This is a genomic window from Coprobacillus sp., from assembly GCF_984815275.1.
In genome coordinates, this window is the sequence record NZ_CFJNYH010000026.1 from 1 (window position 1) to 55,911 (window position 55,911).

Sequence of the window (55,911 nt, forward strand, 5' to 3'; positions counted from 1 at the left end):
GTCCAAGTTGGGTAGATACAGATATGCTCATCAGAGAAATTCATGGCAAAAAGGTAAAATTTCCTGGAATTGTTACACCAAGACAAGTTGTGATCAAGGCTATGGAAGATGCAAAAATGGGGAAAGAGCTATCTATTTGTTCGATATATGTCAAGTGTCAATATTTTTATGCTAAATTTATGCCACGACAATGGATTATGAAGATATGGATGAGGTCGTTAAGAAAACTGGATCATAATTAGAGATATTTATATATTAATATGCAATTATTGACTTGACAAAAATGAGAAAACATTGTAACATAACAGTGTTATGTGAGGTGATGAACAGAGTGCAAAAAGAAGATACAAGAGAGCGGTTATTGTTTTTTGCTAAACAGGAGTTTCTAGAAGTTGGTTATCAAAAATCATCACTACGGAAAATTTGTAAAAATGCAGGAGTGACGACAGGAGCATTATATTTTTTCTTCAAGGATAAGGCAGATTTGTTTGATGCTTTAGTCCATGATTTTGCAGATGAAATCATGACATTATTAAAAGAACATTCTTCACAAGAGGAAGCAATGCATCAAAAGCAATTTGACCATACAATTACATTGGATATTTCTTTTGGGAAAGAACTGATATCAACTTATTATGCTCATCAGGATATTGGACAGTTATTGATTAATTGTTCTCAAGGTACAGTATATGAAGATTATTTTGAACAAATTCGCCAATTTATAGAAGCACGTATTCTGGTTGTTTTAGAAAAATTATTAGATTTTCCCAATCCTGTATTTAATGAATGTACATTACATTGGTTATCACATTTACAAGTTCATTCATTTTTACATGTATTATCTCATAATTATAGTGAAGAAAAGGCTTTACAACAAATTGAAATTGTTGTTACCTTTTTAAGAAATGGATTTAATTCTTTAATGGAAGAGGCTTTATTGAGAAAGTAATTCCTTTTCTTTTTCAGCATAACATAACACTGTTATGTTATGGAATAAATATGATAGGAGGAGTTTTCATGTATTTAAATGTTAAAGGTGTTAAAAAGTTTTATGGGCAGGGTGAAGGTCGTATTATGGTTTTAAAGGGGATTGAATGTATCATTGAGAAAGGTGAGATATGTGTTTTACTGGGACCTTCTGGTTCAGGGAAATCAACGTTATTGAATTTAATTGGTGGAATTGAGGATATTGATGAAGGAAGTATTTTTGTTGATCAACAAGATTTAGGGGTCATGTCTTCAAAAGAATTAGGACAGTATCGTCGAAAGACACTGGGGTTTATTTTTCAGTCTTATCATCTTGTTCCTCATTTAACTGTTAAAGAAAATATTGAATCTGGAGCCTATTTAAGTTCATCCCCAATTGATATTCATGATCTTTTACTAAAGTTAGGGCTAGAGGAACATAAAAATAAATATCCTAATCAATTATCAGGTGGTCAGCAACAACGAACAGCTATTGGACGTGCTTTAGCAAAAAATCCAAGTCTTTTATTATGTGATGAACCAACAGGGGCATTGGATTATTACACATCAAAAGATATCTTAGAACTTCTAGAACGGTTACACCAAGATTATGGAACAACAATTTTAATTGTGACACATAATGATGCTATTGCTAAAATGGCTCACCGTATTATGTATTTAAAAGATGGTCAAATTGTCAATATCCAAATGAATCCTCAGCCTATGGCTGTGAAAGATATTGAATGGTAGGTGATAATGATGAGAAATCCACTCCATAAGACTCTCAAAAAGGAGTTTAAACAAAATATTGCAAGATATTTATCAATTATGATTATTCTAGTTGTGATGATTAGTGCTGTTTCAGGATTCTTAACAGTTGCTTATGGTTACAAAGATGCTTTAAAAGAGAATCAGATATCAAGTCATGTTGAAGATGGACAATTCATTGTTACAAATAAAATGAATCAGAAAACAATTGATGAAATTCAAAAAAAGTCTTTACAAATCTATGAGAATTTCTATAGTGAACAAGACATCAAGGAAGACACAACGCTCCGTTTATTTAAAAATCGTGACTATGTCAATCAAGCCACTCTTCATACTGGGCGTTTACCAGAAAATGATCAAGAAATAGCACTTGATAGATTATTTGCATTAAAGAATAACTATGAAGTGGGGACAACCATTCGGATTGACCACTACAGTGTTACAATTGTGGGATTGATTTCTGTCCCTGATTATAGTGCATTAATTGAAAAAAGTAATGATTTAATGATGGATCCTATCCATTTTGGTATAGGTATTGTTGATGATAAAAGTTTTGACTACTATAGTGAATCAAATATCAATTACCAATATAGCTATATCAATACAACATCACTTAGTGAAAAGCAGAATTATGATCAGTTAAATGATATTAAAGACATATGTCAGAAAAATGGTTATCAAATCTCACAAATGTTGACAGCTGAAATGAATCAATGTATTTCATTTTTACCCAATGATATGGGCAGTGATATTCCAATGATTCAAACATTACTTTATATTATGGTTGTCATTCTAGCTTTTATCTTTGTAGTGATTAGTCAGACAATTATTGAAGAACAGGCACCAGTCATAGGAACATTATTATCTAATGGTTATACCAAAAGAGAAATCGTTCATCATTATATGATGTTACCAATGCTCATTTCACTTACAGCAAGCCTTATAGGGAATATTATTGGATATACATTATTTCCACCAGTATTTTCAAATATGTACAATAATAGTTATTGTTTACCACCATTAACTATACATTTTATGTTGGAAGCATTTCTTTCAACAACTGTCATACCTTTTGTCTTTATGATGGTCGTTTTGTATATAATGCTCAATTATAAACTTCGTATATCACCTTTACGATTATTAAGGAGAGATTTACGTCAACATAAAAAGAGAAAATATATATATCTTAAAAACAAATCATTTATAAAACGTTTTCAAAAACGTATTATCATTCAAAATAAAGGAACTTATGTGATGCTGTTCTTTGGTATTTTCTTTGCGAGTTTTATCTTTATCTTTGGTTTTATGATGACACCTTCAATTGATCATTACCTTGAAAATGTGGAAAGGAGTATACATGCTGATTATCAATATATTTTAAAGGCACCAATAGAAATTAAGGATGCTGAAAAGGCAACAGTGACAACTTTAGAAACCAATTATCATCAAGCAGATTTAGATCTAGATGTGACATTTTATGGAATAAGTGAAAAAAGTCAATATTATCAACTTGATTTACCAAGCCAAAAGAATCATATAATTATGAGTTATGATTTAGGTCATAAATTGAATCTTCAAGAGGGTGACAGTGTTCGTTTTACAAATCCTTATACAGAAAAGAATTATGATTTGATTGTTGATAGAATCAATGAAGATAAAGGCGTTCTTGCTGCTTTCATGTCACAAGAGTTATGTAATGAGCTTTTAAGTGAAGATCATAATTATTTTAATGCTTATCTTTCTAATCGAAAATTAAATATAAATGAACAGTATATTTTATCAACAATAACAAAAGATGATATGACAAAGATTGGGGAACAGATGACAACAACCTTTGCTCAATTGATTCCTATTATGACAAGTGTTTCATTGGTTATATATTTTGTTGTCATTTATATTTTAACCAAGCTTGTTTTAGACCGTAATACGCTTTATATGTCATTTTTAAAAGTCATGGGTTATGAAAATAAAGAGATTAAGAAGATTTATCTACAGGCAACGACTCCAATTGTAGTGATATCATTATTCATTTCATTACCATTATGTATTATAGGTTTAAATCAATTGTTATTGTTTGCATTTATGCAATTTGCAGGTTATATGGAAGCTTATATTCCTTATTATTTGTATGGGATGGTATTTATTGTAGGATTGACAACTTATTATATTGTTAACTTTGTTTTAACCAAACAAATTCAAAGAATAGATTTAGGTGAATCTTTGAAAGATATGGAATAACATGGGCACATGTTATTCTTTTTGCAATCTTTTTCTTTTTGAAATTAGTTTTGGAATATATTCATAAATAAGGTATAATAAAAGAAATGAAAAGGAGAATGTTATGGACTTTTTATCAAATATTAATTTAAAGAAAAATACCTTAACTAAGAATGAATTAAAAGCATGTGAACTGATTTTAATGGACTTAAATAAAGTCCAAATGTATTCATTAACAGAGATGTCAGAGAAAATTAAAATTACGAAAACGACCATTTTAAGGTTTTGTCAGAAAATGGGATATAGTGGTTATACAGAGTTTAGATATGATTGTGTGAAATATGTAAACAGTTTAAGTAATGCTGAAAGAGTTATTGAAGATGAAAATGAAAAAATTATGAATGTTGAAAAGATTTATATGGATACAATTAAACTCTTGCATTATACATTAAATGATGAAATTTTAACGAGATTAGCCAATAATATAAAGTCTGCTAGGAAAATCAAATGTGTTGGTGAAATTAATTCAGAAGTCAGTTGTTTGCAATTAAAATATGCTTTGGCTATGTATGGTATTGATGCAGATGTATTGCCAAGTTCATCACATGTCAAAGCTTGTGATTTAATGATTAATGAACAAGACTTATTGGTCGTTATGTCAGCTGGAGCAAAAAGTGAAATTGTTAAAGAAAGTTTTGAACTTAAAGAAAATAATGGTTGTCAGATTGCTTTAATTACCATGAACCCATCAACTTCATTAGAAGAAGTGGCTGACTTGTTTGTATTACTTCCAAGTGTAGCAACACTTAAGAATAAATCATTATTAGATAGTGTTCCTATTTATTCAGTCTTTGTCGAAATCTTACTTCATTACTTAAATGAAGAGGTTCAATAAAATGTTCTTTCGTAAACGAAAACTTCCTGATTATATCAGAGAGTCACTTGAAAAATTAGAGACTGAACCTCAAGACTGGTTATCTCTTTATGCAACTGCTTATCAAGTTTTAGACCATAAGCATCAAGATGCTATTGTCCGTCTTGGAAAAATTGGTTATCAGTATCTTTCACGCTTAGCAATTCCACAAATCCTAAAAATAGGGGAACAATGGCGAAGTTATACTTCTTTGCTTTGGTCAATCGATTGGCAAACTATTGATATCAAATCAATGTCTACTTATTTTCAAAACAGTGACGATTATGAGAGTTTACTCATTATGGGAAGTTTTCATCCAAGCGGTTATTTTAGGGAAAAGTGCTTAAAGTTATTATACGCTTATCCTCAGACATTGCCTTTTATGATGATAAGGATGAATGATTGGGTACAACAAGTACAAGAGCAAGCTTATGTATTGACAATGCAAAGACTATCTGAGTGTTCATTGGAAGAATTGATTCAGACTTCTTATGTTCTTATAAAAGTTAAAAAATCTAAGCGACGTCAACAAATTCATTTTGATGAAGTTGAAAAGTATTATATCAATCGCTTCAATGAACTTATTCATAATTTAGATATTTATAACTTATTACGTTTAAATGTATTGACACGAAAAGCTTTTTATGAAATTGTTACTGAACATTCTTTGTTATCAAATGAAGTGATTGAAAAATTATTAACAAAAGAAAAAGACTCTTATTGCTTATTGCTTTTGACAAGGAGTTTATTACACAGTGAGCAGATGGATATGGTGAGATTACATTCATATTTATATCATCCTTCTTTTTATGTGAGAAAAGAAGCTATTCTTTGTTACTATCACTTCAATCAGAATATTTGGAATGGGATTGAGGAAATTTTACTAGATAAAAGTTATTCAATAAGAGACTACATTCGTTTTTTGTTAAGGAAACATACACAATTTGATTGTTTAAATTTTTATCTTCAGCATCTTGATTGTCCAGTGGGCATTTTAGGTGTTGGTGAATGTGGGAGTGAGGAACAGGTTGATATCCTATTACCTTATTTAAAAAGTGACAATGAAAAGATTGTTAAGGTCACTATTCAGGCATTGAGTCAATTGATGAAAGAAAAAGCTTCAAATATCTATTGGCATTTCTTATTGGATAGTAGGATTTCATTATCAAAAGCAGCTTATCAATCAATTATAAAATATAAAGTTCACTATGGAGCAAGATGTGTTTATAAGTATTATCAGCAGGTAAGTCATCAACATCAAAAACGATATTTATTACGAATTTTATTAGCAGAGGATTCTTGGGAAAGATTGCCATTCCTGCTAGAAATGTACTGGTATCCAGAAGATAAGTTATGTCATTATATTCAAACCAAAGTCAATCAGCGAAATCCTTATAAACATGTTTCTCAAGAATTAAAGGAAGATATTATGAATTGTCTTACTCATCAGCAATACCATATCCCTCAGGAGATTTCAGATTCAATTATATTTGATTTAAAATTTGTATGTAAATGATGAGAAGGAGATATTATGGAATATTGGGATTGATACAATCAACATCAGCAGAAATGAGGAAAGACTCACTTAAGAGGAAAACAAATACCATGAGATATGTATCATTTGTTTGTTCATGTATGTATTTTTAATCAGAAGAATTAATTGTTGATTCGACAAAGACAATCTGGTAAAGAAAGATAATCTGATTTATGGGATATGACAGTAGGTGGGAGTGTCTTGGCTGGTGAAACAAGTCAAGTTGCAGCAATATGAGGAAGTTCAAAATGTCAAATGGGCGTCATTAAATGAAATTCTAGAATTCATGTGACACAGAAAGTTTATATCTTATTATGAAAATGATGTTAAACTTTTATATACAGTTGGTTGCATTAGGGAGGATATATGAGCGAAGAAAGACAATCAGTCAATATGGACGAATTTGCAGAGAAGTTTGCAAATGTTTATTTCATCAAATTATTATTTAAAGAAGATATCAAAATACCTCATGAAACATTATATACAAAGTTAGAAGAGGCTTTTGGTGAAGTTGATAAAGTAGCAACAGGAGAATTATCATCTTATGCATTATGCAAGCATGTTGTCACTTATCAAGGTGGAGAGGTTCCATCTCAAGTAATGATAACAAATACGATTCCCTTTGATCAAACGACTATTCCTGAAATGGCAATGTATCAATGCTGGACATGTGATGATGCTAAGGCACTTTTACAAAGTTGCAGTTATGAAGTGATGGTTGGTGATTTTATGGCTGGAGGTCTAGAGATTGAAGAGCGTTGTCAGATGATTGCTAAATATGTGGATATTTTGTTAGAGGTATTTCCAGAATGCATTGCTCTCTATTGGCCACACTCTCAAAAATTTATGCCAGTTCAAGCGTATGTGCAAAGTCAGTGGAATAATCCCAAATTACATTTCTTAGATGGAGGCTTGAATGTTCGTTTTTTTAATATTCAAGATAGTGAAGATATGTTGGTAGATACGACGGGACTTATTTCATTAGGAATCCCAGATTTACAGATTCATTTTCATGATTTAGACCACAATTTTGTGATTCAATATATTTATAATTTTGCTTCTTATTTATTTATGAATGGTGATGTTGTTAAAGATGGTGAAACAATGGATGGTCGTGATGAAAATGAACGTTGGGTCTGTCAACATGAAGACAGTTTAATTGCTCCTAGACGGGTTGTTCTGGATATCAATGCCAACCAGTTTGCAGCTGGAAATAGAAATCAAAATGATATCATAAATGAACAGAAATGTAGGTAAAATATGACACAAAAATTTGGTTTTGTTAAAATAAAAAGTGGTATACATAAAGGGAAAATAGCCCGTTATATTGGAAATGATGAAAAAGGAAAGGCTCATATATCTTTTCGTTATGATCAAGATTTTTTAAGTTGGCCTGTTTATTCGCAAGTGCCAAAAAGTGTTTTGAATGATGATATATCTTTAATTGATATTATAGATCGTTATTACGATGTGGTAGGTGATTTGAATAAAATATCGTTAAAAGGTCATCCCAAGGTTAAAAAGTATTCTGCAAAGCATAATGAATTGATTTGTGAAAGTCATTTGTTAAGATGCTTGTTAAAGGAATATACATCTATTCATCAACTTCAATTTAAGGAGAAGGAAACAAACATTTATTTGATGAGTTCTTTTCAAGATTTATTCGTGGTTAATGATTTGATAGCTGAATTATCTTTGAATCACTGGCATATTTGTCATTATGACCATGAAACACAAACTGCTTACCATTTGGAACATGCTTTGAGTATGTGCAGTCAGTTTGTTTTTGTTTTATCACAACATTATAATGAGAGAGATATGCATCAAGAATATCAGGAAATTTTGGAAAAAAAGACTGATTTACAACAAGTAACTTTTGTTACACTTGATCAAGATATACAATTCAATGAAGACTCTTTGTATATTGATAGAAAAAGTGATAGTGATACACTGAGAAGAAAAGTTCTAGAGTTAGAAAAAAGATTTATGAATTATGATAGTCATTAGTGAAAGTATAATTGAAAGATTATACTTTTTTCTATTCCATTTTGGAATATGAACTTGCGAAAGAAGAATTGTTTGACAATCTTTGCATGTGTTAAGATAGGTGAGTCAAAGAGGGGAAAACCGAGTTGTACCTTCAAAATCATATAGAGAAGGAGAAAAGATATGTCAAAGAAAAAAGTGAGAGATTTACGTTCAGCACTAGAGTTATTACAATCTATTGATGGACAACTTGTTGAAACGGATGTAGAAGTCGATCCATTAGGAGAACTTTCAGGAGTTTATCGCCATGTTGGAGCAGGTGGAACAGTGATGCGTCCTACCCAAGAAGGACCGGCTATGATTTTCAATCATGTGAAAGGTCATCCTGGTGCTAGAGTCGCAATCGGATTGCTTGCGAGTCGAAGAAGAGTAGGATATTTATTGGATTGTGAACCGCAGAAGTTAGGATTTTTATTAAAGGATTCAGTGAATAATCCTATCAAACCAGTTGTTATACCTCATGAACAAGCCAAGTGTCAGGAAGTGAAATATTTTGCAGATGACCCTGATTTTGATATTAGGAAATTAGTGCCAGCACCGACAAATACGTTAGAAGATGCAGGGCCTTATATCACTCTAGGAATGTGTTATGCATCTTCTCCTGAAACAGGAGAATCAGATGTGACAATACATCGTATGTGTTTTCAATCCAAAGATGAAATTTCAATTTTTTTACAACCTGGTGCCCGTCATATTGGATATTTTAGAGAATTAGCAGAAGCCAAAGGTGAGGCATTACCGATTTCCATTAGCATTGGTGTTGATCCAGCTATTGAAATAGCATCATGTTTTGAAGCGCCTACAACTCCTTTGGGTTATGATGAATTACAAGTGGCAGGTGCAATAAGAAATGAACCAGTTGAACTTGTTGAATGTTTAACGATTAACGAAAGAGCAATTGCGAATGCTGAGTATGTGATTGAAGGAGAAATCTTACCTGGAAAACGTATTCGTGAGGATATTCATTCCAATACGGGAAAAGCTATGCCAGAATTTCCTGGTTATTGTGGACCGGCAAATCCAGAATTACCTATTATTAAAGTCAAAGCTGTGACAACCAGAAAAAATCCAATCATGCAAACATGTATTGGACCAAGTGAAGAACATGTTTCTATGGCAGGAATTCCAACCGAAGCGAGTATTTTAACGATGGTAGATAAAGCCATGCCAGGAAAACTGCAAAATGTTTATTGTGCTTCTAGTGGTGGTGGGAAATATATTGCAGTCATGCAGTTTAAAAAATCAGTTCCTTCTGATGAAGGACGTCAAAGACAAGCCGCATTATTAGCATTTAGTGCTTTTGCAGAATTAAAACATGTTTTCTTAGTTGATGAAGATGTGGATCCATTTGATATGAAAGATGTGATGTGGGCAATGACGACACGTTTCCAAGCTGATCTTGATCTGATTACAATTCCAGGTGTACAATGTCATCCATTAGATCCATCTAATCAGCCAGAATATTCTGCTCATATCAGAGCCCGTGGCGTTGCTTGTAAAGCTATATTTGATTGTACTGTTCCATTTGATCAAAAAGCGCGTTTTGAAAGAGCAAAGTTTATGGATGTTGATCCAAAATGCTGGTTACCAGATATGTTGAAATAAGGGAGGAATAAAAAATGCCTATAGGAGTGATTATTAATGCCTGCTCAGTTCTTTTTGGAGGAATTGCAGGTGCATTAGTGGGACATAAATTAAGTCCAAAATTTAAAACAGAAATAAATCTTATTTTTGGTGTGTGTTCAATGGGCATGGGGATCAGCACGATTGGACTCATGAAAAATATGCCCGCTGTTATTTTTGCAATTATTATCGGAACAGCAATTGGATTATTATTACATTTAGGTGATTGGATTCAAAAGGGTGCAACTTTTATGCAAAAACCAATTGCGAAAGTCTTTCAAAATAATTCAGATATGAATGAAGAAGAATTCTTAACCCAATTGGTGACGATTATTGTTTTATTTTGTGCGAGTGGGACAGGAATATATGGATCTCTAACCGCCGGAATGACTGGCGACAATTCGATCTTGATTTCTAAATCCATCTTAGATTTTTTTACAGCTGCAATTTTTGCATGCAACTTGGGGTATGTTGTTTCTATTATTTCTATTCCACAATTCTTAATTTTCTTTGTTTTATTCTTATGTGCAGGATTGATATTTCCAGTGACATCGCCTGATATGATTGCTGATTTTAAAGCTTGTGGAGGGTTTCTGATGTTAGCAACTGGTTTTAGAATGGTGAAACTGAAAAATTTTCCTATTGCTGATATGATTCCTGCTATGATTATTGTTATGCCATTGAGTTATATTTGGGTGACTTATATTATGGCATTGGTGTAATATGAAAAGAATAGTGATTGGAATAAGTGGGGCAAGTGGGATGCCACTGGCTATTCATTTATTGAAAATGTTACAGGTAACTCAAGATGTTGAAACACACTTAGTGTTGAGTAGAGGGGCCGAAATGACCATTCTACAAGAAACTGGTATGAGAATTGAAGATGTGAAATCATTAGCTGATTGCGTTTATGATAATGATAATATTGGAGCAAGTATTGCAAGTGGAACCTTTCATACAGATGGTATGATTGTTGTTCCATGCTCCATGAAGACTGTTGCAGGTATTGCACAGGGCTATTCGGATAACCTATTATTGCGAGCGTGTGATGTCATGATTAAAGAACAAAGAAAACTTATTTTAGTGACAAGGGAATCTCCTCTATCATCAATTCATTTGGCTAATTTGTTGAGTTTATCTCAATTACATCATGTGATGATTATGCCACCCATGCTAACATATTATAACTTGCCTCAAACCATTGAAGATATGGAAAGACATATGATTGGGAAGATGCTTTCTCAATTCGATATTGAAGTTCCCTGCTTTAAACGCTGGCAATAAAAAGCAGTCTAGTGGCTGCTTTCTTGATACTTTATTGGTTGTAAAGTGTGAACAAACTCTTGAATGGCTTCTTTGTGCTTTGAATTGAAAGAATAATAAAGTTTAATATCACCATGAATATTTTCAATAAAAGGGAGAATGTGAACTTGATTAAGATGGAAAATATGTAATGATTTTTTCATGAGCAATGCAATCCCATTATTTTCACTAGCTGCACTTAGAATTGTTTCAATTCGACCATGTCTATGAATAATGGGATTGAATCCAGCTTGCTGACATGCCTTGATAGCAAGATTACAAATAGTTGTGTATTGAGGGGGGAGAAGCAGTTTTTCATCCTTTAATTGGTTTATAGATAATTGCTGAAGATGGGAAAATGGATGTTGTTTAGAAATGGCTGCGACTAAACTGTCTTCATAGAGTAAAATTTGCTGAAAAGCATGGAGTTCTTCATAATCACCTCTTAAAATATAAATATCATAATCGTGATAATCTAATTTATGATGTAAATCTCGTTCTTCAACTTCATCTATAATCAAATGAATATGAGGATGATTTTTAGAGAAATCATTTAATTTATGTGCCAAATCGTAATGTGAAAAGATTGGCAGCATGGCAATTTTAATAGTATTATGATTTTCTTCTTTGATTGTTTGTAAATGATCTAACATTTTTTCATAATCTTTGAGAATCAGTTTTGCATCTTTTAATAACTGTTGTCCATCATGTGTAAGAGTGATTTGGCGATGGCTGCGATCAAAAAGGAAAATTCCCAATTCTTGTTCTAACTTAGCAATTTGTTTTGACAAAGCAGATTGAGTGATATTCATTTCTAAAGCAGCTAATGAGAAAGTTTTATGAACACTCACTGCATAAAAGTATTGTAATTGTTCAATTGTCATTGTAGTCACCTATTCTTTATTGGAATATTTTATCATAATTTTTAAAGAAAGGAAAAGGAAAGATGAGAGGGATATGTATGAAACGCACAATTGAATGGATGGGCAAAGATTTAGTTATTCATATCTACAATGAAAATGGCCATATAGGCAGTGTTGTCACTGGAGAACCTTATATAAAAGAGAATGAAACACATGTGACTTTTAATACATGGAATCAGCTTGGACATAAGGATGATATTGTTGCAACAATGTATGTGAAAGCTGCAGTCATGAAATATCATTGTGTTGTCAGTTGTATTTGTGGAATTCATTTAGATCATATAACACCTTTAGAAATGCAAGCTATATTCAATTGGGTTAAAGAAGATATAAAGACTCTATAATAATCACTATTCTATAACAAGATAGTGATTATTTTTTTACTCTCAAAAAGGAGTGCTTATATAATATAGTAATGATATAATGTATTTATATTTGAAAGTTATAAAAATTTAAACTTGGAGGATTGTTATGAAAAAATGGTATGATGAGGAATATGAATGGGAGATTGAGGTCATTGGGTTCCTTCGTAGTGACCATACAGAGCGATATTGTCGTAATGGTGAAGAGATAGGTGATAAATATACATGTACATATGGCTGTCCAGTTAATCAGGATGGACAAGGCATTTGTTCTAAAGTCATGACAGTGATGTTTCCAATTATGGAAGCAGTCAGAAGTGGTGGTGATTTAAAAAATATTGGTGGAGATAGTCATTATAGCAAAGATATTGTTTGTCCAGATGGTTGTGTTATGTTTAGAATGACAGCTAAGAAACTTGATAATGAAAATTTTTATAAGGGAAAATTTTTTGAATGAGTTCAATGAAATTTAATTATGTCAAAAAATTTTTAGTAAAGGAGAGATAAATATATGAAAGATTTTTTTAGTGCACTTGTCAGTCAAGAAAAAAATAGAGTTATACCTGAAGAGTTTAATTATTTTGGAAAACTTATTGGGAGTTGGCAAATTGATTATGTTGAAAGTCATCATTCTCGTGTCATAAAAGGTGAATGGCATTTTTCATGGGTTCTTGAAGGCATGGCAATTCAGGATGTCATTATCTTACCTGATTATGAATATGGAACATCACTTCGGATCTACAATCCTGATACGTATGCATGGGATGTTGCTTACGGTTATACTGGAAAAATTATACGTCTTGAAGCAAGAAAACAAGATGACATGATAGTTCTTACATACATTGATGATGAAACAAGAAAATGGATTTTTACAAGGATTGAGGATAATCAATTTCATTGGCAGAACATCACTATAAAAGATGATGGTGACTGGTATGTCAATGCAGATATATTTGCAAAACGTATCTTATAGGCATGGTCTATGAGAAAATAAAATGAGAGTTTATAGAAGAAATGTTACATTTTGCAGAGGAGGTCAATATATGGGTGCATGGGATTATGGTGTGTTTGATGATGATACGGCTTATGATGCTTTAGATGATTTAAAAGAGTCAGCAAATATTGTGATTGATATGGAAAAATATTTTAACGAGGTCATAAAGACAGATTATGTCGATTATGATAAAGGACATTATGCATTAGTATCAGCTGCGGTTATAGATAGTGTCATAAATGGGACATCGTATAGATGTGATGATAGTTATAGTGAATGGATAGAGACATTAAATGAATTTGATTTGACTCCACTCAAACAAAAGGCTATACAAGCTATTGATAGTGTTCTTTCTCATCATTCTGAATTGAATGAATTATGGGCAGAAAATGAAGAATTGTATACTTCATGGCGAAATGATAAACTTGGAATACAGAAAAGACTTATAAAATAGGTGTATGTAACAAACAGTTGTTTAGAATTTGTAAAGGACAATGACTATGATTTTAGTGATAGAATGTATGATTGCTTGTATTGCCAACACGATAAAAAAAACCAGTGAAATATATTATGTCCTATTCTCTAGAAATCAGAAAGAGAGTTGAGTCTTTGGCAGCAATCGCCTATTTTTCAGGAACTAAAATCTTTTCAATGCAAGTTTTACATGTGTTTATATTATTCATTGTTGTTAATCTCTTTGATGTCATTGTGTTTGATTTTGGCGTGTTCTGTTATAGTAAAAAATTAAGAATTGCTGGAACTGCAGATATGGATAAAGAATACGAAAATTATTTATTCCATGTCAAAGGAGACATAAAGGGAATTATGTTAGGAAATGTGATTTCTCTTTTATCTGTATGCATTATTTACATAGTATCTATTATATAAATACCCAATTCAAAGCATTGATGTAAAAAGTAATAAAATTAGATTTTGCATTAGAATATTTATAGGAGGAATAAATTTGATGAAAGATTTATTAAGAAGCGAAGAATACGATTTTGTTAATGCTAATGACAAGCGGTTTATAGTGGCTTTTGATTCTGAAATGTTAAAGTTGGGTTATACTTGTAACCAAACAATAGGAGAGGGATATTGTTGGGGAAGGAAAATGATTATTTACACGAAAGCAGGCGTGAAAAGCAAGAAATCATATGCTCGAATTTATTTACGTGATAGTGATCTGATTCTCCGTATGTATTTCAGCAATGTAGATAAACATAAGCAGGTAATTGAACAAGCACCAGACTATATTCAGCATGCATTCACTGATGATTATGGAGCTTGTAAGCATTGCCATAATATGAAAGAGGATGGGACATGCAATCATAGAAAAAGCTATACGATTCACAATCGACAGTATGAATTTTGCGATGGTTTTGCATTTTGGTTCTTTTCTCCTGACCTTGCAAGATTACCAGATTACATCAAGTTGTTTCTAGACTTTTATCCAGATAAAAAGCGAAAAGTAAAAGTTATGTCATAATGGACTCAGGGGGGATTGAATATGAATAAGGAATGGTCTGAACTTAATAAAATAATGCAGGCTCAAATAAAAAAGAAAGATACTTATAAGATGGGTATTGATACTTTACTTAGTTTACGGAGTCAGTTAATGCAAACTTTAGTATCTTTCAAAGAGGAGTTATGCAGAGAAGATTTTAATGCAATTCCCTTCATAAACGCTGATGGTTATCATAGTAAGACAATCGCTTATTCTATTTGGCATATTTTTCGCATTGAAGATATAGTTATGCATACAGTGATAGATGAAGATGAACAAGTATTTTTTGCTGGCAATTATCAAGAGCGTATCAATTCACCCATCATTACAACAGGAAATGAACTTATTAAACAGCAGATTGCAGACTTTTCAAAACAGCTTAATCTGGAAGAATTATATTCATATATTTTTGAAGTACGGGAAAGCACTGAAAAAATGCTTGAACAGTTATCTTATGATGAACTGAAAAGAAAAATACCAGAAGAAAGAAAAGGATATTTAGAATCGTTGAATGTAGTCAAAGACACTGAACAAGCCATTTGGCTGATTGATTATTGGTGTAATAAAGATATTCGTGGACTCATTCAAATGCCGTTTTCAAGACATTGGATTATGCACACAGAAGCTTGTTTGCGTATTAAGAACAAGATACATTCATAAGCAAAAACCCTAGTTTATAGGATTGGTGTAAAGAGTCATAAAATTAGAATTTAAAAAGGAGTTTGATTATGGATAAAAGTAGTTTCAGGTTTAATGCAAGCCCGTATGGTAGCGGTGAATATATCGCAGAAGTTGATGGATTGAAAATAGAGATTTCAGAAAAGTATTTTTCAGATGAAAAAGTAGCATTTGCTGAAAAGCTAATAGCAAGCTATCCTACAAAGGTACCTGCCTTGGCTAAGTTTTGTATGGAATCCGAGTGCTTTAAAGCATGTTACCCTGATGAAACCATGGATACGATTATGGAAAAACTTCATCTTCCAGATATGAGAATTGATAATATTGGAGGTATTTTAACTTATTACAATCACGAACTGGATGAGGAACATATAATTGAGGTTGAATTTTCCGGTTTAATGAATAGTTTTTTCTCTGTTGGAATTGATGGCTGAGTATCAGTTTGTTAAACTGGAAAATTAGAATTTGAAAGGGAATATCAATATGACAGAATCAATAAAGAATAGATATAATTATGAATCATTATATAAAGTAGCTATGGATATTCAATCAGTTTATGAGGCGTTTCAAGTAGATGAGTTTTTAAAATCAACTATGGATGATACGTGGGATGGTTTAGAATTAAAAGATAGAATAATAAAAATAAGTGATAACTTAGGTCAATATCTTCCAGCAAAGTACAGTGAAGCTATAAGCATTATTGACAAGATAGTGATGAATTATGGCAATTGGTTAGATGGCTTTGCTGGTTTCTTTCCTATTTTTGTTGAAATTTATGGACAACATGAAGCAGATTGGGATATGTCAATGGGAGCATTGGCAAGATATACACAGTATGCATCCTCAGAACTTGCTGTAAGGGCATTTATTATTAAGGATGAAAAACGGATGATGAAACAGATGATTGAGTGGTCTAAGAGTGATAATGAGTATGTGAGAAGGCTTTCTTGTGAAGGATGCCGTCCTGCGCTCCCTTGGGGACAGGCACTCATTAGTTTCAAAAAAGACCCTACTCCCATCCTTCCCATTTTAGAACAGTTGAAAAATGATATTTCAATTCATGTTCGTAAAAGTGTAGCTAATAACTTAAATGACATTTCCAAGACACATCCAGAGTTAGTTACAAAAATTGCAAGGAATTGGTATGGAAAATCTAAAGAAACAGATTGGATAGTCAAACATGGATGTAGAACACTTCTTAAAAATGGTCATCGTGATGTGCTTGCCATATTTGGGTATCAAAACACTATGATTACTGTTGAGAGTTTTGCTTTGAGTAAGAATGCTATTTTTATTGGTGAGAATATTTCATTCTCTTTTGTTATTTCTACTAAGGAAGAGACAAAGGCAAGGCTGGAATATGGGATTGATTATGTAAAATTTAATGGTAAAAGAAATAGAAAGATATTTAAAATATCTGAAATGACATTGAAAAATAGTGAAAGAAAGCAGTATACAAAAAAGCACTCTTTTGCGGATATAAGTACAAGGAAGCATTATCCAGGTATCCATTCTCTTACCCTTATTATCAATGGGGTAGAACAAGGAAAACTAGATTTTGAATTACGTTCTCGAAAGGTAAAAGTTTAGCTTATAGAAATGTTAAAATGAAAATTTGAGGAGAGGTTTTATGTTTAATGAAATATGTATATATGAAGCAAAATTAAATAAGTTAGATGAAATTGAAGAACTCATGAAGGAAGTGGCAGAATTTTATCTGAAACAAGATGGTGTGATTGATGTTCATTATATAAAGCGTACTCATCGACAAAAAGACTTTAATGCAGTTAAAGAGGGGGAATTACCTATTCGTCTGACAAGAAATATAGGGAAAGTTACATATGTATTATATTGGGCAATGGAAAATGAAGAAGTTCATGCAAGAGTTGGAAAACTTGGTATAGAGAAATTTTACAAACGATGGAATAGGTGTTTAACCACAATGCCTAAAATAATTTTAGGAGAGAATATTGTTTGAATTATATCTTCAAGGTTGATGAGTTATAAAATTTAGAATTTGAGTAGGTGAATAACATGGTTGATTTTAGTATTAATGAAATGCAAAGAAGACTTCAAGATAAGTATAAGGATCAATGGGAGCCTATTTGTCCTGAGACAGGCAAAAATAAGATGCTTTGGATGATTGGTGAAATAGGTGAAGTCATTGATATCATTAAGAAAAATGGAGCAATACAGGCTTCATCTGATGTTAATTTAAGAAAAGAACTTGTTGAGGAATTGGCTGATGTTCTTATGTATTATAATGATATAATGTTGTGCTATGACATTACTGCTGATGAACTTAAACAAATATATAATAAAAAGTTTCAAAAAAATATGGAACGTTGGTAATTACATTTTCATAGAAAGAAATTATAGATGAATATTATGATAGAAAACAAATGATATTGACTGGAAAAGGTGTTGTATTGGCTAAAGATATTAAATATGATTGAAGAACTTATGAAGTTTGCTTGAATGATATTTTTAGAAGTGAGGTCATCATAATTGAATTTGTACCATTTATTGGAATATTTAGAGATACAAAATATAAGATTGGGGTGAATATATTGAGAACAATACATTATGCAGTTTTAAATGAAATGAGTTGTTCACAGACAATTCCACAAACTATTTTAGATGTCGGTTGTGGGAATGGAGCATTTACACAAGCGGTTTCTGCGAAATTTCCACTTAGTACTATCACTGCAATTGATACTTCTATTTCTCAATTGGTTTCATCTGCCAATATAACATTTATGAAAGGAAGTGTTGAGCAATTGCCATTAGTTTCAGAATCATTTGACTTGGTTATTGCTGTATTATCGTTACATCATTGGAAAGAAAAAAACAAAGGAATTAATGAAATATATCGAGTTCTTAAAAAAGGTGGCAGACTTATAATTGGTGATCCATTGCTTGAAGACTGGATGAGTCATTATATCCTTGGAGTGTTAATGCAAGTATTAGATGGTGGCTCTTTTACAGATAAAAAAAGAGTAAGCGAATATTTAAATATGGCAGGATTTGAAGATATTAGTATAAGGCTTATTCCAAATACGATGAAGTCGTTATATCTTATTACGGCAAAAAAAGCTATATGAGAATATGATCAGTTTAATAAGAATCAATACATATTATCAAACTTTGATAAGGAATTTAGAAAGTTAACAAAAAATAAGTATTTTAATTTATTAGATAAATTCTGATTTATAGAGTGAATAAAGTAATAAATTGAAAGTGAGGTGCTAAATTGAAAAAGAATATAATACTTTCTGTATGTTTCATGTTTTTGCTTGTGCTCACAGGTTGTTCATCAAAAGATGGTGAAAAAGATTTGTCAATGCGTCAAGATCTGGCACTCATATATGAAGAAACAGTATCTCCGAATAAAGAATATGTCAAATCAGAAGAAGATATAGTGAATTATAGTATTGAAGTATACCAAAATAAAGACTATAAAATTTTAGTTAATGCGAAATCTAATTCTCAATTTTTCGAGCCAATGCAATATGAATTAGAATATGATAAGAAAATAACTGAATCAAATATAACTGTAAAATGGACAACTCTTATGGGGAACCCAAAAGCAAAAGAAAATGATCAATTAGGTGTAGCTTATGTATCTATTTTGGAGAATGGAAAAGTATTGAGTGAAAGAAAAATATCTTTTGTCAATAAAGCTATTGAGACGATAACAGATACAGTTAATAAGAAGTGAAAATAACTACTACACTTCCTGAGAATTCTTTCTTGCTTTAGGGTATGCATTAAAAAAGAAGATTTAATCCTATTGATAAATACAATAGTTTTAGATATTCTATTCTTTTAAATATCCATTATCGAGTAGGAATCTTTTTGAGATCGGGTAGTTATTTTTTGTTTCCTTTTATAATTTCAAGGAGTAGCTTGACAATGATTGCAATGATAGCTATCACTTAGGATAGTATTTCATAATCGCTCATGCTAACCACCTCCGTTGTTTCAAATTTCTCTAATGAGATATCTACATCAATAGAGTTTCCAATCTCTGGTCTATTGACCAAAGCATAACCACCTACCGTTATAATTATTCCATAACATCACTATAGCATATTTAAATACTGCTTTTTGCATATAAAGATTGCAGTTTCGATAATTAGATTTCTTTTTTTGAATCAAAATGGAATATATTCCAAAAATAACTTGCAAAACGGAAAATAGTATATTATACTGATGTTGTGAGGTGAGAAGATGAGAGAAAGAAAACAGGTAGATATTCATAATTATCATGGGAGTTTTGATGTTCAATACAGTCCTGTGTCTAAGACGTGCGTAATGGATATCTTTTTACCAGAGGGAGAAGGTCCGTTTCCCGTGATTGTCTCTATTCATGGTGGAGCTTTTAAAAAGTGTGATAAACGTGATGAAGAAATGATACTAGATATGTTACATGGGCTTGACAAAGGATATGCGGTTGTTGGAGTCAATTATAGATTGAGTCAAGAAGCACAGTTTCCTGAACCAGTCAAAGATATCAAACAAGCTATTCGGTTTATTAAGGATCATGCAGATGAATATAACTTAGATAAAGAGAAAATTGTTGTCTGGGGTGGCAGTGCAGGTGGGTATTTTGCATTGATGTCAGGACTTATTGATTGTTATGATGAATTTGATGATGAGTATTCATCAAATACCAATACCAAGATTCAAGGATTGGTTGCATGGTTTCCACCTGTTCATTTTAGTAATATGGATAATCAGTTAAAATCATCTGGTTTATTAAAGGTATACCCTGATCATGATGATTCTCAGTCACCTGAATCATTATTTATCGGAGCACCTATAACTGAATCGTATGAGTTGGTTGAAAAGGCTAATCCAGAGACATATTTACATACGGATATTTGTCCTATGTTCATTCAACATGGCAGAGAAGATATGATTGTTCCATATCAACAATCACAGGATTTTGTGAAGAAAGCAAAAATCATTTGTGGTGAAGAGAAGATTCGTTATGAAATTATAGAAGGGGCAAATCATGGAGATCCATTATTTAGTACTCTAGAAAATCTCAATAAAGTTTATGCATTCATTGAAGAATGTTTTCGTTAATACCAACAGATGTTGGTTATTCATTTGGCTTAATTTGGAATGGATTCCAAAATTAAATATAAAGAAGGAAAATTTAAAGAAAGAGGGAGTAATATGGAAGCTTTAACAAATGTGTTAGAAAATTTTTTAATGCCTATTTCATCATGGGTATCACGTAACAAATCATTACAGGGAATATCGAAAGGATTTATGAGAATTCTGCCAGTTACAATTTTAAGTTCAATGTTTTATTTAATTGCGAATTTTCCAATCACTGGTTGGACTAATTGGTTAGCAAGTTCAGGAATAGGAAATTATATTTTAATTCCTTATAATGTGACAATGGGATTGTTTGCTTTATATGCAGCATTTGCAGTTGCCTATAGTTATGCGCAGAATGAGAAATGTGATGCTTTGTCAACGGGGATTGTCTCTTTAATTTGCTTCTTGGTTTTAACACCTTATGTAACAGATACAGCTGGAGCCTTATTCGCCGAAGGAGATTTAGCTTATAGTTTTGGATGGTTAGGTTGTAAAGGATTATTTGTGGCAATGTTGATTGCAATTATTGTAGCTAAGGTTTATTGTTTATTTGAGAAAAAAGGTTGGACGATCCATATGCCCGAAGGTGTTCCACCATATGTTGAACAATCATTTGCATCATTAATTCCTGGTTTTATTTGTGCTGGTGTTTGTGGCATTCTTGCTTATGAATTGAGTTTAACATCATTTGGAAATATTCATGAATTGATTTATCATTATTTACAAACACCTCTAACAGCCTTAGGTGGTTCTATTTGGGGATATTTAATTGCAACAGTTCTCATCCAATTATTATGGTGGTTTGGTATTCATGGCTTCAATGTTGTTATGGGGGTAATGATGCCAATTTTCTTAGGTATTGATATGGCGAGAATGGCTGGTGAAACAACCAATCCGATTGGGATGAGTTTAATGACAGTTGTTGGTCAATCAACAGTCTGTTGCTGTATTATCATGTTATTCTTCTGTAAGTCTAAACAATTAAAACAAATTGGTAAAATTGCGACTCCAGCGGCTATTTTCAATATTGGTGAACCAATTGTCTTTGGTGTACCAAATGTTTTGAATCCATATATGTTTATTCCAACCGTTTTATTAGTTCCAATTGTGACAAATTTATTTTTCTATCTTGGTTTTGTAAGTGGTATTGTCACACCACTCTCTGGTGCACAAGTGTCTATGCAAGTTCCAGTTGTTCTTTATGGTCTGGTTCAAGGAAATTGGATGGTTGCTCTATGGCAGGCTTTAGCAATTCCATTAGGTGTTATTCTTTTCTTACCTTTCTATAAGATGTATGATAAAACACTGGTAGCTAAGGAAAAAGAATTGGAAGCTCAAAAGAATGACTAAAAAATTAATCTTAAATGCTGATGATTTTGGATTAACATCAGGGATTAATTATGGGATTTTAGATGCCTATCTTCAACATTCAATTTCTTCTATAAGTTTAATGATCAATACTCCAAAAACCTTAGAAGCTATTGAAATTATGAAAAAATATAAAATAACATGTGTTGGGATTCATATCAATATAACATTAGGAAAGCCAGTATCAAGTCCAAGTAATATTCCTTCCTTACTTGATGAACATGGATATTTTCATAAAGCAGATTGGTGGTTTCAAAATCAGGTTAATGAAAATGAATTGATATTAGAATTTGATAATCAGATTGCATTATTTGAAAAACTGACTGGTCAAAAACCTAATCATTTGAATTACCATCATCGTTTTGATTTTTATCAATATTATCCATCATTAGCAAAACATCTGTTTGAGAAATATCAATTACCAATGCGTCTGGAAAAAGATTATCATGAATATCCATATGAATATGCCATTAATCAGACTTATTTTCTCAATACTCATGATGATATTCATAAATATTTAATTGGAGATATTATTGAAATGCCATGCCATGTTGGTTTTGTTGATCAGTCAATTATGGAAATGAGTAGTTTGAATTTACAAAGAATGGAAGATCATGCATTGGTTACTTCATCAAGATTTAAAAAACTTTACCATGATTTAGGATATCAATTGATTGGCTGGAATCAGCTGCAAAAGAAAACGAGAAACTCTTATTGAGGTTCTCGTTTCTTGTTAACAAGATATATAAAGAAAAATGAAAGGAGAAATGATACGAATTTACCAATAGTTTCACCACTCCAAAAAGCATTTGTAACAAGTGGTGATAATAACATATAAGTTGCTATGATTTTTATAAACAGATCACTTAAATTACAAATTAAAAAATAAGTCATATTCATAGAACTCCTTAATAAACTTTCATTCATGAATTTAAAGATACTCATAAACATCATCGCAATTGAACATTGCAAGTATGTTTTAAAGAACTGATAACCTTCGTGATAATTATCAATAGAAAAGAAAGGTTGACAAAGAAGGTGAGGGAAGATGAAAAAGAGGAAAGCGATCAATGTCATATAAATCAAAGACAACTTGATAAAGAAGATATAGATTTTTTTTAATTCTGTAAATTCTTGTGAAACAATCATTTTTGCTGCATAAATGGAAAAAGCTTGTGTAAATCCTAAGACAACAATACGTGAAAGAGTAAGTACTTTATTAACAGCTACAAATCCACTGATGATTTCACTTCCAAAAGGATTAATCATTGATTGAATAAAAATAAATGAACAAGTAATTACAAATTGCTGTATAACTGATGGAATTGTAATATGAATGAGCTCTTTGACTTGTATCATATCAATATGAGGTCTCCAAGTAAAGCCTGGATAATCCTTAATTTTATTATAAAGGTGATAAAAAGCAACAAACATAAATAAAGCTTGAGCAATAATTGTAGCTAGGGCAGCTCCAAAAACTCCTAAATGAAAAACACAGATAAACAATAAATCTAAAATAATATTAAGAAGAGAAGACCCAAAGACAAAATAAAAGCAATGTTTAGAATCACCAAGTGCTGTGATAATAGCTCTTGAAATATCATAGACATAAATAAAAGGAACCCCAATCATATAAGTCATTATATAAGCATTGGTAAAAGGAATGAGTTCATTTGGTAGGTGAATCCAACGATATAAAGTAGGCAGACATAAAAAACCTAAAGCAACCAAGGTGATGGAAATAGTTAAAGCAATAGCTATAATGTTGATACTTCCATTGGCAATTTTCTGTAAATCCTTTTTTCCTAGATAACGAGAAAATATAATCTCTGATGATAACTCAATTCCACCTGAGACAACAATAAACAACATGACAATTGTGCCAGCATTTCCAACTGCTGCTAATTCATCAACGCCTAAAAATTGACCAACAATCATTGTATCAGCAACGTTATAGAATTGTTGTGTAAACATACTTAAAATAATCGGAATAGAAAAAAAGAAAACTTTTTTATGAAATGGATTCTTTAGCAGTGTAAACATTGTTTTGACCTCCTTGCTGTGTTAATATATTTATAAACTATTACGCAACGTTATAGTCAAGGAGAAGTTATATGAAATATTTTATGACCACTGGGGAGTTTGCAAAATTCTGTCAAGTGACAAAGAGAGTCTTGTTTTATTATGATGAGTTGGATCTATTGAAACCTGCTTATATGAATGAAAAAGGTTATCGTTATTATGCGATGCATCAGTTTGATCAAATGAACACAATTAAACTTTTTCAAAATCTAGGAATGTCTTTAAAAGATATTCAGGAATTAATTCGGAAAGAAGATTTTGTAGAAAAGAAAAAAGTTTTACTTGAACAGTTTGATATTGTTAATCAAAAGATTCAAGAGTTTGAAGATATGCGTAATAATCTTATGTTTTTAACAAAACGTTTCTCAGTTTTACAACAATATGGTTTTTGTCAACTTTTTGAAGAAGAAATAGAAGACGAATACTATTATCGAGAGACAAAACCTGATGGAAATATTTGGTTGGGATATATGAATTATGGTTATCAGTATGGAGTCATGTTTGAGAGAAATCAATTTAAAAGTTTTCAGTGGACTTTTAAGAGATGTCAACAAGAGGAGGCTAATTATATGAAACCAAAAGGACGTTACTATGCAGCTTTTTTCTTGTTGAAAAATGAAGAGATTTTAACCTGTGTACCAAACTTTCTAAAGATGCTTCATTATGAAAAAACTTATGGTCCTCTTTATCATGAAGATTATTGTAGTGAAATTGCCGGGTTTAAAGAACAGTATGTTATAAAGTTATCAATTCAAATAAAATGACAGGTTATTTTCAAATTATAAAAACATTTTTCTTATTATGAAAGAAAGATGAATGAATCTATTGATTTTAGTAGTATAATATTGCTAGAAATGGAGGAATAAATATGGCATTAAGAGAAGATTTTTTATGGGGTGGTGCTGTTGCAGCTCACCAGCTAGAAGGTGGTTGGAATGAAGGCGGGAAAGGAGTGAGTGTTGCTGATGTGATGACTGCTGGGGCTAATGGTGTTGCCCGCCGTATTACAGATGGTGTTTTAACAGGAGAAAACTATCCTAATCATGAAGCCATTGACTTTTATCATAGATATAAAGGAGACATTGCTTTATTTGCTGAAATGGGATTCAAATGTTTTAGAACTTCAATTGCCTGGACTCGTATTTTCCCCAATGGTGATGAATTAGAGCCTAATGAGGAAGGATTAAAGTTCTATGATGATTTATTTGATGAATGTTTAAAGTATGGTATTGAACCCGTTGTGACATTATCTCACTTTGAATTACCATATCATTTGGTTACAGAATATGGTGGTTTTAGGAATCGTAAGTGTATTGAATTCTTTGTCAGATTTGCTGAAGTCTGCTTTAAAAGATATAAAGATAAAGTAAAATATTGGATGACATTCAATGAAATCAATAATCAAGCAAACTATCAGGAGGATTTTGCACCTTTTACCAATTCAGGTATCAAATATGAAGAAGGAGAAAATCGTGAAGAAATCATGTATCAGGCTGCTCACTATGAGTTAGTAGCAAGTGCAAAGGCAGTAAAAATTGGTCATGAAATTAATCCTCATTTTCAAATTGGGTGTATGATTGCGATGTGTCCAATCTATCCGCATTCATGTGATCCTAAAGATATGATGATGTCAGTAGGAGCAATGCATAAACGCTACTGGTTTACAGATGTGCATGTGCGAGGATATTATCCATCATTCATGGTGAAGTTCTTTGAAAGACAGGGATATGATCTTGATATCACAGAACAGGATGAAGAAGATTTATTAGATGGAACAGTAGACTACATAGGATTCAGTTACTATATGTCATTTTGCACAAAATATCAAAGAGAGAATCCAAACTATGATTATGATGAAACAGCAGATCTGGTAACAAATGAATATGTCAAGGCAAGTGACTGGGGCTGGCAGATAGATCCAGAGGGATTAAGATATTCATTGAACTGGTTCTATGATCACTATCAATTACCAATGTTTATTGTAGAGAATGGATTTGGTGCAATTGATGTCAAAGAGGCAGATGGAACAGTTAATGATCAATATCGTATTGATTATTTAAGAGCACATATAGAAGCAATGAAAGCAGCAGTTGATATTGATGGTGTTGATTTAATGGGATATACACCTTGGGGATGTATTGATTTGGTTTCTGCTGGAACAGGAGAAATGAAGAAGAGATATGGATTTATCTATGTAGATAAAGATAATGAAGGAAATGGAACATTAGAAAGAAGTAAGAAGAAGTCATTTGAGTGGTATAAGAAAGTGATTGCTTCTCATGGTGAAGATTTAAGTGATTAGTGCTCAAAAGAGCACTTTTCTTTTCTCATTTTGAAAATTGATTTCACAAAATGAAAAAAGAAAAATCATAAAAAGAAACAAGGTATACTGAAGACAGAGGTGAAAACATAATGAAAACATTTAAGAAAGATTTTTTATGGGGAGGAGCCATTGCTGCTAATCAGGCTGAAGGGGCTTATCTGGAAGATGGAAAAGGAATCAATGTAACCGATGTCTCAAGGGGATTGGTTTATGAACCAGATGAAAAGGTTATAGATGGGAAATTCTATCCAACTCATGAGGCTATTGATTTTTATCATACGTATAAAGAAGATTTAAAGTTAATGAGTGGAATGGGATTTAACTGTTTTAGAACATCTATTTCCTGGGCGAGAATATTTCCTCATGGTGATGAAAATGAGCCCAATGAAGCGGGTTTGAAATTTTATGATGATTTGTTCAATGAAATGAATGAACTTGGTATGGAACCGATTGTTACCATTTCTCACTATGAAACACCATTGCATTTATATGATGAATATGGTGGATGGGAAAATAGAAAATTAATTGAATTCTTTACAAGATATTGTAAAGTCATCTTTCAACGTTATAAAGATCAGGTAAGATATTGGATGACATTTAATGAAATTAATAATGTTCATACAATTCCCTTTGCAGCAGGAGCGATTAAACCGGAGAAAACAGATCATTCAATGCAATGTAGATTTCAAGCTGCTCATAATATGTTTGTAGCTAGCAGTAAAGCAAATAAGTTATGTCATGAAATTATTCCAGAAGCAAAAATTGGATGTATGTTGTCATTAAGTGGTATTTATCCTCATACATGTAAACCAGAAGATGTATTGGGGGCTTATCAATTGAGAAGGCGTTCTTTATTTTTTAGTGATGTGATGATGAGGGGATATTATCCAAGTTATGCAAATCGTTGGTTTGAAGAACATCATGTTCATTTAGATATACAGCCAGGAGATTTAGAAATTATCAAAGAATATCCTAGTGATTATTTGGGCTTTTCTTATTATCGAACAACAACATATAAAGATGGAATGCCAATCTTAGGGCATACTGGTGGATTAATTGGTGAAAAAAATCCTTATTTAAAAGAAACGCCATGGGGATGGCAAATAGATCCTATTGGTTTTAGATATGTTTTAAATGAATTATATGATCGATATCAAAAACCACTATTTGTTGTAGAAAATGGAATGGGAAATGTTGATGTTTTAGAAGGTGATCAAATTCATGATAATTATCGTATTGATTATTTAAGAAGTCATATTCAGCAAATGAAGGAAGCAGTTGCTGATGGTGTTGATTTAATGGGATACACATATTGGGGGCCTATAGACATTGTTTCAGCTGGAACAGGGGAAATGAAGAAGCGATATGGCTTTATTTATGTGGATAGAGATAATGATGGAAAAGGAACTGGAAAGCGTTATAAGAAAGATTCATATGAATGGTATAAAAAAGTCATAGAAAGTAATGGCGAAGAATTAGATGATTAGATAAAATGCTGTTATGAAGACAATATAAAATAGCACTCAAAGTGCTATTTTTATATTGTCAAGTTATTTAGTGGATATAGATTGCTTAACCAACATCCGTAGAATTTATGAATCATTTTTTAAGAATCTTATACATTGGCTTAAGTAAAATTATATGTTATATACTTTGAATAATAATAAAAGGAGTATTTTGTTAAATAATAATCCCCTGATGGATAAGTCTAGACAGTGTTTTGGTATACTCTTCCATAGATTCAAAATTTGGATTTTCAAGCCACTCTCTAAGTAACATAATAAATCCACCAATATAAATATTTAAACTTCTTTGAACTTCTTCAGATACAGAATACTCTTTAATAAGAGATTCTAATATCACTCTTTTAATATCGTGATAGAAATAGAAAGAAAAATCTTGATTAGCTAATACATTATAAGTCTCAAAGTCATTCTTTAAGATATCCATTGTTTTGTTTAATAAGAGATCAATCTTATTAACTAGTAATTCTTCTTGATGTTTATTTGTAAAATGGATGAGTTGATTAAGAAAATCTCTTTGAAAACTTTCCCACAAATCAATTGTATCTTTATAATGTGCATAAAAAGTCCCTCTACTTATATTAGCAGTATGAATAATATCAGTGACAGTAATTTTTGTGGCAGGTTTTTGTTTTAATAATTCGATATAGGCATTCTTTATTAATATTTTTGAACGCATAGCATTTCTATATTCATTTCGCATAATTTTCCCCTCCAATTCTATACAAATAACCCTTATTTATCTAAAATTAAACAAATCTTAATATATTGCATATTGTTGTCTTGTTTTTTTCTTATTATAATATAAGTAAGATTAAAAAGGTATATTATTTTATGAAAATATATCTGGGAGGAGGAATGAATTATGTTTAATTTATATCGCATGAATCATCGCTTACAATGCTTGAGTTTCAATGCATTCCGTCAGTTATGTCAAAGGCATAATGCAAAGATAGCAGACAAAAACTTAAAAATCATTCTTCATATTATGAAAGATAATCCTCACACAGTTCTCAATGAAGATTATCACCCAATTCTTTTAATTGAAATCACAAAAGAAACTGATCAAAAAGTATGTAATGATTTTAAACCTATTTTAGAGGAATATCTTATTCAAGAAATTAAATAATAAAAATAATGTTATAAAAGATGATGTCAAAAAGGAGCACTTTGAATAAAAAAGGTGCTTTTTCATATGCAAAGATATCGTTTTCATCTATATCATGCTTGAAATATCACTGTACATATGTTATGATATCGGCGAAATGAAACTGGCATTGAGATATGAAACTCAAGCGAGAAGCCAAGGGGTTAGGACCCTTTGGCTTTTCTAGGCTTTTCATCAGATATGTTCTGTAATGATTTTATCAAAGATATTGAAATACTTATTAGAAATTGAGAATAATATAGGAAAAGATTGAAGAATATAAAAATTTGGAAGGTGGTTGTCAATGAAAACAATAGCAATCGTAGCAACAGGTGGAACAATTGCAGGAACTGGTCAAGCTGGGAAAACAGTTGCCTATCATGCAGGTGAAATGAATGTCAATGAGATTATAAAATCAATTCCCATGCTTAAAGATGTTGCAGATCTTAGAGAATATCAATTCATGAATATTGATAGTAATGAAATGAATCCTTCAAGATGGATAGAATTGGCAAATAAAATGAATGAAATTGTGTTAGATGAAAAAATTGATGGGGTGGTTGTAACCCATGGAACGGATACTTTAGATGAGACTGCTTATTTTTTAACATTAACACTTAATACTTCTAAACCGGTTGTCGTCACTGGAGCAATGCGTCCAGCAACGGCGACTTCAGCTGATGGTCCATACAATTTATATCAAGCAGTTTGTCTGGCTGCAAGTGAAGATGCGCATCACCAGGGTGTTATGGGACTGTTTTCAAATACAATCTATTCTGGTAGAGATATTCAAAAAGTCAATAATTATAAAGTTGATGCTTTTGATCAAAAAGCATTTGGCTGTTTAGGATATATGCAAGACCAGGAAGTTTATTTTTTCTCACGTACATTCAAGTTACATACACTGGCATCGCGTTTTTCTAAACAACATCTTATAGATTTGCCATCAGTAGCTATTGCTTATTTTTATGCTGGGGCGTCTGCACAATTATTATATGATATGGCAAGAAACCATCATGGTATTATATTAACTGGTTCGGGAAGTGGGAATTATAGTCAAGAATGGTTGGCGGCCATTAATGATTTATCTAAGCAGGGGATTGTTTTTGTAAGAGCATCACGAGTAAATCAGGGAATTGTTTTTGATGATGCTGTATTTGATCCTCAACATTATTGTATTTCTGCAAATACATTGTCAGCACAAAAAGCAAGAGTGCTTTTAATGTTAGCATTATCGCAAACACAAGATCGAGAAGTGATAAGGGAGATTTTTAATGAATATTAAAAAGAAGGGAATTATTTTTACAGTCATTGCAACATTAATATTTGGAATTACACCTGTGATTGGTAAGATGACTTATGCAATGGGGAGCAATGGTATTCAATTGGCTTTTCTCAGGCATTTATTTGTTGTCCCATTGTTTTTATTTATTGTTGTTTATCAGAAACTGTCTTTGAGGCTTACAAAGCAACAGTACTTAGATGTATTCAAGGTAGGATTCTTTGGCAATACATTGACGGTTGTCATGTTGTATATGTCATATAGTTATATTCCTGTAGGTAGTGCAACAGTATTACATTTTTTATATCCTTTATTTGTTTGTTTATTTAACTTCTTGTTTTATAAACAGACTTTAAATCAAAAGCAAATGTTATGTTTGGCTTTAGCTATTGTTGGGGTATTTTGTTTTATTGATAATACATCTTCATCTATGATTGGATTTGTATTGGCAGTGACTTCAGGGATTTTCTTTGCTTATTATATGATTGGAATGGATCATTCTTCAATTCGCAATATAAGTCCCTATGTTTTTAATTTTTATCTTGTGATTATGAATACAGTTGTTATCTTTTTATTAGGCTTATTGACAAAGAGCCTGTCAATCATGCCAATTGAAGGATATATATTATCTGCTATCGTTGCTATTTTTGCATCGTTAGTGGGTGTGGTGCTTTTACAATTAGGAATTCGTTGCTTAGGAGCTTCTTTAACAGCGATTTTATCAACTTTAGAACCTATTACAAGTATTGTTATTGGCTTTCTATTTTTGGGAGAAACTCTAACTGTTTTAAAAATAATAGGATGTTTATTAGTACTTCTTTCTACTTTTATACTTGTGAAAAATCAAACTGCTGCAGGAGAATAAAAATGACTATTGAACAATTGATAACGAAATTGCAGGAAAAAGATCGTTTTATATTAGCAATTGATGGAATGTGTGGTTCTGGAAAATCGACTCTAGCCTTGGAACTGGCACATATATTTAATGCACATGTCTTTTGTATGGATGATTTTTTCCTGCCACAGGAATTAAGAACTTTAGAAAGATATCATATGCCAGGGGGGAATGTTCATTATGAACGTTTTCTGGAAACTGTTTTAAAACCATTATCTGAATATAAAACAATTCACTATCAACCATTTGATTGCACCAAGATGAAATTGATATCAGATATACAAGAAATACCCTATACTCCTTATAATATTATTGAAGGAAGTTATGCTTTAAGACCTGAGTTAGTACCTTATTATACAGATATCATCGTTTTAAAGATAACTCAACAACAACAAATTGAACGATTGACAAATCGTAATCCTGAAAAAGTATCAACTTTTATTGAACAATGGATTCCTTTAGAAAATCAATATTTTGAATATTACAATATCTATGAAACATATCCAGTCATAACATTATAATTGAAACATATAATATATGGGTGATATGATGATATTGACGGATCATGAGGTTAAAACTTGTTTGGTGTATGTGTTAACACCAATACTTCAAAAATATTCTATTGAGATTAAAGAGGCACATCTTGCTATTCATGATGTAATTGAATTGAATGCAATTGTTGCTTATCAAGATCGTATTATTGATCTTGCAACAACATTTACAATTGGATATAAAGATCATAAATTATGTTTTGATAATATGAAAGGGAAGGTTGAATATCTTTTTTTACAATTAAATGTAGTCAGTGTTTTACAACAACTTATACATGATGATCATTTTGTGGTTCATAACAATTCTTGTTATTATAAAATAGATTTACCAATTCAAGAATTAACTATAGAAGATGAACATTTATGTATCTCTTTAAAGGAATAAACAGAGTATTTTCTGTTTGTTTTTTTATTTTTATAATGAGAAAAAAACACCTTCAATATAATAAGGTGTTCTCTTATTTATCTTTCGTAAGAACTTCATCAATAAGACCATATTCTAAGGCATCATAAGCATTCATGAAATAATCACGATCAGTATCCTTTTTTATCTTTCTTAATGGTTGAGAAGTCATTTCAGATAATAATTTATTTAATTTTTCTTTTTGTCTTAATATATGCTTTGTGGTAATTTCAATATCGCTTGCTTGTCCATTCGTTCCACCTAATGGCTGATGAATCATGATTTCACTATTTTGTAAGGCACAACGTTTTCCTTTTTGTCCAGCAGCCAATAAAAAAGCGCCCATGCTGGCAGAAAGACCAATGCTTATTGTTGACACATCACACTTTACAAAATTCATGGTATCATAAATTGCTAGACCAGCAGAGACACTACCTCCTGGTGAATTGATATACATATAGATATCAGCACTTGAATCAAGTGATTCTAAGTATAATAATTGGCTAACAATAGAACTGGCAACCTCATCATTAATTTCTCCACATAACATAATAATACGATCTTCTAAGAGTCTAGAGAATATATCATAAGCATATTCTTTAGATTGTTTTTTTAAAATTACAGTTGGTATAAAGTGCATTTCCTATAACCTCCATAGTTCATTATAGAGTGATTTTCATTGAATATTCATAAAATTAAAAGGAATGTGAATTGTCTTTCATGTTTCATCAAATAATGGAAATTTTATTTTTTAAAATGGAAAAAAGTGTTTATTTTTATATATATTGTGTTGGAAAAAGTCTTTTTCTGCTTGGAAGTGTTTACATTGTGTCTCTTGTGAATTTTTTTATATATTCGTTACAACTTTTATTGATTTATTTAGTTTTGTAGACTATAATAGAGGCATAAAATAAATCAAGGAGGATGTCAAGAAAATGGCAGTAAAAGTAGCAATTAACGGTTTCGGACGTATTGGACGTCTAGCATTTAGACAAATGTTTGGTGCTGAAGGATATGAAATTGTAGCAATTAACGATTTAACAGATCCTAAGATGTTAGCACATTTATTAAAATATGATTCAGCACAAGGAAGATATGCTTTAGCAGATACAGTGGTAGCTGGTGAAGATTCTATCACAGTTGATGGAAAAGAAATCAAAATTTATGCAAAAGCTAATGCAGCTGAATTACCTTGGGGAGAATTAGGAGTAGATGTAGTCTTAGAATGTACTGGATTCTATGTATCTAAAGCTAAATCTCAAGCTCATATTGATGCAGGAGCTAAAAAAGTTGTTATCTCTGCACCAGCAGGAAATGACTTACCAACAGTTGTATTTGGTGTAAACGAAGGTATCTTAACTGCAGATGATACAATCATTTCAGCAGCTTCTTGTACTACAAACTGTTTAGCACCAATGGCTAACGCTTTAAATAACTTAGCTAAAATCAAATCAGGTATCATGTTAACAGTACATGCTTACACTGGTGACCAAATGGTATTAGATGGACCTCATAGAAAAGGTGATTTAAGAAGAGCTCGTGCAGCTGCTGTTAATATCGTTCCTAACTCTACAGGTGCAGCTAAAGCTATTGGTTTAGTTATCCCTGAATTAAATGGTAAATTAATTGGTTCAGCTCAACGTGTACCAGTTCCTACTGGATCAACAACTATCTTAACTTCAGTTGTTGAAGGTGAAGTAACAGTAGAACAAGTTAATGCAGCTATGAAAGCAGCAGCAACTCCATCATTCGGATATACTGAAGAACAATTAGTATCTTCTGATATTATCGGAATTAACTACGGATCATTATTCGATGCAACTCAAACTATGGTTAAACCATTAGATAACGGAACTACTGAAGTTCAAACTGTTGCTTGGTATGATAACGAAAATTCATATACTTCTAACATGGTTAGAACTATTAAATATTTCGCTGAATTAAGTAAATAATGATGAGAGTCCCATGAGGGACTCTTTTTTATCTTCACAACAATTGATGTTGAAAAATATGAGAGATAAACTTAGATGATAAAGAAATTTATTCTGATATATTTATACTGACAATACGCTGAGTTTCACTTTCATATATTCAATAATGATTTGGTGATTGTTATGCGTTTTTTATATGCGAAACATTGTGTGAAGATTCAGTAGTCAATGGAAACCTACGATTGATTAATGTTTTGTTGAAGAAAAATAAAGATTCTATAATCATATTTCTATTTCTGATGAAATATGAAATGAAGTGATTTATTTGAAATCGCTCAAGTATAACTGTGATTGATATGGCTCATAGTATGAATATCGAACTGAGATATGAAAGCATTGAAGTTTAGAAACATGCAGAATATCTTAAAGGACTACAATATGATAGAGGATAGTCATATGATTTAAAGAATCTTCATTTTTATAACAAATACTAGTATTGTAGATATTTTTTCTTTGCATATCTTTTGACCTGTTTTCTAAAATCAGTTATAGTAAGGATGATATAAAGGGAGGAGAAAAATGATGAATACAACTATTATTTTAGGATTACTCATTCCATTTATAGGAACAACATTAGGATCTGCTTGCGTATTCTTTATGTCTAAGAAAATGAGTACGCTTGTTCAAAAGATATTATTAGGTTTTGCTTCAGGAGTCATGATAGCTGCTTCAGTTTGGTCATTACTTATACCAGCAATTGATATGTCAGAATCTTTAGGTAAATTTGCGTTTTTGCCTGCAGCAATTGGCTTTTTGCTTGGAATTGGATTTTTGTTAGTGTTGGATCATACTGTGCCACATATGCATTTGGATAATGAGATAGAAGGAAAGAAATCTCAGTTACAAAAAACAACTATGTTGGTTTTGGCTGTGACATTACATAATATTCCTGAAGGAATGGCAGTTGGAGTTGTTTTTGCAGGTGTATTGATGGGGAATAGTGATGTTTCTTTAATGGGAGCACTTGCTTTAGCTATTGGAATTGCTATTCAGAATTTTCCAGAGGGTGCTATTATATCAATGCCGCTAAAGAGTGAAGGAATATCTAAAGGTAAGGCTTTTTTGTATGGAACTGCTTCTGGTATAGTTGAACCTATTGGTGCTGTAATAACAATACTTTTATCTCAATTTGTTGTTCCTATTTTACCATATTTATTGGCTTTCGCAGCTGGTGCGATGATTTATGTTGTTGTAGAAGAACTGATACCGGAAGCTTCAAAAGGAGCGCATTCAAATATTGCGACAATTGGATTTGCCATTGGATTTGTTGTGATGATGGTTTTAGATGTGGCATTAGGATAGTCATTTGTGATATAATAATAAAAGATATGAGGTGACCATAATGGATTTGCATGAATCTGGAGAAATGTATTTAGAAACAATTTTAATGTTAAAAAATAAGAATCAGTATGTGAGATCTATTGATATTGCGAATACAATGAATTTTTCAAAACCAAGTGTTTCGCGTGCAATTAAACTTTTAAAAGAATCTCAATTAATTATTGTTGATCAAAAAGGTTATATTGATTTTACTGCAGAAGGCAGAAAAATTGCTGAAAATGTGTATAATCGTCATACGACGTTAACACAGTTTCTCATTAATTTAGGTGTTGGTGAAAAGCAGGCAGAGGATGATGCTTGCCGTTTAGAACATATTGTGAGTGAAGAGACTTATCAATGTATACAGAAATTTTTAAAAGAGCAGTCGTAAAGATTGCTTTTGTTGTTTTTGTGGTTATAGAATTGTTTACCAAGAACTTGAAAAAGTTGCATTTTATATATATTTACGCAACAATATATGCTATAATATCAATGCATATATAATTAAGTAGCATAATATGTGCTAAAAATTTGAAAAGTCATGTTCGTTTGTCTTATAACTCATCTTGGTAAATTGAGAATATATATTTATTTTGATAATATGTTATCGGTTTTTGAAGAAATAGATGTTGTTGGTTATATTTTGTGGAAATATATGGTAAAATAGTTGGGCGAGGTGTGGTTATGGATAATTTTGAATTTGAAAATAAGAAGAAAAAGAAGTTAAGAAAAGAACCGTTCTATATTGTTGGTTGTCTTTTATGTTTAGTGATAGGAGCAGGTGGTGGCTATTTCTATCGAGGATCTCAAGAGAAGACGAATCAAAAAACTTCACAGAGTTTGTATGATCAAATTTATAAAGCAATAGAAAGTGATTTTTTAGATACAACAGAAAGTGAGAACTCACTCAAGGATCGTATGTTATATGGTATGGTTGCAGCATTAGGTGATCCATATACTTCCTATTTAAGTACACAAGAAGCCCAGAGTCTAACAGATTCAATTAATGGATCTGTCCAAGGAATAGGAATTACCTTTTCAACAATATCAGTAGGTGGAGTTGTTTTGGCTGTATATAAAGGAACTCCAGCAGAACAGGCAGGACTTTTAAGTGGTGATATTATTACACATGTACAAGGAACTTCGGTTGCTGGATATAGTTCTGAAAAGATTAAGAATGCAGTTTCTGGAGAAAGTGGTACTTCAGTAGCCTTAAAAGTTTTAAGGAATGGAAAATCTATAGATTTGACTGCGAAACGTGCAAGTGTTGAAACTTCATTAAGTTATGAAATCAGAACATCTGGCCAAGAGAAAATTGGTTATTTACAGATGACAACATTTGGTGAAGGAACAGCAGCATATGTTGAGGAAGCATTGAAAGCATTTCAAAAGGAGAATATTCAAACACTTGTTATTGATTTGAGAGATAATGGTGGCGGATATTTAAAGGCTGCTCAAGATATTTTGGATTTATTTATTGAAAAAGATAAAGTTTTGGTATCTACTCAGACTGTTTCAGGAAAAATAGAATCATTTAAGTCTACAGATATACAAAAATATCATTTTGAAAATGGCTATGTACTTTGTAATGGAGATACTGCTAGTGCATCAGAAGTTATGATTGGAGCATTGAAAGAATATTTAAATTATAAACTCGTAGGAACAAAAACATATGGTAAGGGAATTGCGCAAACGCAATTAACTTTATCTGATTCATCTGTTTTGAAATATACAAATGCAAAATGGTTAACACCAAATGGAAATAATATAAATGGTGAGGGATTTAAACCTGATTATGAAGTTAAGTCTCAATCTATCGATGATTTTCATATTGGGGAATTTAAGGGACCATATCAATATGATCAAGTTGATGATAATATCCAGTATATGCAGGAAATGTTAAAAGAGCTTGGATATAAAGTTGATAGAGTTGATGGATATTATTCAAAGGCAACAGAAGAGGCATTAAAAGCTTTTGAAAAAAGATATGGATTAGCGGTTAATGGTATATATGACAAAAATGATGCAACAATAGTATTAAGTGCATTGTTATATCATATTTATCAAGAATTAGAAGATGCACAGTATTTAAAGGTGACAGAATTAATTAAGTAAAGGGGTGTTAGAAATGGAAAAGTTTAAACTTGTTTCTGAATATTCTCCAATGGGAGATCAGCCAACTGCTATTAAAAAATTGGTAGAGGGTATACGAGCAGGTCAAAAAGAACAGGTTTTATTAGGAGGTACAGGGACAGGAAAAACTTTTACTGTTTCTAATGTTATTGCCGAAGTCAATAAACCAACATTGGTTTTAGCACATAATAAAACGTTGGCAGGGCAGTTATATTCAGAGTTAAAAGAATTCTTTCCTGAAAATCGTGTGGAATATTTTGTTTCTAACTTTGATTTTTATCAACCTGAAGCATATATTCCTAAAAGTGATGTTTATATAGATAAAACTGCTCAAACCAATTATGAAATTGAAATGTTACGTTCTGCAGCAATGAACTCTTTACTAGAAAGAAGAGATACAATCGTTGTGGCATCAGTTGCTTCAATATATGGATTAGGAAATCCAGAACAGTATCGAGAAATGATTTTTTCGTTAAGGGTAGGACAGGAAATAGATCGTAAAGAGTTATTAACATATTTAGTTGATCGTCAATATCAAAGAAATGATATTGAACAATCGAAAGGAACCTTTAGAGTTCGAGGAGATGTTATTGAAATAGTTCCAGGTCATACTGAAAGTTGGTTAATACGTATTGAGTTATTTGGTGATGAGGTTGAACGTATTAGTGAAGCTGATCCCTTAACAGGAAAAACACTAGGAAGTTATAAGACATATACAATTTATCCAGCTTATGGATATGTAACAAGAAAAGATCAGATGTTAAAAGCGTGTGATACGATTGCGGAAGAATTAAAAGAAAGATTAAAGTATTTTGAAGAAGGTATGAAACCTTTGGAATATGAGCGATTAGACCAGCGAACTCGCCATGATATTGAAATGTTAAGAGAAGTTGGAATGTGCCCAGGAATTGAGAATTATTCACGTCATATAGATGGAAGACAAGCAGGACAGAGACCCTATACTCTAATTGATTATTTTCCTGATGATTTTTTAATGATAGTAGATGAAAGTCATGTGATGTTACCACAAGTTAGAGGCATGTTTAATGGTGATAGAAGTCGTAAAGAGACATTGGTGGAATATGGATTTAGATTACCTAGTGCTCTTGATAATAGACCGCTGCGTTTTGAAGAATTTGAAAAGATTATTAATCAGGTCATTTATGTATCAGCTACACCAGGTGATTATGAATTAGAAAGAACCAATGGTACTTTTGCTGAACAGATTATTAGACCGACTGGATTGCTTGATCCAATTATTGAAGTTCGTCCTTCAAAGAATCAAATTGATGATATTATTAGTGAGATTAATGATCGCATTGAAAAGAATGAGAGAGTCTTGATTACAACTTTAACAAAGAGAATGGCCGAAGATTTAAGTGCTTATCTCAAAGAAATGGGGATGAAAGTAGCTTATCTTCATTCTGATACAAAAACTTTGGAAAGAACAGAAATCTTAAGAGATTTACGTCTTGGGAAGTATGATGTTTTAATTGGTATTAACTTATTAAGAGAAGGTCTCGATTTGCCAGAAGTTTCACTTGTTTGTATCTTAGATGCTGATAAGGAAGGTTTCTTAAGAAGTCAGCGTTCATTAATACAGACAATTGGTCGTGCTGCACGTAATGCGCATGGAAAAGTCATTATGTATGGTGATAATATGACTGATTCTATGAAAAAGGCGATTGATGAAACAAGTCGTCGCCGAGAGATTCAAGAAGAGTATAATAGAGAACATCATATTACTCCACAAACAATTCATAAGGAAATTCGTGATTTGATACAAGGAAAAGAAACAATTGATGAAGCGACTTCACTTCTTAAAAAAGGTAAAAAGGCTGATAAGAAAGCGAAGAAGAAATTAATTGATGATTTAGAGAAAGAAATGAAACAGGCTGCCAAGGTTCTTGATTTTGAACGTGCGATGGAATTAAGAGATATGATTATGGAACTTAAAGGTGAAAAGTGATGGAACTTAATCAATTAGCCAGAACTATCTTTGATGATATATTAGCTCAAGGTGGAAGAGTTTATATTGTTGGTGGAAGTGTTAGAGATGTTATCTTGAAGAACTCAGGAGAACATGATGTTGATGTAGAGGTTTATCATATGACTTATGAGCAACTTCATGATTTGTTAGCAAAATACGGAGTTGTGAATACTTTTGGAAAAATGTTTGCGATTATGCAGCTGGAAAATCTAAAGGGATATGATTTTGCCCTACCTCGTCAAGAAAAAAAGGTAGGCGAAAAACATCAGGATTTTGAAGTTATAATCAATCCTGAACTTCCTCTTGAAAAGGCAGTGAAGCGAAGAGATTTGACAATGAATGCATTGATGTATGATTATCAAAATGAAGAAATCATTGATTTATGTGGTGGATTGGATGATATTAAAAAGCATCAGGTTCGTTGTGTGGATCCTCAATCATTTGTTGAGGACCCTTTACGTGTTTTAAGAATTGCACAGTTTATAGCAAGATTCGAGATGACTGTAGAAGAGAAAACGTTAGATTTATGTTATCAAATGGTTCAGCAAGGAATGCTGAAGCATCTATCAATAGAGAGAATCTATGGCGAATATTGTAAGATTTTGATGTCACCTAGACCATCAATAGGATTTGAATTTTTAAAAAGGATTAAAGCTTTACCGTTTTATTTAAGTGATTTAATAACAACTCATCAACGTTTAGACTATCATCCTGAAGGTGATGTCTTTACACATACGATGTTAGTCATTGATGTGGCTGCTTTAACAAAGCATAAGACAGATGCCCCTTTATCATTTATGTGGTCCTGTCTTTTGCATGATATTGGAAAGCCTTTAGTGACGACAGCTGATGGTCATGCACCACAGCATAATGAAGCTGGTGTTAAAGTCTTTCAAAAGGTTAAAATGATTCAATCTAAGAAACAAAGACAATATATATCAACAATGATTATGTATCATATGCATCTTATGAATATGGCAAGAAATCATGGAAAAGATTTATCCTATCTTAGATTATTAAAGAAAATTGATGGAAAAGTTTCTATGAATGATTTGATTTGTATAAGTTGTTGTGATAAGTTAGGGAGAGGGAAAGTAGCTCAAGAACAATATGATGCTTTCTTTACTTTTATAGAAGATAAAATAGCACGATTGGGAATGCAGGCACCTCAGCCACTGATTAATGGATATATATTGATTCAGAATGGTTTTCAACAAAATAAACAATTGAAAATGATTTTGGATGAAGCCTATGATTTGCAATTACAGGGTTTAAGTCAGGAAAAGATATTAAGGAGTTTAAAGAAAAAATATGAATAAGGATAAAATTATTATTAAAGGAGCAAGAGTCAATAATTTAAAGAATATTGATGTTGAAATTCCTAGGGATAAATTGGTTATTATGACTGGACTATCTGGGAGTGGAAAGACATCATTGGCTTTTGATACAATTTATGCAGAAGGACAAAGACGATATGTTGAATCTTTAAGTGCATATGCCAGACAATTCTTGGGTGGGGTTGAAAAGCCAGATGTTGATAGTATTGAAGGACTTTCACCATCAATTGCGATTGATCAAAAGACAACTTCGAACAATCCTCGTTCAACTGTTGGAACAGTCACAGAAATTTTTGATTATTTAAGATTGTTATATGCAAGAGTTGGACATGCCTATTGTCCTGAGCATCATGTTTTAATTGAGTCACAAACAATTAAACAAATGGTGGATGCAATTGATGCATATAAAGATGGAACAAAGCTACAGGTTTTGGCAAGAATGTGTAAAAATCAAAAAGGAACTCATAAGGATTTATTTGAAGAATTAATGAAAGATGGTTTTGTAAGAGTTCAGGTTGATGGCGAAAGCATGTTGTTAGAAGATGAAATTATTTTAGATAAAAACAAGAAACATAACATTGATGTTGTTGTTGATAGAATTGTAAAAAAGGAAGGATATCGTTCTCGTTTAGCTGATTCTTTAGAGACTGCGTTAAAGTTAACTGGTGGAGAAGCGATTGTTGAAAATTTAAGTGAAAAGACAGAGAAGTTATTTTCACAACATTTGGCATGTCCTCACTGTGGTTTTAGTGTTCCTAAATTGGAGCCAAGATTATTTTCTTTTAATAATCCATTAGGTGCATGTCCTGATTGTAAGGGAATCGGTGTTAAGAATGAAGTTGATGATGATTTATTAATTCCAGATTGGTCGTTGAGTATTAATCAGGGTGGTTTGCGTTACTTTAAAACATCTGTGGGAACTGATCGTATTGAATGGCAAAGATTTTTAGTTTTATGTCGAGAATATAATATTGATTTAGATAAGCCTTTAAAAGATTTTAGCAAGAAGGAATTGAAAATTATTTTGAGGGGTTCAGATCGTCCAATTACTTATACTATTGAATCAAGTTCTGGGAATGTTTCTAAAACCACAAAATATATTGAAGGTGTGAAGACTTTGATTGAGCGTCGTTTTGAGGAAACAACATCATCTTGGTCGAAAGAATGGTATGCTTCATTTATGGCTGAGCACACTTGTCCAACTTGTCAGGGTAGACGTTTAAATGATCAAGTTCTTAGTGTTGTTGTAGGTGGAATAAATATTAGTCAATTTACAGATATGTCTATTGAAAAGGCTTTAAATTTTATGAATGAATTAAAATTAAATGAAACTGAAGCCAAAATAGCAAAATTAATTATTAAAGAAATACAAGATAGATTAACTTTCTTGAATAATGTTGGATTAGGTTATTTAACATTATCAAGAAGAGCAGGTGGATTGTCTGGTGGTGAAGCACAACGTATTCGCTTAGCGACTCAGATTGGTTCTCGTTTAACTGGAGTTCTATATGTTTTAGATGAACCTTCTATTGGTTTACATCAAAGAGATAATGAAAAGTTAATTCAAACCTTGTGTAATATGCGTGATTTGGGTAATAGTGTTGTTGTTGTTGAACATGATGAAGATACAATGAGAGCATCTGATTATATTATTGACATTGGACCAGGAGCAGGTGTTCATGGTGGTGAGGTGATTGCTGCAGGAACTCCTGAAGAAATAATGAAAAATCCAAATTCAATTACTGGAAAATATTTATCTGGCGAATACTCAATTCCTGTTCCTAAAAAACACCGAAAAGGAAATGGTCTGTTTATTGAAATTAAAGGTGCTAAAGAAAATAATTTAAAGAATATTAATGTGAAATTCCCATTAGGGAAATTCATTTGTGTGACAGGAGTTTCTGGAAGTGGAAAGTCTACTTTAGTCAATGAAATCTTATGTAAGGCTGTGCGTGCTAAACTTTATCATTCTAAAGAAAAACCAGGATTACATAAAGAAATTCTAGGATTGGAGAATGTTGATAAAGTCATTGAAGTTTCACAGGATCCAATTGGTAGAACGCCACGCTCTAATCCAGTTACATATACTGGTGTTTTTGATGATATCAGGGATTTATTTGCGAAAACACCAGAAGCAAAAATACGTGGGTATGACAAAGGACGTTTCTCATTTAATGTGAAAGGTGGGCGTTGTGAAGCTTGTCAAGGTGATGGTGTTAAACGTATTAGTATGCATTTCTTGCCTGATGTTTATGTACCATGTGAAGAATGTGGTGGAAAACGCTATAATGAAGAAACTTTACAAGTCACATACAAAGATAAGACAATCTATGATGTTTTAGAGATGACAATTGAAGATGCTATTGATTTTTTTGATAATTTAGCTCGTATACGTTCTAAGATTCAAACGATCTCTGATGTTGGGTTAGGATATGTTAAGTTAGGTCAAAGCGCAACAACTCTTTCTGGGGGAGAAGCACAACGTGTCAAATTAGCAAGTGAACTTCAAAAGAAGGCAACTGGAAAAACTGTTTATATTTTAGATGAGCCAACAACTGGTTTGCATAGTCATGATGTAGCACGCTTAATTGAGGTTTTAAATCGTATTGTTGATCAAGGAGATACAGTTATTGTTATTGAGCATAACCTAGATGTTATCAAGGTTGCTGATCATATTATTGATTTGGGATTGGAAGGTGGCGACAATGGTGGTACAATTGTAGTATCAGGTACACCTGAAAAAGTTGCTAAATGTGCTGAAAGCCATACAGGACGCTTTCTTAAGAAAGTGTTAGAGTAGGAGGAAAATATGAGTAAATCGGTAAAGCTAAAAGAATTGATTAAGTCAATGTCATTTAAACAAGTCTCTGGTGATGAAGAATCTTTAGAAAGAGAAATATTTGTTGCTGAAATTAATCGACCTGGATTTGAGTTGGCAGGATTTTTTAAACATACGGATTTTAGAAGAATTATTTTGTTTGGTGAAAAGGAAATTGCATTTGTAAGAGAAATGAGCAAAGAGTCTCAATTGGCTTGTTTCTCTAAACTTGCAAATGATGAAACACCTTGTATTATCATTGCAAAAGGATATGAATGTCCAGAAATATTAAAAAATATAGCAGTCAAAAGAAATTTCCCAATCTTTGAAACCATGCAGGCAACTGGACGTGTTTCTATTGATTTAACTGGAACGTTGGATGAAGCTTTGGCACCAGAAACACTTATTCATGGGGTTTTCTTGAATATTTATGGAAAAGGCGTTGTTATTAGAGGTGATAGTGGAATTGGTAAATCAGAAATTGCTCTCGAATTAATTAAAAGAGGTCATTTGCTGATTGCTGATGATGCTATTGAACTTTATCATATTGGTCAAAATATTGTTGGGAGAGCACCTGAGGTTTTAAGAAACTTGCTTGAAATTAGAGGGATAGGAGTTATTGATGTTTCTAAGATGTTTGGAGTGGCTTCTATTTTACCAAAGGATAACGTTGATCTTATTATCCAACTAGATAGATGGTTACCATCTCGTGAGTATACACGAATTGGTGTTGAAGAAGACGATGTGACTGAAGAAATATTATCTATACAAATACCTAAAATTGTTGTTCCTGTAACAGGAGGAAGAAGTATGTCAGCGATTATTGAAGCAGCAGTTATGAATATGCAGTTGAAAGATTCAGGATTTGATTCTAGTAAAGAATTTGTGAATAGAATCCTGGATAATATTAAGAGTAAATCTTAATGGAATTCTTTAAGGATTTTAGTACTTTTGTAACGATTGGACCTATTAGTATCCAATGGTATGCAATTGTCATTTTGACTGGTGCTTTCATTGCGTATGCTTTGGGTCAATATCGTTTTAAACAATTAGGGTATAATAAAGAAATTTTATCTGATTATTTCTTCGCATTATTATTTATAGGTATTATAGGTGCTCGTATTTGGTATGTCATCTTTACATTCAATGAGGTATATATTTCTAATCCACTTGAGATATTTGCTGTATGGCATGGTGGGTTAGCGATTCAAGGTGGAATTTTCACTGGATTAATTTATAGTTATTTCTTCTTTAAAAAGAGAAATATTCCTTTCTTAGTTGCAGGTGATGCAATTATGCCAGGAGTCTTGATTGCTCAAGCATGTGGACGCTGGGGGAATTTCTTTAATCATGAAGCATTTGGAAGTGAAGTGAGTTTGAAATTTTTAAATTCTTTACATTTACCAGATTTTATTATTCAAAATATGTATATTGATGGAGCATATCATCATCCTACATTTCTGTATGAATCCGTTGGTAATATTATTGCTTTCTTATTAATTATCTTTGTTATAAGAAAATTCCAGAAACATATTGGTATGCAGTTCTTTGGATATTTTGTATTCTATGGAGTTGTCAGATTTTTTGTAGAAGGTCTAAGAACTGATAGTTTAATGTTTGGACCAATTCGTATGGCACAATTGATTTCTATTGTTTTCTTTGCAGTAGGAATCGTTGGTATGGTCTATGTACATATGAAAGGAACAAAGGTAGAAGAGTTTCAAGTAGAGTAGAGAATTCGGTGCTTTAAATTTTGAAGCGGAGAGAACAAAATCGCTTTAAATAATGAGGGGGAGTAATAATGAAAATTATTATTCCCCTTTAAACTTTGGAGAGGACAAATGCCTAGTTCTTTTCTCCTATTTATTTTTTTCGTATGATCCTCGTGGATCTTTATCCTCTTTTATTTTAGTTTTATGTTCACTAGATGAATATGTTTCATATTTGTTTTGAGAATACATAATTCTATTTCTAGCTCTTTCAAAGTTAGTTAATCCATTAGCATTGGATAGTATCTTCTTTATATAATTATTCTTACCTTCTATAGGTCCATTAGAAATTCTTCTATTGCCAATCCAGGTAAAAGAATTTAGTATTTCTGTTTTCCAAGTTTCTAAAGTATCAGCGAGTTCATTCATTTCTTCAATTCCTGATTTTTTACATCTTTTAATCAAAGATCTTAATTCTGCTTCCTTATCACAAGTGTTAATATTTTCTTTTTGACATTGATCAAACGCAAGATATTCTTCCTTTATTTTATATGCCTCACTTATTTCTTTATCTATACCAAGTAAAACTTCTAAAATGCCATTTTCTGTTGTCGTGTATTCTAGGATTCTATCTTTACTAAAGGTATCGTCATCAATATTATTAGCTGATTTTAATAATAATTTATATCTATGTTTTAATAAACGGTAGTATAGTGTTTTCTTATTGGATTTATAATTGTTCATAATTCGTTTTCTTATTTTATTTAATTGACCATTAATGTGTTTTGTCAAATGAAAATGATCTATAATAAGGGTGGCATTCGGAAAGAATGTTGGGAGAAGTGGTTTGAATGTAAAGCTCATGTCGGTGCATACATATTCAACTGTTTCTCTTTCTTTTTTTGGAATCTGAAAAAAGTAAGGTGATAATATTTCATGAGTTCTGGACTTTACAATATCAATAATGAGATTGTTTTCAAAATTCATAAATATACTAGGATATTTGTATTTCGCTTTACTACCAAAATAGAACTCATCTATTAAAAGAATACGAGGAAATGTTTTCCGTGGTATCTGAACAAATGTATCAAAGATATCAATTATTTTAGTCGTAGATACATCATAAGATCTAGCTATTTGAGAATATGTGGCATTATAAGGCTTTAAACCTTCAAGTATGCATATAATAGCTGTCTTAGTAAACTGTTTTCCTTTATATGATATTGGATTATCAACAGTAGGATAGGCGTTACAATCATTACAGTGATATCGTCTTATTTTATAATTAATCTTGCAAACCTTATTATTAATAGGGGCACTGGAAAGGGTGCCGTGACTATATCCTTTACTGTATAGATTTATAGAACCACAATGCGGGCAACAATGAAGTTTTGTGTTAAAAACAATAGATATCAAATATTTGTTTTCAGTAAGATCAATATTGAAAGATTGAACAGAATCTTCTTCAATATCAAAAAGTTTTAAAAGTTTTTTGTCGTTATCATTCATCATAATTATAGAACTAGGCAAGTTTAATTATAACAAAAAAAGCGGATATTTTGTCCGCTTGAAAATTTAAATAGAGAAAAAAGTACTCCGCTTCAAAATTTAAAGGGGTACCTTCTCCCCATGAGAATTTAAAATACCGAGAATTCTACTCTTTTTTGTTAGTCTAAATAAACACATATATTACCTAAGTAGTGTTTAATTATTATCTTAATAAAACGAATCATTAGAGCCTGTGTAAAATATTATAAATGTTCATTTATATTTCATATACGAAGTGTATAATAAATATATGAGGTGAGTTTATGCATAATTCTGCAAAAAAGATAATTAAACAATTTCATGATAACCAGGAGATATATCGTTCTTTAAAACACGATATTGATGATATCTTTACACGTATTATAGATACAAATCATTTCCGTATATCAAATATGGCAATACGTATTAAGAGTGAAGATGCTTTGATGAAAAAAATCACATACAAAAACAGATATCAGGATATTAATGAGATTACAGATGTTGTGGCTTGTCGTATTATTACTTTGTTTGAAAATGATGTTGATCGTATTTATGAATGTGTAAAAGATAATTTTGAGGTTATAGAATATAATGATAAAAGAAAGAAAAACTATGATGATCGTATAGACTTTGGATATAATTCATTACATCTTTTAATTAAATTTAATGATGAGAGATGTCAGTTTATTGAGTATTCAGCATATAAAGATATTATTTTTGAATTACAGATTAGAACCACTTTGCAACATTCTTGGGCAGAAATTGAACATGGATTAGGATATAAATCACAGTATGAAATACCTAAAGATATTCGTAGACGTTTAACAAGATTATCTGCATCATTAGAACTGCTAGATGAGGAGTTTGTTCATATTGCAAAAGAAGTAGATGAATATAATAAAGGCATTGTCCATATTGAAAAGATTCTTAAAACAGATATAAATGTTAATTCTTTAATTCAGTATGTGAATACATCTCCACGTATAAATGGCATTTTAGAAAAGCTACATACTGAATTTCAATTTAAATTTGAGCGTGATTCTGAATTAATATCGCAGTCACGTTTAATTCAAAGATTCCATTATATGGGGTATACATATATTAATGAATTGGATGATTTTGTGGAAAATCATCTCAAGGAAATTGAATGGTTATCTCGAGAAAGAGTAGAGAACTTTAAAGAAAACCATTTGATTAACATTTATAATGTCTTAGTTTGGATTTCTTTAGTTATGCTTGCTAATGATGGTGTGAGCGATCCTGAAGAAATCTTCTCTAAGGAGAGTATTGAAAGGTTACAGCATTTAAAAGAATCTATTGAAGATAAAGTTATTAATTAAATATAAAAATAAACGAAAAGAACTGAAATGTTCTTTTTCTTTTGTCACAAAAGTGTCACCAATATATAATAGAATGAAGGGGGAATAAATTATGAAGAAAGTATTAATAGTAGAAGATGATATAGCATTAGCAAAGTCCTTAAAAGCAGCTCTAGAAGTGAAAGATTATCAAATAGAAGTTGCTGACTGTTATAATCTTGCTATAAGGATGTTTCAGCATATGACTTTTGATATACTTGTAGTGGATATTCAATTACCAGATGGAGATGGAATTGAGCTTTGCGAGTATATAAGAAAACAATCTCAATTACCAATCCTTTTTTTAACAGCTAATGATAATGAAGAGATGTTAGTCAAAGGGTTGAATAGTGGTGGAGATGATTATATGACAAAACCATTTCGAATTAAAGAACTTTATGCAAGACTACAAGCTCTTTTAAGACGTAGTCAATCTTTACAGGATAAAATGATAGTTGGGAACTTACAAATTGATTTACAACGTAGAGAAGTATTTATTGAAAAACAGGAAGTTCATCTTTCTACTATTGATTTTGATATTTTAAAAATGTTAATGATTCATAAGAATCAAGTATTGACACGGAGCCAACTTTTAGAAGCCATTGATCAAGAGAATAATTTTGTGGAGGACAATACACTTTCAGTACATGTCAAAAGGTTACGTGATAAATTAGGAATATATCATGGCCATTCTTATATAGAAACAGTGAGAGGAATTGGTTACAGGCTCAATAAAGAGGTGCTATATGAAGACGAATAATAGAGAATTTATAAGATTAAAGTATATAGCTTTGATTATTTTGTTTTTATTTATTATCATTTATTTGGTTGGTTTTTCAAGAGATATTATGTTTGTTCTTGGAATTATTTTAATGGGGAGTCTTTATATTAGTTTTCAAAATGTTGTCAAAGAATTATATTGTGAAATGCGTGAAGTGATTGCTTATGCCGCTAACGATCAACAAACAATTATAAAAGATGGTGATTTGGGTTTACTGTATAATGAAATGATGCGTTTAAAAAAAAGAACGGTTGCTTATGAAAAGGTTATTCAACAGGAAAAAGATAAACTTCGTCAAATGATTGAAGATATTTGTCATCAGTTAAAAACACCTCTTACAAGCATATCTATATATAATGATCTACTGTTAGATGGAAAGATACAAGACAATTATTTTGAAGAAATTAATCAGCAGATTGAAAAAATGAAATATTTAATTAACAGTCTTTTAACATTAGCAAAATTACAAAGCAGTCAAATTGAATTTGAATTTGAGTATCAGTCTATCCAGGAAGTTATACAATTATCTATGCAGTCTTTACAACCTTTAATAAAGAAAACACGAATTCAGATACATATTGAAGAATTAGAAACGTGCTTTTATTATGATGAAAGTTGGTTACAAGAAGCTTTATCTAATATATTAAAAAATTCATTAGAACAAACATGTAGTCGTATAGATATAACATTTCTAGAACATCAGCAATATTTAAAGATGTTTATTTATAATGATGGTGAAGCTATTCAAGAGAAAGATTTACCTCATATTTTTGAAAGGTTTTATCATACAAAGAAACAACAGGGTGTTGGTATTGGATTGGCTTTATCGAAAGAGATTATTGAAAAACATCATGGCAGTATCCAGGCTTATAATGATCGTAATGGCGTTGTCTTTGAAATTCTTTTTCCACGTTATCAAATGAATAATAAATTTAAAGTGTCATGAAAATGTAAGAATTGTTATTCATAATAAAGATAGGAGGTGGGAATTATGAAATCAGTTGTAAAAATGTGTCAAGTGAGTAAGGTATATGGAGAAAATGAAACTGAAGTCTATGCTTTAAGGAATATTCATTTGGATATTGAAGAAGGAACATTTGTTACGATTGTTGGGAAAAGTGGAAGTGGGAAATCAACATTGCTTCATGTTATGGGAGGTTTAGAAAAGCCAAATAGTGGAGAGGTTATCATCCAGGATATCTCTTTATATGACTTGAAAGAAGACGAACTGACAATTTTAAGAAGAAGACAGATTGGCTTTGTTTTTCAATTTTTCAATCTTATACCAAGTCAAAATGTCTATGAGAACATTATTTTACCAATGCGTTTAGATGGACGAAAAGAGGATTCTGAATACGTTGAAGATATTATTCGGATGTTGGGTTTGGAAGAAAAGAAACTTTCTTATATTGATGAGTTGTCAGGTGGACAGCAGCAAAGAGTTGCGATTGCACGAGCCTTAGCATCTAAACCAACTATTATTTTATTGGATGAGCCAACAGGTAATTTAGATTCACAGAATAGTGAAGAAGTTATGGATCTTTTAAAAATATCGCAACGTAGATATAATCAAACTATAGTGATGGTTACGCATGATGCGATGATGGCAAACAAGGCAGATCGTATTATTACCATAGAAGATGGCCAAATTGTAGGTGATCAACATGTTTAAGCATAATTATATACAAAAAATTGCCTATGATAATATTCGTAAACAAAAAAAGTTTTATAAGTTTGTCTTTATCTCTTTAGTAATGGTATTTGTTTTATCAACAATTATATCTATTCTTTTTGCATCATATGAAGAAATAGGATACCGTGAAAGATATGAGAGATACGGTTTGTGGAGTGCTGTTGTTAAAAATTCTAATGATTCAGTTATTCAACAGTTAGAAGATGATGTTGATATAGGATATATTTATGATTTAGGTGATGTACAATATCAAGGTCAAAAAGTAGGGAGAATGTCATCTTTAGATAAGACTGCTCAGGAACTTGTAAAGTTAAATCTAGAAGATGGGAGGATGCCTTATCAACAAGACGAAATTGTCTTAGAAGAAGATCAATTCTTAAATCTTGGTATTCCTCAAAAGATTCATCAGACTATAGAATTGTCAATTATGTATCAGGGTCAAGAATTAACAAGGGAATATAAAATTGTAGGGATTGTCAGTAATTATACACAAATTTATGATACATCATTAGGAAATATCATAACTTCTCAAATAACATCTAACCAATATGATGCTTTGTTATATTCTCAGGATAATTTAAATTTATGGAATGAAATTATTGAAAAGGAATTAGAAACAGATATTTTATTTAACACAAATACATATAAATATTATCAGCAATCAACTTCTCCTTTAAAGAATAGTTATGAAGAAGGTGATTATACAAAAATATTGAGTAGGATGATTATATGTGTTGGGTTTGTAGGTGTGTTAGGAACAATGGTTTCTGCAATGGCAAAAAGAACTGAAAATTTTGTTTTAATGAGAGCAATTGGGACAACATCTAAACAGATACAAAAAATGGTTATTTATGAAGGTATAATATTGATTTTTATAGCTTTGCTGATAGGGTTAATCATAGGAGTGTTTTTATCTTCCATTGTTTTATATGCTTATTATCAATTGATGGGTGGAACATTTATATTTATAGTTAATAAAACATTTTATATTCAATTTTGTTTAAGTCTGTTAACTTCATTAATAGGCATATTTATTCCTTCATTTCAGGCATATTCTATTCCTTTGACTGGTAAAATTCAGCAAAAGGTTAAAAGAAATAGAGTTAGAAAAGTACGGAAAATCAATATTCTTTCTTTAGGATTTAAAGAATTTGCTGACCATAAAATGGTATCCTTTCTTTTGATTGTTATTATATTTATTGGAATTATGATTGGGGATTTAATGAATCTTTCAGTTGAATCATATGTTGATACAAATAATTCAATAAGAGAGAAAAGTGATTTTGATTATATATTAAGAAGTTCTCAAGAAGTATTCTCACAAAAAGATTTAAATAAATTAACAAATATTAATGGTCTTGAATCTCAAATTATACATAGTCAAAAAATCTATGCAACATGGCCGGGAATTGAAAATGAAAAAAGCATGGTTCGTTTAAGAAGTTTAAATCATTCTTCCTCTTTATATCAAAAAATGTCAATTCTATATTATGAAAATGAAAATATGGTCAAGGATGTTTTGACAAAATACAATCTTCAAGGACGTTTTCCTGAAAATGATAATGAAATTTTGATTGTTAAACCATGTATACAGGTACATGAAAATGGATATGGATTATCTATAGATCATTTGGAATGTGATAATAATATATTGGATATAGATTTGAAAGTTGGAAATAATCTCATGATTTCCTATATCAATACGTACGATGATTCAATAGAGAAATCCATTGATAGAGAATTTAATATTGTTGGAACAATTGAGTTTAATAATATAAAACCAAAAGAAGAAAGACTTTTTAATTATGATTTTGCAGTGATAACAAATTCCTCAACATATCAAAAGTACTTTGAAGATCATGAACAATTATGTTATTTTGATATTTCTGCTAAGTCTTCGGTATTTGAATTAAAAAAAGAATTATTTGAAATGCAAAAAAGATATCCAGATAGTTCTTATCATGATACAAGCAGTGAATTACAATTAAGAAGTATTCAAAATATTGAATTGATTTTAAAGGATAGTTCATTTTTCTTTATTTTTTTAATAGGAACAATGGTTTTAACATATTTACAAAGAAAAATAAAGGTTCTTTCATTGAAATCTGAAATTGGACTTTATAGATCTATTGGAATGACTAAGAAACAATTTTATTTTATACATTTGTTTTATGGAATTATTATTTATCTATTGGCTGTCATGATTTATATTTGCTTTTATATAGTTAGTTTACTGAGAACAGGTATGGGGTTTAAGGACATTGGAGAAATGATTTTGACTCCGATACATGGCATGGTTATCCTCATATTAGGAATATGTTTTATAGCAGTAATATTCTTTCCTATTCATAGTCAGTTAAAAGAAAATGTTCTTTCTTCAATATCAAGAGATTCATAAAAAAGAAGAGGTGACATAATCTATTGCTTATCAATAGAATGAGTCATCTCTTTATGACAATAACTTTTTTCTTATTTTTTTATTAACCCATCAGCAAAACTGATTGGAATGCCAAAAACAATGCCAGTATCATGATTATCAATGCCACCTAGTGCATCACTTACTGTTTTTCTTACGAGCTCAACTTGTTCATTGTTGACAATGAAGAATATGGTTTTACTATCAGGATGGGGATTTTCTAAAAATAAACGAAGCGATCCTAATAAATAACTATCATCAGATTCTTCTAATGATTTAACCATGCCTGTTGAATCTATGATTGTTCCTCCAGTTACCCCTGCCTTCTTTAAACGAGCTAACAAATCCTCTAAACATTCAATTTTATTTAATACAACAAATATAACTTGCATAATGATCACCACCTAACTTTATTATATAACTTGTCAAAAGAAATATCTAGTTATTATCAGATAATTGCGGTATAATATTGAGTAATTAAAGAGGGGGTATCGATTATGAAATATGAATTTACGAAAAGGATGTCAAATGTAAAAGCGTCAGCTATTAGAGAAATATTAAAAGCAACTGCTGATCCTGATATGATTAGTTTTGCGGGTGGAAATCCAGCGGCAGACGCATTTCCAACTGATGCTATTGAAAAGATATCTGCTGATATTCTTAAAAATGATCCTATTAGTGTTTTACAATATGGGATTACTGAGGGTGATAAGGGATTGATTGAAGCTGCTACGAAATTTTTTAATAGACATGAAAAAGTATTTGGACTAGGTGATAAAATGCTTATCACTTCTGGATCACAACAAATTATGGAATTTGCAGCAAAATGTTTATGTAATGAGGGGGATGTAGTTGTTTGTGAGAATCCTAGTTTTTTGGGTGCATTGAATGCCTTTAAATCATTAGGAGCTATTTTAAGAGGTGTTGAGTATAAAGAGGGACAATTAGACCTTGAAGCCTTAGAAAAAGCATTACAAGCACAGCCAAAGCCTAAATTTATATATTTAATTCCAAACTTTCAGAATCCAACAGGTATGACAATGTCATTTGAAGTAAGACAACAAGTCTTAGCATTGGCTAAACAATATGAAGTGCTTATCTTGGAAGATAACCCGTATGGTGATTTAAGATTTGAAGGAACGGCTATTCCTTCTATTAAATCTTTAGATCAGGATGGATTTGTGATTTATGCAGCAAGTTTATCTAAAATTATTGCTCCAGGAATGCGTATTGCCTGTTGCATAGGTCCAACAGAAATTGTGAATAAATTTACAGTCGCAAAGCAGGCTAGTGATGTCCATTCTAATTTGTGGGCTCAAAAAGTCATGGCAAGATATTTAACAGAATATGATATGGATGAGCATATTGCTGTTATTCAAAAGATATATAAAGATAAATGTAATCTTATGTTACAAGAAATGGAAAAGCATTTTCATAAAGATGTTCATTATACAAAACCAACGGGCGGCATGTTTATATGGGTAACGCTACCAAAACATGTTAACATGCAAGAATTTGTAAAAAAAGCATTGGCTCAAAATGTTGCTGTTGTGCCAGGTCATGCATTTTTAGATGATGATAACAAGGAATGTCATAGTTTTAGAATGAATTTTTCTACCCCAACAAATGAGAAAATTATTGAAGGTATCAGGTTATTAGGTGAATTAACTTTTCAAATGATTTAATTCATAATTCGTCACATTTTTTTAGAATCATGACATATAATAGAAAGTCGGGAGGAAAGAAAGATGCCATTTATGAGATTTACTACTACAAAAACACTAACACTTAAACAAGAAAAAGCACTTAAAGAAAGTGCAGGCAAATTTATTTCTATTTTACCAAATAAAAAAGAAGAACAATTGATGATTCATATTGAAGACAATCAAGTGATGTATTTTAAAGGTAAAGAAATGGATTGCATGAAAATAGAATGTCAATTATTTCATCATATTGAAATATCCTATAAACAAGAGTTTGTAAAAGCAATGATGAATGAAATTGAAATGATAACAAAAATACCAGTATCACATCAATATATGACGATTGATGAATATGATAATTGGGGTAAAAATGGAGAACTTGCTTAGAAGTCAAATTTTGACTTCTTTTTTTGTAAAAAAGTATTGCAATAATTAAATTCATGTGATAATATATTTAAGCACTATAAAGTGCTTGAATAGCTCAGTTGGTAGAGCAATCGGCTGTTAACCGATCGGTCGTAGGTTCGAGTCCTACTTCAAGCGCCATGTGGCCTGTTGGAGAAACGGTTAACTCACATGCCTTTCACGCATGCATTCACGGGTTCGAATCCCGTAC

General features: G+C 31.4%; 56 protein-coding genes, 1 tRNA gene and 1 pseudogene. 52 read left to right on the plus strand and 6 right to left on the minus strand.

Going from position 1 to position 55,911, the window contains the following annotated elements:
• The 11 genes and pseudogenes from AC5M21_RS10190 to AC5M21_RS10240 form a co-directional block, all read left to right on the plus strand.
• A pseudogene (locus AC5M21_RS10190) lies at positions 1 to 242 on the plus strand (SDR family NAD(P)-dependent oxidoreductase); the annotation flags it as partial.
• Between the two features lie 80 nt (positions 243 to 322).
• Positions 323 to 949, plus strand: coding sequence for a TetR/AcrR family transcriptional regulator (locus AC5M21_RS10195; protein WP_302280522.1), 627 nt, complete (start codon positions 323 to 325; stop codon positions 947 to 949).
• Between the two features lie 68 nt (positions 950 to 1,017).
• Positions 1,018 to 1,716, plus strand: a complete 699-nt coding sequence (locus tag AC5M21_RS10200) for an ABC transporter ATP-binding protein (RefSeq protein ID WP_008787653.1) — start codon at positions 1,018 to 1,020, stop codon at positions 1,714 to 1,716.
• A 9-nt stretch (positions 1,717 to 1,725) separates the two neighbouring features.
• Positions 1,726 to 3,972: an ABC transporter permease gene (locus tag AC5M21_RS10205; RefSeq protein WP_008787654.1), complete on the plus strand. Its 2,247-nt coding sequence runs from the start codon at positions 1,726 to 1,728 to the stop codon at positions 3,970 to 3,972.
• A gap of 103 nt (positions 3,973 to 4,075) precedes the next feature.
• Positions 4,076 to 4,846: a MurR/RpiR family transcriptional regulator gene (locus tag AC5M21_RS10210; RefSeq protein WP_008787655.1), complete on the plus strand. Its 771-nt coding sequence runs from the start codon at positions 4,076 to 4,078 to the stop codon at positions 4,844 to 4,846.
• A gap of 1 nt (position 4,847) precedes the next feature.
• On the plus strand, positions 4,848 to 6,380 hold the full coding sequence (locus AC5M21_RS10215) for a hypothetical protein (RefSeq protein WP_017143878.1): 1,533 nt from the start codon (positions 4,848 to 4,850) through the stop codon (positions 6,378 to 6,380).
• Positions 6,381 to 6,764: 384 nt separating this feature from the next.
• Complete coding sequence (locus tag AC5M21_RS10220) at positions 6,765 to 7,655, plus strand: DUF4261 domain-containing protein (protein WP_008787657.1); 891 nt, start codon at positions 6,765 to 6,767, stop codon at positions 7,653 to 7,655.
• A gap of 3 nt (positions 7,656 to 7,658) precedes the next feature.
• Positions 7,659 to 8,405, plus strand: coding sequence for a hypothetical protein (locus tag AC5M21_RS10225; RefSeq protein WP_008787658.1), 747 nt, complete (start codon positions 7,659 to 7,661; stop codon positions 8,403 to 8,405).
• Between the two features lie 162 nt (positions 8,406 to 8,567).
• Entirely contained in the window at positions 8,568 to 10,049 is a 1,482-nt protein-coding gene (locus AC5M21_RS10230) for a UbiD family decarboxylase (protein WP_008787659.1), read from the plus strand.
• A gap of 14 nt (positions 10,050 to 10,063) precedes the next feature.
• On the plus strand, positions 10,064 to 10,789 hold the full coding sequence (locus AC5M21_RS10235) for a DUF554 domain-containing protein (protein WP_008787660.1): 726 nt from the start codon (positions 10,064 to 10,066) through the stop codon (positions 10,787 to 10,789).
• 1 nt (position 10,790) lies between these two features.
• A complete protein-coding gene (locus AC5M21_RS10240; RefSeq protein ID WP_008787661.1) occupies positions 10,791 to 11,351 on the plus strand; it encodes a UbiX family flavin prenyltransferase in 561 nt (186 codons plus the stop codon).
• Between the two features lie 8 nt (positions 11,352 to 11,359).
• Here the strand turns inward: AC5M21_RS10240 and AC5M21_RS10245 are convergent, their stop codons facing one another.
• Entirely contained in the window at positions 11,360 to 12,253 is an 894-nt protein-coding gene (locus AC5M21_RS10245; protein ID WP_117598815.1) for a LysR family transcriptional regulator, read from the minus strand.
• A 77-nt stretch (positions 12,254 to 12,330) separates the two neighbouring features.
• On the opposite strand from AC5M21_RS10245, the gene lpdD reads away from it, so the two are divergent.
• The 16 genes from lpdD to AC5M21_RS10325 all read left to right on the plus strand — a co-directional run bounded on the left by lpdD (position 12,331) and on the right by AC5M21_RS10325 (position 23,031).
• Positions 12,331 to 12,636, plus strand: coding sequence for a prenylated flavin chaperone LpdD (gene lpdD / locus AC5M21_RS10250; RefSeq protein ID WP_236916430.1), 306 nt, complete (start codon positions 12,331 to 12,333; stop codon positions 12,634 to 12,636).
• 127 nt (positions 12,637 to 12,763) lie between these two features.
• A complete protein-coding gene (locus AC5M21_RS10255) occupies positions 12,764 to 13,111 on the plus strand; it encodes a TIGR04076 family protein (RefSeq protein ID WP_008787664.1) in 348 nt (115 codons plus the stop codon).
• Between the two features lie 54 nt (positions 13,112 to 13,165).
• Positions 13,166 to 13,627, plus strand: a complete 462-nt coding sequence (locus AC5M21_RS10260) for a hypothetical protein (protein ID WP_008787665.1) — start codon at positions 13,166 to 13,168, stop codon at positions 13,625 to 13,627.
• A gap of 70 nt (positions 13,628 to 13,697) precedes the next feature.
• Complete coding sequence (locus tag AC5M21_RS10265) at positions 13,698 to 14,102, plus strand: DUF4259 domain-containing protein (protein ID WP_008787666.1); 405 nt, start codon at positions 13,698 to 13,700, stop codon at positions 14,100 to 14,102.
• Between the two features lie 155 nt (positions 14,103 to 14,257).
• Positions 14,258 to 14,536, plus strand: a complete 279-nt coding sequence (locus AC5M21_RS10270; RefSeq protein ID WP_236916431.1) for a hypothetical protein — start codon at positions 14,258 to 14,260, stop codon at positions 14,534 to 14,536.
• A 79-nt stretch (positions 14,537 to 14,615) separates the two neighbouring features.
• Positions 14,616 to 15,134 (plus strand): hypothetical protein, encoded by a 519-nt coding sequence (locus tag AC5M21_RS10275; RefSeq protein WP_054325572.1) that lies wholly within the window; start codon positions 14,616 to 14,618, stop codon positions 15,132 to 15,134.
• A 21-nt stretch (positions 15,135 to 15,155) separates the two neighbouring features.
• Positions 15,156 to 15,812, plus strand: a complete 657-nt coding sequence (locus tag AC5M21_RS10280) for a hypothetical protein (RefSeq protein WP_008787670.1) — start codon at positions 15,156 to 15,158, stop codon at positions 15,810 to 15,812.
• Positions 15,813 to 15,880: 68 nt separating this feature from the next.
• Positions 15,881 to 16,264, plus strand: a complete 384-nt coding sequence (locus AC5M21_RS10285) for a hypothetical protein (protein WP_008787671.1) — start codon at positions 15,881 to 15,883, stop codon at positions 16,262 to 16,264.
• Between the two features lie 49 nt (positions 16,265 to 16,313).
• On the plus strand, positions 16,314 to 17,420 hold the full coding sequence (locus AC5M21_RS10290; protein ID WP_008787672.1) for a DNA alkylation repair protein: 1,107 nt from the start codon (positions 16,314 to 16,316) through the stop codon (positions 17,418 to 17,420).
• A 40-nt stretch (positions 17,421 to 17,460) separates the two neighbouring features.
• The gene (locus AC5M21_RS10295) at positions 17,461 to 17,808 is read left to right on the plus strand and encodes a hypothetical protein (protein ID WP_008787673.1); all 348 of its coding nucleotides are present in this window, start codon (positions 17,461 to 17,463) and stop codon (positions 17,806 to 17,808) included.
• A gap of 56 nt (positions 17,809 to 17,864) precedes the next feature.
• A complete protein-coding gene (locus AC5M21_RS10300) occupies positions 17,865 to 18,182 on the plus strand; it encodes a MazG nucleotide pyrophosphohydrolase domain-containing protein (protein WP_008787674.1) in 318 nt (105 codons plus the stop codon).
• A gap of 209 nt (positions 18,183 to 18,391) precedes the next feature.
• Positions 18,392 to 18,934: a class I SAM-dependent methyltransferase gene (locus AC5M21_RS10305; RefSeq protein ID WP_237713654.1), complete on the plus strand. Its 543-nt coding sequence runs from the start codon at positions 18,392 to 18,394 to the stop codon at positions 18,932 to 18,934.
• A 149-nt stretch (positions 18,935 to 19,083) separates the two neighbouring features.
• Entirely contained in the window at positions 19,084 to 19,551 is a 468-nt protein-coding gene (locus AC5M21_RS10310) for a hypothetical protein (RefSeq protein WP_008787676.1), read from the plus strand.
• Between the two features lie 512 nt (positions 19,552 to 20,063).
• Positions 20,064 to 20,924 carry an alpha/beta hydrolase gene (locus AC5M21_RS10315; protein ID WP_008787677.1) on the plus strand — a complete coding sequence of 287 codons (861 nt, stop codon included), beginning with the start codon at positions 20,064 to 20,066 and terminating at the stop codon, positions 20,922 to 20,924.
• Positions 20,925 to 21,017: 93 nt separating this feature from the next.
• The gene (locus tag AC5M21_RS10320) at positions 21,018 to 22,295 is read left to right on the plus strand and encodes a PTS sugar transporter subunit IIC (RefSeq protein ID WP_008787678.1); all 1,278 of its coding nucleotides are present in this window, start codon (positions 21,018 to 21,020) and stop codon (positions 22,293 to 22,295) included.
• A complete protein-coding gene (locus tag AC5M21_RS10325; RefSeq protein WP_008787679.1) occupies positions 22,288 to 23,031 on the plus strand; it encodes a ChbG/HpnK family deacetylase in 744 nt (247 codons plus the stop codon). The genes AC5M21_RS10320 and AC5M21_RS10325 overlap by 8 nt, the downstream gene beginning before the upstream one ends.
• Here the strand turns inward: AC5M21_RS10325 and AC5M21_RS10330 are convergent.
• Entirely contained in the window at positions 23,025 to 24,356 is a 1,332-nt protein-coding gene (locus AC5M21_RS10330; RefSeq protein ID WP_008787680.1) for an MATE family efflux transporter, read from the minus strand. The two genes, AC5M21_RS10325 and AC5M21_RS10330, sit on opposite strands and share 7 nt — an antisense overlap.
• Before the next feature lie 71 nt (positions 24,357 to 24,427).
• Between AC5M21_RS10330 and AC5M21_RS10335 the strand changes: the two genes are divergently transcribed.
• From AC5M21_RS10335 to AC5M21_RS10345, 3 genes are all read left to right on the plus strand, one after another.
• Positions 24,428 to 25,159 carry a MerR family transcriptional regulator gene (locus tag AC5M21_RS10335; protein WP_008787681.1) on the plus strand — a complete coding sequence of 244 codons (732 nt, stop codon included), beginning with the start codon at positions 24,428 to 24,430 and terminating at the stop codon, positions 25,157 to 25,159.
• A gap of 104 nt (positions 25,160 to 25,263) precedes the next feature.
• Positions 25,264 to 26,697, plus strand: coding sequence for a 6-phospho-beta-glucosidase (locus tag AC5M21_RS10340; protein ID WP_008787682.1), 1,434 nt, complete (start codon positions 25,264 to 25,266; stop codon positions 26,695 to 26,697).
• 110 nt (positions 26,698 to 26,807) lie between these two features.
• Complete coding sequence (locus AC5M21_RS10345; protein WP_008787683.1) at positions 26,808 to 28,205, plus strand: glycoside hydrolase family 1 protein; 1,398 nt, start codon at positions 26,808 to 26,810, stop codon at positions 28,203 to 28,205.
• 193 nt (positions 28,206 to 28,398) lie between these two features.
• Here the strand turns inward: AC5M21_RS10345 and AC5M21_RS10350 are convergent, their stop codons facing one another.
• Complete coding sequence (locus AC5M21_RS10350; protein WP_008787684.1) at positions 28,399 to 28,944, minus strand: TetR/AcrR family transcriptional regulator; 546 nt, start codon at positions 28,942 to 28,944, stop codon at positions 28,399 to 28,401.
• 162 nt (positions 28,945 to 29,106) lie between these two features.
• On the opposite strand from AC5M21_RS10350, the gene AC5M21_RS10355 reads away from it, so the two are divergent.
• The 5 genes from AC5M21_RS10355 to AC5M21_RS10375 all read left to right on the plus strand — a co-directional run bounded on the left by AC5M21_RS10355 (position 29,107) and on the right by AC5M21_RS10375 (position 32,501).
• The gene (locus tag AC5M21_RS10355; protein ID WP_008787685.1) at positions 29,107 to 29,370 is read left to right on the plus strand and encodes a DUF2624 family protein; all 264 of its coding nucleotides are present in this window, start codon (positions 29,107 to 29,109) and stop codon (positions 29,368 to 29,370) included.
• 322 nt (positions 29,371 to 29,692) lie between these two features.
• Positions 29,693 to 30,673, plus strand: a complete 981-nt coding sequence (locus AC5M21_RS10360) for an asparaginase (protein WP_008787686.1) — start codon at positions 29,693 to 29,695, stop codon at positions 30,671 to 30,673.
• Complete coding sequence (locus AC5M21_RS10365) at positions 30,663 to 31,535, plus strand: DMT family transporter (RefSeq protein WP_008787687.1); 873 nt, start codon at positions 30,663 to 30,665, stop codon at positions 31,533 to 31,535. Before AC5M21_RS10360 ends, AC5M21_RS10365 begins: the two co-directional genes overlap by 11 nt.
• 2 nt (positions 31,536 to 31,537) lie before the next feature.
• Positions 31,538 to 32,086 carry a uridine kinase family protein gene (locus AC5M21_RS10370; protein WP_017143876.1) on the plus strand — a complete coding sequence of 183 codons (549 nt, stop codon included), beginning with the start codon at positions 31,538 to 31,540 and terminating at the stop codon, positions 32,084 to 32,086.
• Positions 32,087 to 32,114: 28 nt separating this feature from the next.
• Positions 32,115 to 32,501, plus strand: coding sequence for a hypothetical protein (locus tag AC5M21_RS10375; RefSeq protein WP_017143875.1), 387 nt, complete (start codon positions 32,115 to 32,117; stop codon positions 32,499 to 32,501).
• Positions 32,502 to 32,574: 73 nt separating this feature from the next.
• Here AC5M21_RS10375 and AC5M21_RS10380 read toward each other — a convergent pair whose 3' ends face one another.
• Positions 32,575 to 33,159, minus strand: a complete 585-nt coding sequence (locus AC5M21_RS10380) for an ATP-dependent Clp protease proteolytic subunit (RefSeq protein WP_008787690.1) — start codon at positions 33,157 to 33,159, stop codon at positions 32,575 to 32,577.
• Between the two features lie 295 nt (positions 33,160 to 33,454).
• Between AC5M21_RS10380 and gap the strand changes: the two genes are divergently transcribed.
• The 9 genes from gap to lgt all read left to right on the plus strand — a co-directional run bounded on the left by gap (position 33,455) and on the right by lgt (position 45,841).
• Positions 33,455 to 34,471 carry a type I glyceraldehyde-3-phosphate dehydrogenase gene (gene gap / locus AC5M21_RS10385; RefSeq protein ID WP_008787691.1) on the plus strand — a complete coding sequence of 339 codons (1,017 nt, stop codon included), beginning with the start codon at positions 33,455 to 33,457 and terminating at the stop codon, positions 34,469 to 34,471.
• A gap of 561 nt (positions 34,472 to 35,032) precedes the next feature.
• Positions 35,033 to 35,812 (plus strand): ZIP family metal transporter, encoded by a 780-nt coding sequence (locus tag AC5M21_RS10390; protein WP_008787692.1) that lies wholly within the window; start codon positions 35,033 to 35,035, stop codon positions 35,810 to 35,812.
• Positions 35,813 to 35,852: 40 nt separating this feature from the next.
• On the plus strand, positions 35,853 to 36,221 hold the full coding sequence (locus AC5M21_RS10395; protein WP_008787693.1) for a metal-dependent transcriptional regulator: 369 nt from the start codon (positions 35,853 to 35,855) through the stop codon (positions 36,219 to 36,221).
• 293 nt (positions 36,222 to 36,514) lie between these two features.
• On the plus strand, positions 36,515 to 37,945 hold the full coding sequence (locus AC5M21_RS10400) for a S41 family peptidase (protein ID WP_017143873.1): 1,431 nt from the start codon (positions 36,515 to 36,517) through the stop codon (positions 37,943 to 37,945).
• A 13-nt stretch (positions 37,946 to 37,958) separates the two neighbouring features.
• Positions 37,959 to 39,932 (plus strand): excinuclease ABC subunit UvrB, encoded by a 1,974-nt coding sequence (uvrB, locus tag AC5M21_RS10405; protein ID WP_117598816.1) that lies wholly within the window; start codon positions 37,959 to 37,961, stop codon positions 39,930 to 39,932.
• A complete protein-coding gene (locus AC5M21_RS10410) occupies positions 39,932 to 41,272 on the plus strand; it encodes a CCA tRNA nucleotidyltransferase (protein WP_008787696.1) in 1,341 nt (446 codons plus the stop codon). The genes uvrB and AC5M21_RS10410 overlap by 1 nt, the downstream gene beginning before the upstream one ends.
• On the plus strand, positions 41,265 to 44,090 hold the full coding sequence (gene uvrA / locus AC5M21_RS10415) for an excinuclease ABC subunit UvrA (RefSeq protein ID WP_008787697.1): 2,826 nt from the start codon (positions 41,265 to 41,267) through the stop codon (positions 44,088 to 44,090). Before AC5M21_RS10410 ends, uvrA begins: the two co-directional genes overlap by 8 nt.
• Positions 44,091 to 44,099: 9 nt before the next feature.
• Complete coding sequence (hprK, locus tag AC5M21_RS10420) at positions 44,100 to 45,032, plus strand: HPr(Ser) kinase/phosphatase (RefSeq protein WP_008787698.1); 933 nt, start codon at positions 44,100 to 44,102, stop codon at positions 45,030 to 45,032.
• Entirely contained in the window at positions 45,032 to 45,841 is an 810-nt protein-coding gene (lgt, locus tag AC5M21_RS10425) for a prolipoprotein diacylglyceryl transferase (RefSeq protein ID WP_008787699.1), read from the plus strand. Before hprK ends, lgt begins: the two co-directional genes overlap by 1 nt.
• A gap of 126 nt (positions 45,842 to 45,967) precedes the next feature.
• Here lgt and AC5M21_RS10430 read toward each other — a convergent pair whose 3' ends face one another.
• Positions 45,968 to 47,329 (minus strand): ISL3 family transposase, encoded by a 1,362-nt coding sequence (locus AC5M21_RS10430; RefSeq protein ID WP_017143872.1) that lies wholly within the window; start codon positions 47,327 to 47,329, stop codon positions 45,968 to 45,970.
• Positions 47,330 to 47,628: 299 nt separating this feature from the next.
• Here AC5M21_RS10430 and AC5M21_RS10435 point away from each other — a divergent pair, with 299 nt between their 5' ends.
• The 5 genes from AC5M21_RS10435 to AC5M21_RS10455 all read left to right on the plus strand — a co-directional run bounded on the left by AC5M21_RS10435 (position 47,629) and on the right by AC5M21_RS10455 (position 53,574).
• Entirely contained in the window at positions 47,629 to 48,684 is a 1,056-nt protein-coding gene (locus tag AC5M21_RS10435; protein ID WP_008787701.1) for a GTP pyrophosphokinase, read from the plus strand.
• A gap of 91 nt (positions 48,685 to 48,775) precedes the next feature.
• A complete protein-coding gene (locus AC5M21_RS10440; RefSeq protein WP_008787702.1) occupies positions 48,776 to 49,462 on the plus strand; it encodes a response regulator transcription factor in 687 nt (228 codons plus the stop codon).
• Positions 49,449 to 50,429, plus strand: a complete 981-nt coding sequence (locus AC5M21_RS10445) for a sensor histidine kinase (RefSeq protein ID WP_008787703.1) — start codon at positions 49,449 to 49,451, stop codon at positions 50,427 to 50,429. Before AC5M21_RS10440 ends, AC5M21_RS10445 begins: the two co-directional genes overlap by 14 nt.
• A 45-nt stretch (positions 50,430 to 50,474) precedes the next feature.
• Positions 50,475 to 51,155 carry an ABC transporter ATP-binding protein gene (locus AC5M21_RS10450; protein ID WP_008787704.1) on the plus strand — a complete coding sequence of 227 codons (681 nt, stop codon included), beginning with the start codon at positions 50,475 to 50,477 and terminating at the stop codon, positions 51,153 to 51,155.
• On the plus strand, positions 51,148 to 53,574 hold the full coding sequence (locus AC5M21_RS10455) for an FtsX-like permease family protein (RefSeq protein ID WP_302378483.1): 2,427 nt from the start codon (positions 51,148 to 51,150) through the stop codon (positions 53,572 to 53,574). Before AC5M21_RS10450 ends, AC5M21_RS10455 begins: the two co-directional genes overlap by 8 nt.
• Positions 53,575 to 53,645: 71 nt before the next feature.
• Here the strand turns inward: AC5M21_RS10455 and AC5M21_RS10460 are convergent, their stop codons facing one another.
• On the minus strand, positions 53,646 to 53,984 hold the full coding sequence (locus AC5M21_RS10460; RefSeq protein WP_008787706.1) for a hypothetical protein: 339 nt from the start codon (positions 53,982 to 53,984) through the stop codon (positions 53,646 to 53,648).
• Between the two features lie 105 nt (positions 53,985 to 54,089).
• Here AC5M21_RS10460 and AC5M21_RS10465 point away from each other — a divergent pair, with 105 nt between their 5' ends.
• The 3 genes from AC5M21_RS10465 (at position 54,090) to AC5M21_RS10475 (ending at position 55,841) form a co-directional block, all read left to right on the plus strand.
• Positions 54,090 to 55,277, plus strand: coding sequence for an aminotransferase-like domain-containing protein (locus tag AC5M21_RS10465; RefSeq protein WP_008787707.1), 1,188 nt, complete (start codon positions 54,090 to 54,092; stop codon positions 55,275 to 55,277).
• Between the two features lie 63 nt (positions 55,278 to 55,340).
• Positions 55,341 to 55,682 (plus strand): hypothetical protein, encoded by a 342-nt coding sequence (locus tag AC5M21_RS10470; RefSeq protein ID WP_008787708.1) that lies wholly within the window; start codon positions 55,341 to 55,343, stop codon positions 55,680 to 55,682.
• 83 nt (positions 55,683 to 55,765) lie between these two features.
• Positions 55,766 to 55,841, plus strand: a tRNA-Asn gene (locus AC5M21_RS10475).
• Positions 55,842 to 55,911 lie beyond the last annotated feature (70 nt).

Bases quoted from the DNA above. Each gene is read 5' to 3' on its own strand.
- AC5M21_RS10195 (WP_302280522.1), top strand. From the start codon at position 323: ATGAACAGAGTGCAAAAAGAAGATACAAGAGAGCGGTTATTGTTTTTT.
- AC5M21_RS10200 (WP_008787653.1), top strand. From the start codon at position 1,018: ATGTATTTAAATGTTAAAGGTGTTAAAAAGTTTTATGGGCAGGGTGAA.
- AC5M21_RS10205 (WP_008787654.1), top strand. From the start codon at position 1,726: ATGAGAAATCCACTCCATAAGACTCTCAAAAAGGAGTTTAAACAAAAT.
- AC5M21_RS10210 (WP_008787655.1), top strand. From the start codon at position 4,076: ATGGACTTTTTATCAAATATTAATTTAAAGAAAAATACCTTAACTAAG.
- AC5M21_RS10215 (WP_017143878.1), top strand. From the start codon at position 4,848: ATGTTCTTTCGTAAACGAAAACTTCCTGATTATATCAGAGAGTCACTT.
- AC5M21_RS10220 (WP_008787657.1), top strand. From the start codon at position 6,765: ATGAGCGAAGAAAGACAATCAGTCAATATGGACGAATTTGCAGAGAAG.
- AC5M21_RS10225 (WP_008787658.1), top strand. From the start codon at position 7,659: ATGACACAAAAATTTGGTTTTGTTAAAATAAAAAGTGGTATACATAAA.
- AC5M21_RS10230 (WP_008787659.1), top strand. From the start codon at position 8,568: ATGTCAAAGAAAAAAGTGAGAGATTTACGTTCAGCACTAGAGTTATTA.
- AC5M21_RS10235 (WP_008787660.1), top strand. From the start codon at position 10,064: ATGCCTATAGGAGTGATTATTAATGCCTGCTCAGTTCTTTTTGGAGGA.
- AC5M21_RS10240 (WP_008787661.1), top strand. From the start codon at position 10,791: ATGAAAAGAATAGTGATTGGAATAAGTGGGGCAAGTGGGATGCCACTG.
- AC5M21_RS10245 (WP_117598815.1), bottom strand. From the start codon at position 12,253: ATGACAATTGAACAATTACAATACTTTTATGCAGTGAGTGTTCATAAA.
- lpdD (WP_236916430.1), top strand. From the start codon at position 12,331: ATGAAACGCACAATTGAATGGATGGGCAAAGATTTAGTTATTCATATC.
- AC5M21_RS10255 (WP_008787664.1), top strand. From the start codon at position 12,764: ATGAAAAAATGGTATGATGAGGAATATGAATGGGAGATTGAGGTCATT.
- AC5M21_RS10260 (WP_008787665.1), top strand. From the start codon at position 13,166: ATGAAAGATTTTTTTAGTGCACTTGTCAGTCAAGAAAAAAATAGAGTT.
- AC5M21_RS10265 (WP_008787666.1), top strand. From the start codon at position 13,698: ATGGGTGCATGGGATTATGGTGTGTTTGATGATGATACGGCTTATGAT.
- AC5M21_RS10275 (WP_054325572.1), top strand. From the start codon at position 14,616: ATGAAAGATTTATTAAGAAGCGAAGAATACGATTTTGTTAATGCTAAT.
- AC5M21_RS10280 (WP_008787670.1), top strand. From the start codon at position 15,156: ATGAATAAGGAATGGTCTGAACTTAATAAAATAATGCAGGCTCAAATA.
- AC5M21_RS10285 (WP_008787671.1), top strand. From the start codon at position 15,881: ATGGATAAAAGTAGTTTCAGGTTTAATGCAAGCCCGTATGGTAGCGGT.
- AC5M21_RS10290 (WP_008787672.1), top strand. From the start codon at position 16,314: ATGACAGAATCAATAAAGAATAGATATAATTATGAATCATTATATAAA.
- AC5M21_RS10295 (WP_008787673.1), top strand. From the start codon at position 17,461: ATGTTTAATGAAATATGTATATATGAAGCAAAATTAAATAAGTTAGAT.
- AC5M21_RS10300 (WP_008787674.1), top strand. From the start codon at position 17,865: ATGGTTGATTTTAGTATTAATGAAATGCAAAGAAGACTTCAAGATAAG.
- AC5M21_RS10315 (WP_008787677.1), top strand. From the start codon at position 20,064: ATGAGAGAAAGAAAACAGGTAGATATTCATAATTATCATGGGAGTTTT.
- AC5M21_RS10320 (WP_008787678.1), top strand. From the start codon at position 21,018: ATGGAAGCTTTAACAAATGTGTTAGAAAATTTTTTAATGCCTATTTCA.
- AC5M21_RS10325 (WP_008787679.1), top strand. From the start codon at position 22,288: ATGACTAAAAAATTAATCTTAAATGCTGATGATTTTGGATTAACATCA.
- AC5M21_RS10330 (WP_008787680.1), bottom strand. From the start codon at position 24,356: ATGTTTACACTGCTAAAGAATCCATTTCATAAAAAAGTTTTCTTTTTT.
- AC5M21_RS10335 (WP_008787681.1), top strand. From the start codon at position 24,428: ATGAAATATTTTATGACCACTGGGGAGTTTGCAAAATTCTGTCAAGTG.
- AC5M21_RS10340 (WP_008787682.1), top strand. From the start codon at position 25,264: ATGGCATTAAGAGAAGATTTTTTATGGGGTGGTGCTGTTGCAGCTCAC.
- AC5M21_RS10345 (WP_008787683.1), top strand. From the start codon at position 26,808: ATGAAAACATTTAAGAAAGATTTTTTATGGGGAGGAGCCATTGCTGCT.
- AC5M21_RS10350 (WP_008787684.1), bottom strand. From the start codon at position 28,944: ATGCGAAATGAATATAGAAATGCTATGCGTTCAAAAATATTAATAAAG.
- AC5M21_RS10355 (WP_008787685.1), top strand. From the start codon at position 29,107: ATGTTTAATTTATATCGCATGAATCATCGCTTACAATGCTTGAGTTTC.
- AC5M21_RS10360 (WP_008787686.1), top strand. From the start codon at position 29,693: ATGAAAACAATAGCAATCGTAGCAACAGGTGGAACAATTGCAGGAACT.
- AC5M21_RS10365 (WP_008787687.1), top strand. From the start codon at position 30,663: ATGAATATTAAAAAGAAGGGAATTATTTTTACAGTCATTGCAACATTA.
- AC5M21_RS10370 (WP_017143876.1), top strand. From the start codon at position 31,538: ATGACTATTGAACAATTGATAACGAAATTGCAGGAAAAAGATCGTTTT.
- AC5M21_RS10375 (WP_017143875.1), top strand. From the start codon at position 32,115: ATGATATTGACGGATCATGAGGTTAAAACTTGTTTGGTGTATGTGTTA.
- AC5M21_RS10380 (WP_008787690.1), bottom strand. From the start codon at position 33,159: ATGCACTTTATACCAACTGTAATTTTAAAAAAACAATCTAAAGAATAT.
- gap (WP_008787691.1), top strand. From the start codon at position 33,455: ATGGCAGTAAAAGTAGCAATTAACGGTTTCGGACGTATTGGACGTCTA.
- AC5M21_RS10390 (WP_008787692.1), top strand. From the start codon at position 35,033: ATGAATACAACTATTATTTTAGGATTACTCATTCCATTTATAGGAACA.
- AC5M21_RS10395 (WP_008787693.1), top strand. From the start codon at position 35,853: ATGGATTTGCATGAATCTGGAGAAATGTATTTAGAAACAATTTTAATG.
- AC5M21_RS10400 (WP_017143873.1), top strand. From the start codon at position 36,515: ATGGATAATTTTGAATTTGAAAATAAGAAGAAAAAGAAGTTAAGAAAA.
- uvrB (WP_117598816.1), top strand. From the start codon at position 37,959: ATGGAAAAGTTTAAACTTGTTTCTGAATATTCTCCAATGGGAGATCAG.
- AC5M21_RS10410 (WP_008787696.1), top strand. From the start codon at position 39,932: ATGGAACTTAATCAATTAGCCAGAACTATCTTTGATGATATATTAGCT.
- uvrA (WP_008787697.1), top strand. From the start codon at position 41,265: ATGAATAAGGATAAAATTATTATTAAAGGAGCAAGAGTCAATAATTTA.
- hprK (WP_008787698.1), top strand. From the start codon at position 44,100: ATGAGTAAATCGGTAAAGCTAAAAGAATTGATTAAGTCAATGTCATTT.
- lgt (WP_008787699.1), top strand. From the start codon at position 45,032: ATGGAATTCTTTAAGGATTTTAGTACTTTTGTAACGATTGGACCTATT.
- AC5M21_RS10430 (WP_017143872.1), bottom strand. From the start codon at position 47,329: ATGATGAATGATAACGACAAAAAACTTTTAAAACTTTTTGATATTGAA.
- AC5M21_RS10435 (WP_008787701.1), top strand. From the start codon at position 47,629: ATGCATAATTCTGCAAAAAAGATAATTAAACAATTTCATGATAACCAG.
- AC5M21_RS10440 (WP_008787702.1), top strand. From the start codon at position 48,776: ATGAAGAAAGTATTAATAGTAGAAGATGATATAGCATTAGCAAAGTCC.
- AC5M21_RS10445 (WP_008787703.1), top strand. From the start codon at position 49,449: ATGAAGACGAATAATAGAGAATTTATAAGATTAAAGTATATAGCTTTG.
- AC5M21_RS10450 (WP_008787704.1), top strand. From the start codon at position 50,475: ATGAAATCAGTTGTAAAAATGTGTCAAGTGAGTAAGGTATATGGAGAA.
- AC5M21_RS10455 (WP_302378483.1), top strand. From the start codon at position 51,148: ATGTTTAAGCATAATTATATACAAAAAATTGCCTATGATAATATTCGT.
- AC5M21_RS10460 (WP_008787706.1), bottom strand. From the start codon at position 53,984: ATGCAAGTTATATTTGTTGTATTAAATAAAATTGAATGTTTAGAGGAT.
- AC5M21_RS10465 (WP_008787707.1), top strand. From the start codon at position 54,090: ATGAAATATGAATTTACGAAAAGGATGTCAAATGTAAAAGCGTCAGCT.
- AC5M21_RS10470 (WP_008787708.1), top strand. From the start codon at position 55,341: ATGCCATTTATGAGATTTACTACTACAAAAACACTAACACTTAAACAA.